At 72.9% G+C, this 55,902-nt stretch carries 51 protein-coding genes (1 of these 51 cut by a window edge); 18 read left to right on the forward strand and 33 right to left on the reverse strand.

Annotated features, from left to right (window positions below; all coding sequences use genetic code 11):
* Positions 1-1,482 carry the 5' portion of an MMPL family transporter gene (locus Q0967_RS13265; RefSeq protein ID WP_298749976.1) on the reverse strand. 765 nt of this gene lie to the left of the window's left edge, so the window shows 1,482 of its 2,247 coding nt (coding positions 1-1,482); it begins with the start codon at positions 1,480-1,482; its stop codon lies beyond the left edge, outside the window.
* 95 nt (positions 1,483-1,577) lie between these two features.
* On the opposite strand from Q0967_RS13265, the gene Q0967_RS13270 reads away from it, so the two are divergent.
* The 3 genes from Q0967_RS13270 to moaA are packed head-to-tail and all read left to right on the forward strand — an operon-like array spanning position 1,578 to position 3,711.
* On the forward strand, positions 1,578-2,117 hold the full coding sequence (locus Q0967_RS13270) for a MarR family winged helix-turn-helix transcriptional regulator (protein WP_298749978.1): 540 nt from the start codon (positions 1,578-1,580) through the stop codon (positions 2,115-2,117).
* Between the two features lie 20 nt (positions 2,118-2,137).
* Complete coding sequence (locus Q0967_RS13275) at positions 2,138-2,683, forward strand: molybdenum cofactor biosynthesis protein B (RefSeq protein ID WP_298749980.1); 546 nt, start codon at positions 2,138-2,140, stop codon at positions 2,681-2,683.
* On the forward strand, positions 2,683-3,711 hold the full coding sequence (moaA, locus tag Q0967_RS13280; protein ID WP_298749982.1) for a GTP 3',8-cyclase MoaA: 1,029 nt from the start codon (positions 2,683-2,685) through the stop codon (positions 3,709-3,711). The genes Q0967_RS13275 and moaA overlap by 1 nt, the downstream gene beginning before the upstream one ends.
* Positions 3,712-3,743: 32 nt before the next feature.
* Here moaA and Q0967_RS13285 read toward each other — a convergent pair whose 3' ends face one another.
* From Q0967_RS13285 to Q0967_RS13310, 6 genes are all read right to left on the reverse strand, one after another.
* Entirely contained in the window at positions 3,744-5,549 is a 1,806-nt protein-coding gene (locus Q0967_RS13285; protein WP_298749984.1) for a cytosine permease, read from the reverse strand.
* Between the two features lie 5 nt (positions 5,550-5,554).
* Complete coding sequence (locus Q0967_RS13290; protein WP_298749985.1) at positions 5,555-6,925, reverse strand: ABC transporter substrate-binding protein; 1,371 nt, start codon at positions 6,923-6,925, stop codon at positions 5,555-5,557.
* A gap of 307 nt (positions 6,926-7,232) precedes the next feature.
* Positions 7,233-7,472 (reverse strand): MoaD/ThiS family protein, encoded by a 240-nt coding sequence (locus Q0967_RS13295; RefSeq protein ID WP_298749987.1) that lies wholly within the window; start codon positions 7,470-7,472, stop codon positions 7,233-7,235.
* A 105-nt stretch (positions 7,473-7,577) separates the two neighbouring features.
* A complete protein-coding gene (locus Q0967_RS13300; RefSeq protein ID WP_298749991.1) occupies positions 7,578-8,240 on the reverse strand; it encodes a molybdenum cofactor guanylyltransferase in 663 nt (220 codons plus the stop codon).
* A 21-nt stretch (positions 8,241-8,261) separates the two neighbouring features.
* A complete protein-coding gene (locus Q0967_RS13305; RefSeq protein WP_298749993.1) occupies positions 8,262-9,485 on the reverse strand; it encodes a ThiF family adenylyltransferase in 1,224 nt (407 codons plus the stop codon).
* A 31-nt stretch (positions 9,486-9,516) separates the two neighbouring features.
* A complete protein-coding gene (locus Q0967_RS13310; RefSeq protein ID WP_298749995.1) occupies positions 9,517-10,383 on the reverse strand; it encodes a glycosyltransferase family 2 protein in 867 nt (288 codons plus the stop codon).
* A 119-nt stretch (positions 10,384-10,502) separates the two neighbouring features.
* Here Q0967_RS13310 and Q0967_RS13315 point away from each other — a divergent pair, with 119 nt between their 5' ends.
* Positions 10,503-11,192, forward strand: coding sequence for a response regulator transcription factor (locus tag Q0967_RS13315; RefSeq protein WP_298749997.1), 690 nt, complete (start codon positions 10,503-10,505; stop codon positions 11,190-11,192).
* Here the strand turns inward: Q0967_RS13315 and Q0967_RS13320 are convergent.
* A complete protein-coding gene (locus tag Q0967_RS13320) occupies positions 11,177-12,916 on the reverse strand; it encodes an alpha-amylase family glycosyl hydrolase (protein WP_298749999.1) in 1,740 nt (579 codons plus the stop codon). The genes Q0967_RS13315 and Q0967_RS13320 overlap by 16 nt on opposite strands.
* A gap of 99 nt (positions 12,917-13,015) precedes the next feature.
* The gene (locus Q0967_RS13325; protein ID WP_298750002.1) at positions 13,016-13,807 is read right to left on the reverse strand and encodes a VOC family protein; all 792 of its coding nucleotides are present in this window, start codon (positions 13,805-13,807) and stop codon (positions 13,016-13,018) included.
* Between the two features lie 99 nt (positions 13,808-13,906).
* On the opposite strand from Q0967_RS13325, the gene Q0967_RS13330 reads away from it, so the two are divergent.
* Positions 13,907-15,178 carry a multidrug effflux MFS transporter gene (locus tag Q0967_RS13330; protein WP_298750004.1) on the forward strand — a complete coding sequence of 424 codons (1,272 nt, stop codon included), beginning with the start codon at positions 13,907-13,909 and terminating at the stop codon, positions 15,176-15,178.
* Between the two features lie 6 nt (positions 15,179-15,184).
* Here Q0967_RS13330 and Q0967_RS13335 read toward each other — a convergent pair whose 3' ends face one another.
* Genes Q0967_RS13335 through Q0967_RS13350 form a run of 4 tightly spaced genes read right to left on the reverse strand, consistent with a single transcriptional unit; the run spans position 15,185 to position 20,740 of the window.
* Positions 15,185-15,610 carry a formate dehydrogenase subunit delta gene (locus Q0967_RS13335; protein WP_298750005.1) on the reverse strand — a complete coding sequence of 142 codons (426 nt, stop codon included), beginning with the start codon at positions 15,608-15,610 and terminating at the stop codon, positions 15,185-15,187.
* A complete protein-coding gene (gene fdhF, locus Q0967_RS13340) occupies positions 15,607-18,720 on the reverse strand; it encodes a formate dehydrogenase subunit alpha (protein ID WP_298750007.1) in 3,114 nt (1,037 codons plus the stop codon). The genes Q0967_RS13335 and fdhF overlap by 4 nt, the downstream gene beginning before the upstream one ends.
* Positions 18,717-20,261, reverse strand: coding sequence for an NADH-quinone oxidoreductase subunit NuoF (locus tag Q0967_RS13345; RefSeq protein ID WP_298750009.1), 1,545 nt, complete (start codon positions 20,259-20,261; stop codon positions 18,717-18,719). Before Q0967_RS13345 ends, fdhF begins: the two co-directional genes overlap by 4 nt.
* A complete protein-coding gene (locus tag Q0967_RS13350; RefSeq protein ID WP_298750011.1) occupies positions 20,258-20,740 on the reverse strand; it encodes an NAD(P)H-dependent oxidoreductase subunit E in 483 nt (160 codons plus the stop codon). The genes Q0967_RS13345 and Q0967_RS13350 overlap by 4 nt, the downstream gene beginning before the upstream one ends.
* Positions 20,741-20,996: 256 nt before the next feature.
* Here Q0967_RS13350 and Q0967_RS13355 point away from each other — a divergent pair, with 256 nt between their 5' ends.
* Positions 20,997-22,361: an HNH endonuclease signature motif containing protein gene (locus tag Q0967_RS13355; RefSeq protein WP_298750013.1), complete on the forward strand. Its 1,365-nt coding sequence runs from the start codon at positions 20,997-20,999 to the stop codon at positions 22,359-22,361.
* Positions 22,362-22,453: 92 nt separating this feature from the next.
* Here the strand turns inward: Q0967_RS13355 and Q0967_RS13360 are convergent, their stop codons facing one another.
* The 3 genes from Q0967_RS13360 to Q0967_RS13370 form a co-directional block, all read right to left on the reverse strand.
* Positions 22,454-23,005 (reverse strand): DinB family protein, encoded by a 552-nt coding sequence (locus tag Q0967_RS13360; protein ID WP_298750015.1) that lies wholly within the window; start codon positions 23,003-23,005, stop codon positions 22,454-22,456.
* 123 nt (positions 23,006-23,128) lie between these two features.
* Positions 23,129-23,329: a hypothetical protein gene (locus Q0967_RS13365; protein ID WP_298750018.1), complete on the reverse strand. Its 201-nt coding sequence runs from the start codon at positions 23,327-23,329 to the stop codon at positions 23,129-23,131.
* A complete protein-coding gene (locus tag Q0967_RS13370; protein WP_298750020.1) occupies positions 23,326-24,156 on the reverse strand; it encodes an MOSC domain-containing protein in 831 nt (276 codons plus the stop codon). The genes Q0967_RS13365 and Q0967_RS13370 overlap by 4 nt, the downstream gene beginning before the upstream one ends.
* A 78-nt stretch (positions 24,157-24,234) precedes the next feature.
* Here Q0967_RS13370 and Q0967_RS13375 point away from each other — a divergent pair, with 78 nt between their 5' ends.
* Both Q0967_RS13375 and Q0967_RS13380 read left to right on the forward strand, forming a co-directional pair.
* Positions 24,235-25,503, forward strand: coding sequence for an Nramp family divalent metal transporter (locus Q0967_RS13375; RefSeq protein WP_298750021.1), 1,269 nt, complete (start codon positions 24,235-24,237; stop codon positions 25,501-25,503).
* Positions 25,504-25,622: 119 nt separating this feature from the next.
* On the forward strand, positions 25,623-26,054 hold the full coding sequence (locus Q0967_RS13380) for a pyridoxamine 5'-phosphate oxidase family protein (RefSeq protein ID WP_298750023.1): 432 nt from the start codon (positions 25,623-25,625) through the stop codon (positions 26,052-26,054).
* Here Q0967_RS13380 and Q0967_RS13385 read toward each other — a convergent pair.
* Positions 25,996-26,910 (reverse strand): sulfite exporter TauE/SafE family protein, encoded by a 915-nt coding sequence (locus Q0967_RS13385; protein WP_298750025.1) that lies wholly within the window; start codon positions 26,908-26,910, stop codon positions 25,996-25,998. The genes Q0967_RS13380 and Q0967_RS13385 overlap by 59 nt on opposite strands.
* Positions 26,911-27,080: 170 nt before the next feature.
* On the opposite strand from Q0967_RS13385, the gene Q0967_RS13390 reads away from it, so the two are divergent.
* Positions 27,081-27,557, forward strand: coding sequence for an Rrf2 family transcriptional regulator (locus Q0967_RS13390; RefSeq protein ID WP_298750027.1), 477 nt, complete (start codon positions 27,081-27,083; stop codon positions 27,555-27,557).
* A gap of 6 nt (positions 27,558-27,563) precedes the next feature.
* On the opposite strand, the gene acs is transcribed toward Q0967_RS13390, so the two are convergent.
* Complete coding sequence (gene acs, locus Q0967_RS13395) at positions 27,564-29,537, reverse strand: acetate--CoA ligase (RefSeq protein WP_298750029.1); 1,974 nt, start codon at positions 29,535-29,537, stop codon at positions 27,564-27,566.
* A gap of 273 nt (positions 29,538-29,810) precedes the next feature.
* On the opposite strand from acs, the gene Q0967_RS13400 reads away from it, so the two are divergent.
* Entirely contained in the window at positions 29,811-30,605 is a 795-nt protein-coding gene (locus Q0967_RS13400; protein ID WP_298750031.1) for a SurA N-terminal domain-containing protein, read from the forward strand.
* A 36-nt stretch (positions 30,606-30,641) separates the two neighbouring features.
* On the opposite strand, the gene Q0967_RS13405 is transcribed toward Q0967_RS13400, so the two are convergent.
* From Q0967_RS13405 to Q0967_RS13420, 4 genes are read right to left on the reverse strand one after another with little or no spacing between them, the layout of a single operon-like run.
* Positions 30,642-32,153: a cation acetate symporter gene (locus tag Q0967_RS13405; protein WP_298750035.1), complete on the reverse strand. Its 1,512-nt coding sequence runs from the start codon at positions 32,151-32,153 to the stop codon at positions 30,642-30,644.
* A gap of 2 nt (positions 32,154-32,155) precedes the next feature.
* Positions 32,156-32,542: a hypothetical protein gene (locus Q0967_RS13410; RefSeq protein WP_298750037.1), complete on the reverse strand. Its 387-nt coding sequence runs from the start codon at positions 32,540-32,542 to the stop codon at positions 32,156-32,158.
* Positions 32,539-33,306 carry a LytTR family DNA-binding domain-containing protein gene (locus Q0967_RS13415; protein WP_298750039.1) on the reverse strand — a complete coding sequence of 256 codons (768 nt, stop codon included), beginning with the start codon at positions 33,304-33,306 and terminating at the stop codon, positions 32,539-32,541. Before Q0967_RS13415 ends, Q0967_RS13410 begins: the two co-directional genes overlap by 4 nt.
* 21 nt (positions 33,307-33,327) lie before the next feature.
* Positions 33,328-34,545, reverse strand: a complete 1,218-nt coding sequence (locus tag Q0967_RS13420; RefSeq protein WP_298750041.1) for a histidine kinase — start codon at positions 34,543-34,545, stop codon at positions 33,328-33,330.
* A gap of 58 nt (positions 34,546-34,603) precedes the next feature.
* Between Q0967_RS13420 and Q0967_RS13425 the strand changes: the two genes are divergently transcribed.
* The gene (locus Q0967_RS13425; protein WP_298750043.1) at positions 34,604-35,608 is read left to right on the forward strand and encodes a phosphotransferase enzyme family protein; all 1,005 of its coding nucleotides are present in this window, start codon (positions 34,604-34,606) and stop codon (positions 35,606-35,608) included.
* A 39-nt stretch (positions 35,609-35,647) separates the two neighbouring features.
* Here the strand turns inward: Q0967_RS13425 and Q0967_RS13430 are convergent, their stop codons facing one another.
* Together Q0967_RS13430 and Q0967_RS13435 are read right to left on the reverse strand one after the other, a co-directional pair.
* Positions 35,648-37,300 (reverse strand): MDR family MFS transporter, encoded by a 1,653-nt coding sequence (locus tag Q0967_RS13430; RefSeq protein ID WP_298750045.1) that lies wholly within the window; start codon positions 37,298-37,300, stop codon positions 35,648-35,650.
* Between the two features lie 62 nt (positions 37,301-37,362).
* The gene (locus Q0967_RS13435; RefSeq protein WP_298750047.1) at positions 37,363-37,800 is read right to left on the reverse strand and encodes a MarR family winged helix-turn-helix transcriptional regulator; all 438 of its coding nucleotides are present in this window, start codon (positions 37,798-37,800) and stop codon (positions 37,363-37,365) included.
* A gap of 100 nt (positions 37,801-37,900) precedes the next feature.
* On the opposite strand from Q0967_RS13435, the gene Q0967_RS13440 reads away from it, so the two are divergent.
* Both Q0967_RS13440 and Q0967_RS13445 read left to right on the forward strand, forming a co-directional pair.
* Positions 37,901-38,917, forward strand: coding sequence for a sigma-70 family RNA polymerase sigma factor (locus tag Q0967_RS13440; RefSeq protein WP_298750049.1), 1,017 nt, complete (start codon positions 37,901-37,903; stop codon positions 38,915-38,917).
* 153 nt (positions 38,918-39,070) lie between these two features.
* A complete protein-coding gene (locus Q0967_RS13445) occupies positions 39,071-40,183 on the forward strand; it encodes a ScyD/ScyE family protein (RefSeq protein WP_298750051.1) in 1,113 nt (370 codons plus the stop codon).
* 9 nt (positions 40,184-40,192) lie between these two features.
* Here the strand turns inward: Q0967_RS13445 and Q0967_RS13450 are convergent, their stop codons facing one another.
* Positions 40,193-40,792 carry a DUF5701 family protein gene (locus Q0967_RS13450; RefSeq protein WP_298750053.1) on the reverse strand — a complete coding sequence of 200 codons (600 nt, stop codon included), beginning with the start codon at positions 40,790-40,792 and terminating at the stop codon, positions 40,193-40,195.
* Between the two features lie 116 nt (positions 40,793-40,908).
* Between Q0967_RS13450 and Q0967_RS13455 the strand changes: the two genes are divergently transcribed.
* Both Q0967_RS13455 and Q0967_RS13460 read left to right on the forward strand, forming a co-directional pair.
* Positions 40,909-41,913 (forward strand): aldo/keto reductase family protein, encoded by a 1,005-nt coding sequence (locus Q0967_RS13455; protein WP_298750055.1) that lies wholly within the window; start codon positions 40,909-40,911, stop codon positions 41,911-41,913.
* Positions 41,914-42,010: 97 nt separating this feature from the next.
* Complete coding sequence (locus Q0967_RS13460) at positions 42,011-42,634, forward strand: hypothetical protein (protein ID WP_298750057.1); 624 nt, start codon at positions 42,011-42,013, stop codon at positions 42,632-42,634.
* A gap of 21 nt (positions 42,635-42,655) precedes the next feature.
* On the opposite strand, the gene Q0967_RS13465 is transcribed toward Q0967_RS13460, so the two are convergent.
* Positions 42,656-43,855 (reverse strand): glycoside hydrolase family 32 protein, encoded by a 1,200-nt coding sequence (locus tag Q0967_RS13465; protein ID WP_298750059.1) that lies wholly within the window; start codon positions 43,853-43,855, stop codon positions 42,656-42,658.
* 106 nt (positions 43,856-43,961) lie between these two features.
* Here Q0967_RS13465 and Q0967_RS13470 point away from each other — a divergent pair, with 106 nt between their 5' ends.
* A complete protein-coding gene (locus tag Q0967_RS13470; RefSeq protein ID WP_298750061.1) occupies positions 43,962-45,113 on the forward strand; it encodes a MalY/PatB family protein in 1,152 nt (383 codons plus the stop codon).
* Positions 45,114-45,210: 97 nt separating this feature from the next.
* Here Q0967_RS13470 and Q0967_RS13475 read toward each other — a convergent pair whose 3' ends face one another.
* Together Q0967_RS13475 and Q0967_RS13480 are read right to left on the reverse strand one after the other, a co-directional pair.
* Positions 45,211-46,476, reverse strand: coding sequence for an MFS transporter (locus tag Q0967_RS13475; RefSeq protein ID WP_299450532.1), 1,266 nt, complete (start codon positions 46,474-46,476; stop codon positions 45,211-45,213).
* A gap of 56 nt (positions 46,477-46,532) precedes the next feature.
* Positions 46,533-48,152, reverse strand: a complete 1,620-nt coding sequence (locus tag Q0967_RS13480) for an SLC13 family permease (protein WP_298750065.1) — start codon at positions 48,150-48,152, stop codon at positions 46,533-46,535.
* A 111-nt stretch (positions 48,153-48,263) separates the two neighbouring features.
* On the opposite strand from Q0967_RS13480, the gene Q0967_RS13485 reads away from it, so the two are divergent.
* A complete protein-coding gene (locus Q0967_RS13485) occupies positions 48,264-49,298 on the forward strand; it encodes a saccharopine dehydrogenase (RefSeq protein WP_298750067.1) in 1,035 nt (344 codons plus the stop codon).
* A 153-nt stretch (positions 49,299-49,451) separates the two neighbouring features.
* Here Q0967_RS13485 and Q0967_RS13490 read toward each other — a convergent pair whose 3' ends face one another.
* The 4 genes from Q0967_RS13490 to Q0967_RS13505 all read right to left on the reverse strand — a co-directional run bounded on the left by Q0967_RS13490 (position 49,452) and on the right by Q0967_RS13505 (position 53,985).
* A complete protein-coding gene (locus tag Q0967_RS13490; protein WP_298750070.1) occupies positions 49,452-50,027 on the reverse strand; it encodes a LiaF domain-containing protein in 576 nt (191 codons plus the stop codon).
* Between the two features lie 47 nt (positions 50,028-50,074).
* Positions 50,075-51,310: an acyl-CoA dehydrogenase family protein gene (locus Q0967_RS13495; RefSeq protein ID WP_298750072.1), complete on the reverse strand. Its 1,236-nt coding sequence runs from the start codon at positions 51,308-51,310 to the stop codon at positions 50,075-50,077.
* A 32-nt stretch (positions 51,311-51,342) separates the two neighbouring features.
* Positions 51,343-52,140 (reverse strand): PIG-L deacetylase family protein, encoded by a 798-nt coding sequence (locus tag Q0967_RS13500; protein ID WP_298750074.1) that lies wholly within the window; start codon positions 52,138-52,140, stop codon positions 51,343-51,345.
* Between the two features lie 63 nt (positions 52,141-52,203).
* Positions 52,204-53,985, reverse strand: coding sequence for an AMP-binding protein (locus Q0967_RS13505; RefSeq protein WP_298750076.1), 1,782 nt, complete (start codon positions 53,983-53,985; stop codon positions 52,204-52,206).
* 174 nt (positions 53,986-54,159) lie between these two features.
* Between Q0967_RS13505 and Q0967_RS13510 the strand changes: the two genes are divergently transcribed.
* Positions 54,160-54,387 (forward strand): DUF3072 domain-containing protein, encoded by a 228-nt coding sequence (locus tag Q0967_RS13510; RefSeq protein WP_298750309.1) that lies wholly within the window; start codon positions 54,160-54,162, stop codon positions 54,385-54,387.
* 55 nt (positions 54,388-54,442) lie between these two features.
* Here the strand turns inward: Q0967_RS13510 and Q0967_RS13515 are convergent, their stop codons facing one another.
* Positions 54,443-55,357 (reverse strand): LysR family transcriptional regulator, encoded by a 915-nt coding sequence (locus Q0967_RS13515; RefSeq protein ID WP_298750078.1) that lies wholly within the window; start codon positions 55,355-55,357, stop codon positions 54,443-54,445.
* Positions 55,358-55,902: the final 545 nt, after the last annotated feature.

Below are 55,902 nucleotides of genomic sequence, written 5' to 3' on the forward strand. Positions count from 1 at the left end.
GATGCCGTCGACCGGCTCGACCGGCGTCACCTGCGTCACCCCGTCGACGTCCTCCACCGCCGCGGCGAGCTCGTCGACCTGCGCCTCGTCACCGCGGGTGACGACGACGAGCGGGTCGGAGGTCCCGGCCGGGAAGGACTCGCCCAGCCGCTCGGCCGCGGTGATCGCCTCGGGCGTCTCGAGGAACTGGTCCTCCGGCGCCAGCCCGCTGCTGATCTGGGTGATCCCGAACGCCATGGCGGCGAGCAGGGTGAGGGTCCCGGCGATGTATGCCGCGGGGGCCTTCGCGACCGTGTCGCCGATGCGCCGCCACAGCGAGCGGGACTCCGCGAGCACGGCCTGCCCCTCGCGCGGCACCTGGGGCCAGAAGACCCAGCGCCCGAAGACGACGAGCGCACCCGGGAGGACGAGCAGCACGAAGGCCATCGCCACGAGGACGCCGACCGCGCACGCCAGCCCCAGACCGCGGGTCGAGGGGAAGACCGAGAGCAGCAGGCACAGCACGCCGACGACGACCGTGCTGGCGCTGGCGATGATCGCCTCGGCGGCCCGGCGCAGCGCCAGCGCCATGGCCTCGTGCCGGGAGGAGTGCCGGCGCAGCTCGTCGCGGTAGCGGCTGATGAGCAGCAGGGCGTAGTTGGTGCCGGCGCCGAAGACGAGGACCGACAGGATGCCGATGGTCGACTCGTCCCACGGGATGCCGAAGAGCTTGAGCACGTGCGTCGCCGCGCTGGCCGCGGTCTGGTCGGCGACGCCGACGACGAGCAGCGGGATGACCCACAGGACGGGGCTGCGGTAGGTCACGATGAGCAGCAGCGCCACGACGGCCGCGGTCGTCCCGAGCAGGGTGATGTTGGCGCCGTCGAAGACGGAGGCCAGGTCGGCCTCGATCGCGGCCGGGCCGGTGACCTGCGCCGTCACGCCGTCGGGTACGCCGTCGCTCAGGTCGGTGCGCAGCTGCGTCACCACCTGCTGGGTGTCGGTGGCGGTCGGCGCGTCCAGGTCGATGACACTGATCGCCGCGGTGCCGTCCTCGGCGGGGATGACCGGGTACTCACCGCTCAGCCCCGGCGGCGGCCCGCCACCCTCCTGGCCGGCGCCCTCGGGAGCCCCCGACCCCTCGGCCCCCTCCGGTGCGCCGCCCTCGGGCGCCCCCTCGCCCGCGCCGGACCCCTGGGTCGCGGGCGGCTCGGCACCCTCGGGAGCGACGTCCTCCATGAGCTGGGAGAGCTCGGGCAGCGACGCCTCGATGTCGGAGTCGGCGGTGAAGAGCACGATCGCGGTCTTGCTGCCCTCGTCCGGCAGCTCGTCCAGCAGCGCCTGCCCCTGGGTGCTGTCGAAGCCGGCCGGCAGGGTGTCCAGGGCGGACGCGCTGCGCTCGGCCTGGCCGATCCCGGCGATGACGCCGACGCCGAGCAGCAGCCCGACCAGCGCGATGATCCAGGACCGAGGAGCGGTGAGCGTGGTCACGAGGCGAGACATCTGGGGTCCTCCGGCGTAGGCTGAGACGGAATCGTCAGGCAAGTACCTAACCAAGTGAGCAATCTAGTGACCGAAAGTAGCACGGGGCGGCCCCGGTGACGAGCCGGGAGACGACGTCGGCGTCCGGTCCGGGAGGCACCTCCGGTCCGGGTCCCGGCGCGCAGGGCGCGGCACGCCCCGAGGTGGGGCCGCAGACCCGGTGGGTCGACGCGTGGCAGCCCGGCCCGGTGCTGGACACCCTGCGCCGGCTGCTCGACAGCGGTCGCCGCGCCACCCCGGCACTCGCCCGCCGGGCCGGGCTGACGCATACCGAGCTCGCGGTGCTCGAGCACCTCATGGAGGACCCGGCAGGACCCAGCGAGCTCGCCCAGCGCCTCGGCGTCACGACGGCCGCCGCCAGCGGGATCGTGGACCGGCTCGTCTCCCGCGGGCACGCCCAGCGCCAGCCGCACCCGACCGACCGCCGCCGCACGGCGGTGGTGGCCACCCCCAGCGGGCGGGAGGAGCTCATGGGGCACCTCATGCCGATGTTCGCCGAGCTGGCCCAGGTCGAGGCCTCCCTGACCGACGCCGAGCGCGAGGTCGTGCTGCGCTTCCTCACCGACGCGGACCGGGCCGTCGGGCGCCTGCTGTGACGCGCACCTAGACTGACGTGATGAGCCAGCAGGCTGGCGAGCACACGCAGGAGACGACGCCCGGGCGCACGGGAGCCGTGGCGATCACCGTCTCCGACCGCAGTTCCGACGGACGCCGCGAGGACGAGAGCGGGCGGCTGCTGGTCGCCGCGCTCCGCGACCTCGGGTATGCCGTCTCCTCCTCGGTCGTCGTGCCGGACGGGGTCGAGTCGGTCGCCGACGCGTTGCGCGCGGCCGTCGCCGACGGCGCCCGCCTCGTCGTGACGACGGGTGGCACCGGCATGGGGCCCCGTGACCTCACCCCGGAGGGCACCCGTCAGGTCATCACCCGGGAGAACCCCGGCATGGCCGAGCTCATGCGCCGGGAGGGGTCCCGGCAGACCCCCTACGCGGCGGTGTCGCGCGGGGTGGTCGGCGTCGTCGACTGGCCGGCCGAGCGCGGCGTCGGTGGCACCCTCGTCATCAACCTGCCCGGCCGGCCGGCCGCGGTGACCGAGGGCATGGACATCATCGGGCCGCTGCTGCGCCACGTGCTGTCGCAGGTCAGCGGGGGTGACCACACGTGATGACCCGCGACCCGCTGGTCGACAGCTACGGCCGGGTCCACCGCGACCTGCGGATCTCGGTGACCGACCGGTGCTCGCTGCGCTGCACCTACTGCATGCCCGAGGACGGGGTGCCCTGGCTGCCGCGGGCGACGATGCTCACCACCGAGGAGGTCGTGCGCCTCGCCGACGTGGCGGTGTCCATGGGCATCGACGAGATCCGGCTCACCGGCGGCGAGCCGCTGCTGCGCCGCGACCTCGTCGACGTCGTCGCCGGCCTCTCCGCGCTCGACCCGGCGCCCGAGATCTCCATGACGACCAACGCCATCGGCCTGGCCAAGAACGCCGCCGCCCTGCGCGAGGCGGGCCTGACGAGGGTCAACGTCAGCCTCGACACGCTGCGGCGCGACGTCTTCATCTCCCTCGCCAAGCGGGACCGGCTCGCCGACACCCTCGCCGGGGTCCACGCCGCCGCCGCGGCAGGGCTGGTCCCGGTCAAGATCAACACCGTCCTCATGCGCGGGGTCAACGACGCCGACGAGGACGTCGTGGCGCTGCTGACCTTCGCCCTCGAGCACGGCTACGAGCTGCGCTTCATCGAGCAGATGCCGCTGGACGCCCAGCACGGCTGGGACCGCACCCAGATGATCAGCGGCGCGGAGATCCTGGACAAGCTGCGCACCGGCTACGACCTCACCGCCCAGCCGGACGAGTCGCGCGGCAGCGCACCGGCCGAGCTCTTCGACGTCCGGCCCCTGGGTGCCGCACCCGGCAGCGAACCGCTCGGCACCGTCGGCGCCATCGCGTCGGTGACGATGCCGTTCTGCGGCAGCTGCGACCGGGTCCGGCTCACCGCAGACGGCATGATCCGCAACTGCCTCTTCGCCGCCGGGGAGACCGACCTGCGGACCCCCCTGCGCGAGGGCGCCTCGGACGACGAGCTGGCCGCGCTGCTGCGCGCCTCGATCACCGCCAAGCTGCCCGGGCACGGCATCAACCAGGCCGACTTCCTGCAGCCGCCCCGGCCCATGAGCGCCATCGGCGGCTAAGCCACCACCAGCGGCTCGCCCCCGATCGAGGGTCAGACCGCCGCGCCGACCGGCTCCTTCTCTCCGCCCTCGCCGTCGTCGCCGGTGCTCCCGGCGTCGGCGCGGGCCTGCTCGTGCGCACGCTGGTCGAGCGCCTTGCCCCGCCGCAGCTCCCAGTAGGCGGCGACGAAGTAGACCACCGTGCCGGTGATGGCGATGGTGTAGAAGGTGTTGCGCTGCGTCAGGTAGGTGTAGATGTCGGGGCTGTCGAGGAACACCACCAGGGCGTAGACGAGGATGACGGCGAGCGCGAGCATCCAGATGCCCCGCAGCATCCGGGTCAGCGTCGACGTGTCCTTGACGTGCCCCGGCAGGGACTCGGCCTGCCGGCGCTTGAACTCCTGGGCGCGTTCGAGGAACAGCTCGTTGTCCTTCACCTCCTCCGTGTAGTCGTCGGCCGCTCCGGCCCGTCGGGCCAGCGCGATGTAGAGCAGGCTGGCGACGATCCAGGCCGGCACGAAGGCGAAGTAGGGGGAGATGATCTGGGTGATGTTCAGCACCGCCCCCACGCCGAAGGCGGCCGCCCAGGCGATGATCGCCGGCACGTTGGTGACCCCCTTGAAGCGCGCCCAGTACTCCGTGAGGCCGAAGCGGGGGAAGAGCTTGTGCTCGGCGTACACGATGCCGCCGACGGGTGCGAGGAGGACCCCGGCCCAGGTGACCAGCGGGGCGTAGTTGCGGTAGACGAACGGGAAGCACGCGACGACCACGACGATGACGCCGACGATGAGGGTCGCCCGACCGCGCGACATCGACGGGAAGACTCCCTGGGTGGCCAGCCCCGCCCGGTAGAGGTTGGCGTTGGCGGTCGTCCATCCCGCGACGACCACGGTGACGTACCCCGCATACCCGAGGGCCACCCAGGACACGTCGCCCGGGGACAGGACGGTGATGCTCGTCAGCGTGAGCGCGGCGGTGGCCGCGCCCATGAGGCCGGCGGAGAACCAGGCGACGTAGTGCCCGAAGAGCATGCCGGTCGAGGTCATGAGCCCGTGCCACCCCTTGCGGGCGTAGCGCAGCAGCGCCATGTCGATCATCCCCGCGTGGGCGAAGCTGTTGGCCGCCCAGGCCAGGCCGGCGACCTCGAGCATCCCGATGCCGGGCTCCCCCTCGGGGGTGACGCCGGTGAAGACCGTCGCGCCGGCGATGTCGACGAACTCGCTGAAGCTGCTGATCGTCGTCACGCCGGTGACCGACTCGGCGACGGCCGGCAGCAGCACGAGGCCACCGACGGTGAACATCGTCGCGAGCCAGGGCCCGCAGATCGTCGCGAACTCGGCGAGCGCGTTGAACCCGAACACTGCGACGAGCACGGCGACGACGCTGAAGGCCACGACGAGGATGACGAAACCGAGATGGGTGGGGTATGCCTCCGCCTGGGTCGGGATGCCGATCACCCGTTGGACGGCGGTCGCCGACACGGTGAGCATGGCCGCGGAGATGACGGCGAAGACGATGGCGTTGGCGAGGTTGTAGATCCGGGAGATGGAGCCTCCGCCGAACCGCAGCAGGTAGGTGTAGACGCTCAGCCCGACCTCCCGCGCGACCGGGGTCGTGATGAGCCAGAAGGTGAGGACGGCCAGGGCGTTGCCGATGAGCAGCCCGATGAGCACGTCCCAGATCCCGGCACCGAGGATGACGAAGGTGGCCCCGAAGACGAACTCGGTCCCGGCGACGTTCTCGGCGGCGTAGAGGCCGGCGAAGTGCTTGGCCCCGTGCTTCTCGTGCTCGCCGACGGGCAGCAGCTCGGGGTCGGTGTTGGCGATCTGGCGGTCGATCTGCTCGGTGGTCCGTGCCATCGCTCTCAGTCCTCGGTGCTCTCGGAGTCGGCCTCGGCGTCCTCCTGGTCGGCGAGCAGCCTGGTCTGCTCGATGGTCTGGTCCGCGACCCACTGGCTGCGCTCCAGCGCCTCGTCCAGGTCGAGGTCGCCGGCGATCGCCTGGGTCATCTGCTGCCCCACGGCGTTGCCGAGGCTCTGGAAGGCCGGCACGTCGACGTACTGCATGCCGACGTAGGGGACCGGCTCCGTGCTCGGCTCGGTGATGTCCGAGGTGCGGATCGACTCCAGGGTCAGCTCGGCGAACGGCTCGGCCGCCTCCCGGTAGTCAGGGTTGTCGTAGAGGTCGACCCGGCTCCCCGGCGGGACCGCCGCCCAGCCCCGGTCCTCGGCGACGAGCGCGGCATACTCGCTGGACGTCGCCCAGGTGACGAACTCCCGCGCGAGCTCGCTGTTGTCCGAGGACGCGGGGATGGCGAGCGCCCACGACCACAGCCAGTTGCTCGGGCGGCCCTCCGGGGTGCCCGGCGCCATGACGAAGCCGACGTCCTCGGCCACCGTCGAGGCCTCGGGGTCGGTGACGAAGCTGGCGGCCGAGGTGGCGTCGACCCAGACCCCGCACTCCCCCTCCCGGAAGAGGGCGAGATTCTCGCTGTAGCCGGCCTCGGCGACACCCTCGGGCGCCAGGGCGGCGAGGGCGAGGTAGGTCTCGGCGGCCGCGTGCCACTGCTCGCTGTCGAGCTCGGCACGCCAGTCCTCGTCGAACCAGCGCGCGCCGTAGGAGTGGGCCATCGCGGTGAGGACGGCGCCGTTCTCGCCCCAGCCGGCCTTGCCACGGATGCAGGCCCCGGCGGTGTCGGTCTGCTCGTCGACGGCGGTGGCGGCAGCGAGCACGTCCTCCCACGTCGGCTGGTCGGGCATCTCGACGCCGACCTCCTCGAGCAGGTCGGTGCGGTACATCGTCACGCTGGACTCGCCGTAGAAGGGCGCCGCCTGCATCGTCCCGTCCGTGCTGAGCGCGTCGCGCACCTCGGGCACGAAGGCCTCGGGGTCGAAGCCCTCGGGCATGTCCGTCAGGGGCGTCAACAGCTCCTGGCCGGCCCAGACCTGGGCCTCGTAGGTGCCGACGGACGCCACGTCGAAACGGCCGGCGCCCGTGCCGACGTCGGTCGAGACCGTCTCCCGCAGCTCGTTCTCCCCCTGGCGGACCCACTCGATCTCGACGCCGGGGTGCTCGTCGAGGAAGGCGGTGCTCAGCTCCTGCAGCACGTCCAGGTCGCCGTTGTCGACGACGGCGACGGTCAGCGTGTCGGGGCCGGTCTCCTCCTCGCCGCTGCACCCGGCCAGGGCCAGCAGCGACATCGCACCGACGAGCGCCACCGCCCTGCCTGCGCGCACCGGAGACGGTCGTCGGGAGGCGGGTGCGGACGGCTCTGGTCGCATGCGGTGACTCCTTCGTCAGGGGTGCCGGACCCGCTCGGGCCCGGCGACCGACACCTGGACCAAGGCTCGCACACCCCGCCCGGCCGTCGGCTCCACGGCTGCTCATCTGAGCATCTTGAGATGCACTTATGAGATCCCTCCTAGCAAACGGTACGTGCCAGTGCCTGTCAAGGCGGGGGGCGGAGGGCAACGGCCGGCCCGTGCCAGGGGTGCGTGCGGCCAGGTGGCGTGCGGGTCCGGCGTGGCGCTGCAGGCGAGCGGCTCAGCCGCCGGCGAAGGGGGGCAGCACGTCGACGACGGCGTCGTGGTGCAGCGGCAGGGCCGGGTCGGCGACGTACTGGCCGTCGTGCAGGACGGTGCTCAGGGCCAGGACCCGGGTGAGCTCGGCCCCGTGCCGCTCGCGCAGGGCGGCGAGCAACGAGCCGAGGTCATCCGCCTCGACGTGCTCGCTCTCGGTGCCGGCGGCCTCGGCGGCCGCGGCGAAGAACCTCACCGTCGCCATGGCGCCAGTCTTGCAGACGCGCCGGTATGCCGCGTCCCCGCCGGTGCCCTGCCGAGGCCCGTGACCTCCAGGCGCGAGCGGCTCGCCCCCGCACTCCGGGGACGGCTACTCCCAGCGCCGGAGGTCCTCCCAGGTGTCGATGTCGCCGAGACGACCGGGGTCGACCTCGACCTCGCCCCAGCGCAGGTCGGCGACGAGGGAGCGCACGGACGCGTGGTGGGCCTGCCCGATCCTGCGCAGGGCCGCTTCCAGGACCGGGCGCCGGTAGACCGCCAGCAACCACTGGCGGCGCCCGGTGCCGTCGGAGGGGCAGAGGGCGTCGACGCCGGTCCCCGCCCCGGGCAGCTGGGCCCTCAGCCGGGCGAGGACCCCGGCGGCCTGCGGCTGGTCGACGGCGCAGACCGCGACCCAGGCCGTCGGACGACCGGCGGGACGGGCCTCGAGCGCCTCCAACCCCGCGGCGATCCCGGCCACCGGGCCACCGCCCGGAGGGTCCTCGAGGGTGCGCTCGACACCCGTCGGGACGGGGGTGTCACCGACCACCACCACGCGACCGCCGAGGTCGGCGTCGAGCACGCGGTCCAGGAGGCTCCGGCCCTCCACGACGAGCGCGGCCTTGTCGGCCCCGCCGAGGCGCTCCCCCCGGCCCCCGGCCAGGACGACGAGGTCGACGTCGGGCAGCTCGCCCCCGAGACCTCCGCGACGCTGGCCGGCCCCGCCCTCGGGCTCACGGCCGCCGTGCTCACCGCGCGGCTCCACCGGGGTCATGAGGAGGTCACCAGGAGGGCATCAGTAGGTCGGCAGGGTCGGGTCGACCTGCTCGATCCACGCGAGGATCCCGCCGGTCATGACGCTGACGTCCCCGTGCCCGAGCCGCACCAGGTGGGCCGCCGCACGCTGGGCCCGCGGGCCCGCCTTGCAGTAGACGACCACCGGGCCGGGCGGCAGGTGGTGGTCGAGGTCCTCCCAGCTCAGGACCTCACCGACCGGCACGAGCAGCGCCCCGGGGACGGTCCCGAGCTCGTGCTCGGCCGGCTCCCGCACGTCCAGCACCACGGGGGCCGCACCCGCCGTGCCGTCGCCCGTCGGGCAGGAGCCGATGACGTCGGGCCGGGTGGGAGCCTCACCACCACCGGCGGGAGCCGACGGGAGGCCTGCGCCGAGCATCCCGGCCACCTCCGCCGGGCCGACCTCGGGCAGCGGCACGACCGGCCGCAGCTGCTCGCGCTGCTCCGGCTGCACCACGGCCCCGACCGGACGCAGGGGTACCTCCCTGGTGCGCTGCGTCAGCGCGTCGATGAGCAGGATGCGACCGACCAGCGGCTCCCCGAAACCGCAGACCAGCTTGACCACCTCCGCCGCCATGATCGAGCCCACCTGGCCGACCAGCGCCCCGAGCACCCCCGCCTCCGAGCAGCTGGGGACGTCCTCCGCGCGGGGTGGCACCGGGAAGAGGTCCCGCAGGGACACGGCGTCCTCGACGCCCGGCACGAAGGTCGACAGCTGGGCGTCGAAGCGCAGCACCGCGGCCCACACCAGGGGGACCCCCAGGGCGACGCAGGCGTCGGACACGGCATACCGGGTCGGGAAGTTGTCGGCACCGTCGAGCACGACGTCGTGCCCGCGCAGCAGCTCCTGCGCGTTGCCCGCGTCGATCCGGGTACGCCGCACGCTCACCGACACGTCCGGGTTCAGCCCGCGGACGAAGGCCTCGGCGGAGGCCCCCTTGGGGGTGCCCACGGCGTCGGCGCGGTGGATGACCTGCCGCTGGAGGTTGGTGACGTCCACGTCGTCGTCGTCGATCACCGTGAGGTGCCCGACGCCGGCGGCGGCCAGGTAGGCGAGCACCGGGCTGCCGAGCCCTCCGGCCCCCACCACGGCCACGCTGGCGTTCAGCAGGCGGCGCTGCGCGCTCATGCCCATGCCGGGCACCAGGAGGTGACGTGAGTAGCGGGACACCTGCTCGGGCGTCAGCGGCGGGCCGGGCTCGACCAACGGCGGCAGCGGGGTCATGGACCCAGTGTGCACGCCCGCCGCGCGCGGCTCACCGCCGTGCCGGGACGGGGATGCGGCCGGAGGCGTCGCGCTGCACGACACCCTCGCCCACGAGCCGGCTGAGCCACGGATGGTCCGGCTCGGCGCCCCACCGCTCGCGCCAGACCGCGGCGTGGGCCCGGGCGTAGCGTGCCTCCTGGTCCGGCGTCAGGCGCTCGCTGGGCTGGCGGTAGGCCTCGGCGCCGCCGACCCAGACCAACGTCCCGCCCGCCCGGTCCACGACGTGGGCGAAGTCGTGCGCCTCCAGGCCCGGGCCGACGTAGTCGGTGCAGAAGCCGCCGGTCTGGTGGAAGTGGTCGGCGCTCAGCGCGAAGCTGGCCGGGGTGAAGAGGTGCAGGCGCTCGTTCACCTGCGTCTCGCCGGGCGCGAGCGCGGGCGCGCCGGGTGCCCGCAGGCTCAGCTCGTGCATCTGGCGCAGGGGGTAGCCCAGCGCGGGATTCTCCAGCGGCGGGAGCCTCAGGACCGGCGAACTCCACACCACCGGACCGGCGGGGGTGCCCGTCTCGCGCTGGTCGGTGACGGCGGCGACATACCTCTCCAGCGTGCGCGGTCCGGGGATGACCGCGGCGTCGAGGAAGACAAGGACGTCGGCGCCCTGCTCCACGGCGAGCTCGGCAGCGCGGTTGCGGGCGGCGGCGTAGGGCAGAGCGCGCCGGTCGGTGGTCACCGGCTTGACGATCGTCTGCCAGCGGTCGGTCCCGAGGGGAAGCCGACCACGGGTGAGGTCGCGGTCTCCCATGGAGATGACGACGTGCAACGCGGGCGGCATCGTCCCTACCGACAGGCCGTCTACCTGGGCCAGCAGGTGGTCGTGATGCCCGCGCGTCATGGTCAGCACAGCAACAGTCACGGGCACGCGCCGAATCATAGGCAGCCCATCTGGACGGTCACTACATCCCAAAGGGTGGTTCTCGGGCCGCCGACCGAGGCGGTTCGGCGTGCCAGGCCCCCCTGCCCCCGCGTAAGGTGCGGGGCATGGCTGGGACAGAGCCGCTCCGCGTGGCCCTGATGAACGACTTCGAGGTGGTCGTCCGGGGCCTCCAGGCCATGCTCGAACCCTTCCAGCACCGGGTCTCGGTGGTCGAGCTGGGGGCTCAGTCGGAGGTCGAGCAGTCGGTCGACGTGACCCTCTACGACACCTTCTCCGAGCCGCAGGTCGACGGGGACGACTTCGACGAGGTGCTCGAGAGCGACGACCCGGGGGCTGTCGTCGTCTACACCTGGAACGTCGACCCGGCCCTCGTCGAGATCGCGCTCGCCAAGGGGTGCCGCGGCTACATCGGCAAGACGGTCAGCGGCGCCGAGCTGGTGGAGTGCCTGGAGCGGGTGGCCTCGGGGGAGGTCGTGGTCGAGCCGGCGACCAGCCGACTCCCGAACCCCGAGCCGCACTCCCCCGGCGACTGGCCGGGGCGGGTCGAGGGCCTGTCGGCGCGGGAGGCCGAGATCGTCACGCTCATCACGCAGGGGCTCACCAACAACGACATCGCGATGCGGACCTACTTGTCCATCAACTCGGTCAAGACCTACATCCGGACGGCCTACCGCAAGATGGGGGTGACCCGCCGGTCGCAGGCGGTCCGCTGGGGCCTCGAGCACGGGCTGACTCCCGACACGATGCGCCGGGACGTCGACGACGACGACACGTCGTCTCAGACCGGGGCGTAGACGACGACCGACCAGGGCCCGACGTCGAGGATCCCCTGACCGTCCTCGATGTCCATGGCCGGCGACTGGTGGTCCCCGAACAGCTGGCTGTAGGTCTGCGCGTCGCTGTTGAAGAGCACCTCCCACCGACCCCCCGGGAGCTCGACCGGATGCCGCACCGCCTGGGACGACAGGTTGGCCGCGACCAGGACGTGCTGGCCGTCGTCCGTGGAGCGCACGAACGCCAGCAGCTTGGTGTCGTCGTCGGCGACCACCACGGTGGTGCGGGCACCGGACAGGCCGGCGGTCGTGCCGTCCCGGTTGCGCCGCATCGCGATGAGGTCGCGGAACATCTGGGTGATGTCGCGGAACCCCCACGCGCGCTCCCAGTCCAGCGGGACGTCGTCGCGGAACCACTCGTCCTCCAGGAACTCCTGCCCCTGGAAGAGCATCGGCAGTCCGGGTGAGGTGAGGACGAGCGCCGCGCCGAGGGTGGCGCGCTTCTGGGCGTCCCACCCGCCGGGGTTGTCCCCCTGCACCTCGGAGGTGATGCGCGCCTTGCCGTTGGACACCTCGTCGTGGGACTCGGTGTAGATGACCCGGTCGAAGGCGTGGTGATAGGTATGCGTCACCGCCCGGGCCACCGCCTCGACCGACCGCTGCCCGTCGTCGCCGGCGATGAGCGCCTCGCGGACCGGGTGGACGAACTGGTTGTCCCACTGGGCGTGCATGGCCGCCCCGCCGGGCTCGGTCGAGGTGACGGCGGCGACGCCGTGCAGGTCCTCGGCGATGACGAGGTGGCGGGGGAACTCGGTGCGCACCATCTCCCCGATCCTGCGCATCATCTCCCAGCCCTCGGGGATCTCGTCACCGTGGGTGCCGTCGACGCGGCGCATGTAGGGCGTCATGTCCAGCCGCAGCCCGTCGGCGTGGAAGTCGCGCAGCCACATCCGGGCGTTGTCGAGGATGAAGTCGCGCACCTCGTGCCGCCCGTAGTCCGGGCGGGTGTCACCCCAGGGGGTCGCGCTGCGGTGGTCGTTGTAGAAGTAGATGCCGCCCTTGCCGTTCTCGGACCACCCGTCGAACTTCCAGGTCGGCAGGTCGCTGGGACCGAAGTGGTTGTAGACGACGTCGATGTAGACGGCGATGCCCCGGCGGTGCGCCTCCCGGACGAACGTCTTGAGGGCCTCGGGGCCCCCGTAGCTGGACTCGACGGCGAAGACGTGCGCCGGGTTGTATCCCCACGAGTAGTCTCCGGCGAACTCCATGAGCGGCATGAGCTCGATGGCGTTGACGCCCAGGCCCACGAGGTAGTCGAGCTTGCCCATGAGGTCACCGAGGTCAGCCGGGCGACCGTGGTCGGTGGCGACGAACGAGCCGATGTGCGTCTCGTAGACGACGGTCTCGTGCTGGCGGGGCGGGGTGAAGTCGTCGCCCTCCCAGTCGAAGGCACCGTGGTCGTAGAGCAGGCCGTTGCCGACCGAGCTGGTGACGGCGAGCGCCCGCGGGTCGATCCGATGGAAGGTCTGCTCACCGTTGGTCACCAGCAGCTGGTACTCCTGCCACATCCGCGCGCCCGGCACCTCGGCATACCAGTGGCCGTTGCCCTCGGACGCCATGCCGTGGGCCTCGGGGTCCCACCCGTTGAAGTCACCGACGACGCTGACGGCGGTGGCGTGCGGCGCCCACACGCGGAAGGCGTAGCCGCCCTCGATGGGGATGGCACCCATACCGGTGACGCTCACGAAGGCTCCTTGCTGCAGCTGGACACGACGAAGGGCGCAGGTGCTGTCCACCCCGCGCCCCGAGCTCGATCCTAGCCGCCGGGCAGGGAGCGTCGAGAGCTACGACGCCGGCTGCATGACCATGAAGACCCCTCCCTGGGGGTCGGACACCGTGGCCATCCGCCCGACCCCGGCCATGTCGTCGGGTCCGTGCACCAGCGCGCCACCCAGCTCCTTGACCCGGGCGATCGTGGCGTCGGCGTCGTCGGTGCTGAAGTAGACGGTCCAGTAGCTCGGGATCTCGTCGGGCACGTTCGGGGGCATCGCCATGAGGCCACCGAGACCGCCCTCGTCACCGCCGGAGATGACCCGGTAGGTGCCGTAGGGCATCGGCATGTCCTCGTAGGCCCACCCGAAGACCGCGGAGTAGAACGCCGACGCCGCCTCGAGGTCGCGGGTCATGAGCTCGTTCCAGGACCAGGTGCCGGGCTCGTTGCAGACCTCGGCGCCCCGGTGGGAGCCGGGCTGCCAGGCACTGACGACGGCGCCGGCCGGGTCGGCGTAGACGGCCATCCGGCCGACGTCCATGACGTCCATCGGCGGCAGCATCACCAGCCCGCCGGCCTGCTCGACCTTGCTCGTGGTGGCATCGACGTCGTCGGTCGCGACGTAGGTGCTCCAGGCTGGTGGCATCCCGGCCGCCGACATCTCCTCCGGCTGGCGGCCCAGGCCGGCCGCGACCTTGCCGTCGTGCAGGAAGTTGGTGTAGATCCAGGTGCCGTCGTCGTCATGGCTGTCCTGCGCGCTCCAGCCGAACAGCGAGGTGTAGAACTCCTTCGCCGCCTCGACGTCCGGGGCCATCAGGTCGATCCAGCAGGGGGTGCCTGCGGCATAGCTCTCACGGGTGGACATGGGTGCTCCTTCGCTCGTCTGCCACGTCCGGGGTGGACACTCTCGAATGTAGGACCGGCCACCGACACACGTCCACCGTCCCGCGGCTACCGTGAGGCGGTGACGTCCACCGACCGCGGCCCGCAGACCGGCGCCGCGGCATACCCCCGGCGCGCGACCCTGCTGGTCACGACGACGCTCGCCTCCCTGGCGATGATCGGCCCGTTCACCATCGACACGATCTTCCCCGGCTTCGAGGCGATCGGTCGTGACTTCGACGCCGACACCGCGGCGCTGCAGCAGATCACCAGCGTCTACCTGCTCAGCTTCGCGCTCATGAGCATCTTCCACGGGCCGGTCTCCGACGCGCTGGGGCGCAAGCCGGTGATGATCGGCGGGCTGGTGGGGTATGTCGTCGCCTCGGTCGCCTGCGCGCTCGCCCCGACGCTCACGGTGCTGCTGGTGGCGCGCGTCGTCCAGGGGCTGTTCGCCGGGGCCGCGACGATCGTCAGCCGTGCGGTCATCCGCGACCTCTTCTCCGGCGCCGAGGCGCAGAAGCTCATGGCGAGGGTCATGATGATCTTCGCCGTCGCCCCAGCCGTCGCGCCCGTCATCGGCGGCGAGATCCTGCGCTTCGGTCCGTGGCACTGGATCTTCTGGTTCGTCGCCGCCTACGGCATGGGGGCGGCCGTGCTCACCGCCGTCGTGCTGCCCGAGACCCACCCGAAGGAGCGGCGAAGCCCGCTGCGGGTGGGAGCGGTGCTGCGGTCGCTGGGCCACGTCGCGCGGTCCGGCCGGTTCCAGCGGCTGGCGTTCTCCTCGGCCTTCGTCTTCGCCTCCTACTTCCTCTACGTCGTGGCCGCGCCGATCGTGGTCGTCGACCTGCTGGGCCGCGGCGAGCAGGACTTCTGGATGCTCTTCGTCCCGATGATCGGCGGCATGGTCACCGGGTCGATGCTGACCAACCGGTTGGCCGGCCGGGTGGAGGGGCCCCGCATGGTGGACGTCACCATGGTCGGCCTCGTGGTGGCGGTAACTGTCAACGTGCTGCTGTGCGCGGTGGCGCCGACACTGCCGTGGGCGGTGCTCGGGCCGGCCGCCATGGGGGTGGCGATCGGGGTGGCCTTCCCGGTGCAGCAGCTGGCCATGCTCGACCTCTTCCCCGAGGCGAGGGGCGCGGCGGCGTCCATGGCCTCGTTCGCGGCGCTCGTCTTCAACGCCCTGCTGGCCGGGGTCATCAGCCCGCTGGTCACCGGCACGCTGCTCACGACAGCGCTGACCAGCGCGCTCTTCGCGGTGGTGGGGGCGGCCCTGTGGGTGTGGCACCGTCGCGCCACCTCGGCCGGGGAGGCCGCACCGCAGGCCCGTGGAGCCGGGGCCGACGCGGCCTGAGGAGGGTCAGCCGCCGGAGGGCTCGGCGACCTCGGCGCGGTCGATCTCGCCCTGGCGGTAGAGCTCGACCCCTGCCCGCAGCAGGTCGTCCATCGGCTCGCCGGCCTCGACCCGCCCGACGATGGAAGACCGCATGCGCGGGTCCCAGAACTTGCGGATGTGCGTGGCGATCTCCTCGGCGGCCCGCTGCGGCGGGTGGTGCGCCATGGCCCGGGCGATGTCCTCACCCATCCGGATCTCGGCGGGCAGCCGCTGGCGGGCCTGCGCGTCCGCGGCCTCTCCCGTCGGCGGACCCTGGGTCGGGGCCGGGTCGGCGTCGGTCGGGGCGTCGAGGTCCGGCTCGTCGGGCGCCGGTCGGCCGTCGGGCAGGCCGCCCGAGGGTTCCTGCGGACGCGCCCGCTGCCCCGACGGGTCCGTCCCGCCCCGGGTCATCGGCGGGTCCCGACGACCTCGACCGCGGGGTCGAGAGTGTCGTGCCCGTCGCTGACCTGCTCGGCGCCCTCCCGGTCGCGCCCGGCGTTGGCGACACCGACCTGGACGGCGGTGACCTTGTACTCCGGGCAGTTGGTGGCCCAGTCGGAGTTCTCGGTGGTCACGACGTTGGCCCCGGTGACCGGGTGGTGGAAGGTCGTGTAGACGACCCCGGGCTGCATCCGGGTCGACACGAGGGCGGTGAGGGTGGTGGTCCCCACCCGGCTGGAGAGCTCGACCCGGTCGCCGCTGCGGATCCCCCGCACCTCGGCGTCCGCGGGGTGCAGCTCGAGGACGTCCTCGGGGTGCCAGGTCGAGTTGGCGGTCCGACGGGTCTGGGCGCCGACGTTGTACTGGGTGAGGATCCGCCCCGTCGTCAGGACGAGCGGGAACCGTCGGTTGGTCGTCTCGGTCGTCGGCACGAAGACGGTGGGGATGAGCTTGCCCTTGCCCCGGACGAACTCGTCCACGTGCATCGTGGGGGTGCCATGCGGCGCCCGGTCGTTGACCGGCCACTGCATCGAGCCCTCGGCGTCGAGCCGCGCGAAGCTGACCCCCGCGAAGGTGGGCGTCGTGGCGGCGATCTCGTCCATGATCTCCGAGGCGGAGGCATACCCCATCGGGTAGCCCATCGCCGTGGCGATGTCGCAGACCACCTGCCACTCGTCCTTGCCGACCCGGCTCGGCATGACCGGCCGCACCCGGCCGAGGCGGCGCTCGGCGTTGGTGAAGGTGCCGTCCTTCTCCAGGAAGCTGCTGCCGGGCAGGAAGACGTGGGCGTAGCGCGCGGTCTCGTTGAGGAAGAGGTCCTGGACCACCACCATCTCCATGCTGGTCAGCGCCGCGCGCACGTGCCGCAGGTTGGGGTCGGACTGGGCGATGTCCTCGCCGTGGACGAACAGCCCCTTGAAGCTGCCGCCGATGGCGGCGTCGAACATGTTGGGGATCCGCAGCCCCGGCTCGGGGTCGAGGGTGACGCCCCACAGGTCCTCGTAGATCGCCCGGACGTCCGGCAGCGAGATGTGCCGGTAGCCCGGCAGCTCGTGCGGGAAGGAGCCCATGTCGCAGCTGCCCTGCACGTTGTTCTGGCCGCGCAGCGGGTTGACACCGACGCCGGGCCGACCGATGTTGCCGGTGACCATGGCGAGGTTGGCCATGCCCATGACCATCGTCGAGCCCTGGCTGTGCTCGGTCACCCCGAGGCCGTAGTAGATCGAGCCGTTGGGCGCGGCGGCGTAGAGCCGCGCCGCCTCGCGCACCTCTTCCGGGTCCAGACCGGTCGCCTCCGCGGTGGCCTCCGGCGAGTTCTCCGGCGACCGGATGAAGTCGAGGTATGCCTCGACGTCCTCGCAGCGCTCCTCCAGGAACCCCTTGTCGTGCAGCCCCTCGGTGACGATCGTGTGGGCCATCGCGTTGACGAAGGCGACGTTGGAGCCGGGCAGCAGCGGGAGGTGGTGCGCCGCCTCGACGTGCGGGGAGCGGACGAGGGCGATCTCCCGTGGGTCGGCGACGATGATCTGCGCCCCCTCGCGCAGCCGCTGCTTCATCCGCGAGGCGAAGACCGGGTGCGCGTCGGTGGGGTTGGCACCGATGAGCAGGACCACGTCGGTGTCCTCGACCGAGGCGAAGTCCTGGGTGCCCGCGGAGGTGCCGAAGGTCTGGTTGAGGCCGTAGCCGGTGGGGCTGTGGCAGACCCGTGCGCAGGTGTCGACGTTGTTGTTGCCGAAGGCCGCGCGCACCATCTTCTGGACGACGTAGACCTCCTCGTTGGTGCACCGGCTGGAGGAGATGCCCCCGATCGAGCCGACCCCGTGCCGCTCCTGGATCTCCCGGAAGCCCTGCGCCACCCGCGAGATCGCCTCCTCCCAGGAGACCGCGCGCCACTCGTCCTCGATGGAGTCGCGGACCATGGGCGAGAGCTGGCGGTCCTCGTGGTCGGTGTAGCCGTAGGCGAACCGCCCCTTGACGCAGGAGTGGCCCTCGTTGGCCTTGCCCGCCTTGAGCGGCATCATGCGGACGACCTGGGTCCGGGTCTGCCCCGTCTGCTCGTCCCGGGTGTCGGTGACCTCGGCACGGAAGGAGCACCCGACCCCGCAGTAGGCGCACGTGGTCTCGACGGTGCGCTTCGGCATACCGAGGCTGACCACGGACTTCTCGGTGAGCGCGTCGGTCGGGCAGGCCTGCACGCAGGCGCCGCAGGAGACGCACTCGGAGCCGAGGAAGTCGGTGGGCCCCGGCACGATGCGGGAGGCCAGGCCACGGCCCTCGACCGTGAGCGCGAAGGTGCCCTGGATGTCGGAGCACGCGCGCACGCAGCGTGAGCACGCGATGCAGGCGTCCGGGGTGTAGTCGAAGTAGGGGTTGGAGGTGTCGACCGGGCCGCGACCCAGGACCGGGCCGTGACCGGCGCTGACCCGCTCGCCGGTGCCCCCGGCGGGGTCCTCCTCCTGGACCCCCCCGGACGGGGCCTCCGCCCGCGTGCGCAGTGCGGGGGACCCGTCCCTCCGGGGGGTGGGAAGACCGTAGCGCACCTCCGCGACCCCTGCCTGGTGAGCGAGCGCGGCGATCTGACAGCTGCCGCGGGAGCACCCGGCGCAGTCGGTCGGGTGGTCGGAGAGGTAGAGCTCCATCACCCCCCGCCGGACCCGCCGGACCTCCTCCGTCTGGGTGCGGACCACGGCTCCGTCGGTGCAGGGGGTGGTGCAGGAGGCGGGCGTGCCCTTGCCGCCCTCCACCTCGACGAGGCACAGACGGCAGGAGCCGAAGGCCTTGAGCGAGTCGGTGGCGCACAGGCTCGGGACCTGGATGCCGGCCTCGCGGGCGGCCCGCATCACCGAGGTGCCCTCGGGCACGGTGACCTCGCGGTCGTCGATGGTGAGGGTGACGGTCGTCCCGCTGCGCACCTGCGGGGTGCCGAAGTCGGGCTCGGGCAGGTATGCCGCGCCCGTCGCCCCGTCGGTGGCGCCGGCCGCACCGGGGGTGACCCCCGGCATACCGGCGCCGTCGCCGTCGCGGCTGGCCCGGCCGAGCTGGCTGGCGACCTGCTCGGCGGTGGGGATGATGGCGGTCATCGTGGGCTCCCTCCGAAGTCCTCCGGGAAGTGGGTGAGGGCGCTGCGGACCGGGACGGGCGTGAGGCCGCCCATGGCGCACAGCGAGCCGGTGGTCATCGTGGCGCAGAGGTCCTCGAGGAGCACGAAGAGCTGGTCGCGTCCCTCGGCGCCGGCGGGGGTGCTGGTGATCCGGTCGATCGTCTCGACGCCGCGGGTGGAACCGATGCGGCACGGCGTGCACTTGCCGCACGACTCGACCGAGCAGAACTCCATGGCGAAGCGGGCCATCCGGGCCATGTCGACGGTGTCGTCGAAGACGACGAGGCCACCGTGGCCGAGCATGCCACCGGCCTCGGCGAGCTCCTCGTAGCCCATGGGGACGTCCAACCGGTCGGCCGGGAGGTAGGCGCCCAGCGGACCGCCCACCTGGACCGCACGGACCGGACGGCCGGTGCGGGTGCCGCCCCCGATGTCCTCAACGAGCTCGCGCAGGGTGATGCCGAGCGGTGCCTCGTAGACACCGCCACGGGCGATGTTGCCGGCGAGCTGGAAGACCTGCGTGCCGCGCGAGCGGCCGACACCGCGGGCGGCGTAGGCCTCGCCGCCGTCGGCGAGGATCATCGGGATCGCGGCGAAGGAGAGCAGGTTGTTGACGACCGTCGGGCTGTCCCACAGGCCGTGCAGGGCCGGGATCGGCGGCTTGGCGCGGACCTCGCCGCGGCGGCCCTCGAGGGACTCCAGCATGGAGGTCTCCTCGCCGCAGATGTAGGCGCCGGCACCGACCCGCACCTGCAGCCGGAAGGACCGGCCGCTGCCGGCGACGTCGTCACCGAGGTAGCCGTGCTCGGCGGCCACCGCGATGGCGTCGCGCAACCGGGCGATCGCGTCGGGATACTCGCTCCGGCAGTAGATGTAGCCCTCGGTGGCGCCCACGGTGACCGCGGCGATGGTCATGCCCTCGACGAGGGTGAACGGGTCGCCCTCGGCCAGGATGCGGTCGGCGAAGGTGCCCGAGTCCCCCTCGTCGAGGTTGCAGGCGACGAACGCCTGATCGGCACCGCCGTCACGCGCCTGCAGGACGGTGCGCCACTTGATGCCTGTGGGGAATCCTGCCCCGCCTCGGCCGCGCAGCCCGGAGGCCACCACCTCCTCCACGACGTCGGCCGGGTCCAACTCGACCGCCCGGCGCAGCCCGGCCCACCCGCCCTGGGCCTCGTAGGCGTGGATGTCGGTCGGCTCGGCCACCCCGATGCGCGCGAGGCTCACCCGGTCCTGGGCCGTGAGCCACGGGTCCTCGTCGACCACACCGATGCAGGTCTCGTGGTCGGCACCGGAGAGCATGCCGGCCTCGAGGAGGGCAGGTATGTCGTCGGCCGCGACGGTGGCGTAGCCGACCCGGCCGCGGTCGGTCTCGACCTCGACGAGCGGCTCGCGCCAGAGCATGCCCCGGGTGCCGTTGCGACGGACGCTCACCCCTTCGACCTCGGCGAGGGCGGCGGCCACCTCGTCGGCACCGACGGCGCGGGCCGAGGAGTCGGAGGGGACCCAGACGGTGGTCATCGGGACCAGCCTGACTCCGCGGTGGCGAGGTCGTCGACGGTCACGCGGCCCCGGAGCCGGCCGTCGATGCTGGCGCTAGGCCCCAGGGCGCAGTTGCCGAAGCAGAAGACCTCCCGGACCTCGACGTCCTCGCGGTGGGCGAAGCGCTCCTCGGCCGCGGCCCAGAGCTCAGCGGCCCCCACGGCCTGGCACGCCTCGGCGCGGCAGACGTGGACCTCATGGTCGGCCGCCGGACGGCGCCGGAAGTCGTGGTAGAAGCTGACGGTGCCGTGCACCTCGGCCACCGACAGGTTGAGGAGGTCGGCGATCTCCATGACGTCCTCGTCGGCGATGTAGCCGTGCTCGGCCTGGACGGCGTGGAGGATCTCCAGGAGCGGCCCGCGCTCCCCGGCATGGCGCTGCGAGATCTCCCGGGTCATCTCGGCCCGGGCCGACCTGGGGGTCAGCTCTTCGGTCTGCTGCCGACCTGCACGCGCCACGTCGCGCCTCCCGTCATTGGGTGATACGGCTCACTGTACGACGACGGACCGACAGTGGGCACGACCTCGATGTCGTCGCGTGCACGCCGTGCGCCGGGTCCCGGTCTGCGTCGGGGCGACCATCCGGGCCGCGGAGGGTTCTCGGGCGGGGTCGCCGCAGGTCAGCGGGTATGTCGGTGGTGGCTGGTTGAGTGGGTTCATGGAGAGGCGAGGGGGAGGGCAGCCGGGCCGGCAGGACGCGTGTTCGGCCTCCGTGGTGAGCACCGCCGGCGGGGGCGGGGCTGGTGAGGTCGACGAGGGCCCGTTGGACGAGATCGACCGGTTGGACGCGGTGGCGTACGAGGCGTTCATGGCCGAGGTCTACGACCTGCTGGAGGGGCGGGGTCGGGACCTGCCGGCGCGGGAGCTGCACGATGGTCTGGTCCAGGCGCGGTCCGCGCTGGGGCGGGCGGCCCTTCGCGCCGAGGAGGCCGTGACCGTCCTGGACGACGCCCTGGTGGACGCGATCGAGTCGGTCGGGAGGCTCGCCACGCAGCTGGGGGCGGTGGGGTTCACGTTGGCGCGGGAGGCCGCGGCCCGGGGCCTGCACCAGGACCTCGCGCTGTCGCTGACGGACTGGTTGCGGGCGCGGTGCCCGTGGCTGAGCACGCAGGACGCCGCGCAGATCACCGATGTCGTGCGGGCGTGCGAGTCGCCCGCCACGGCGCAGATCGGGGACGCCGTCCGCGACGGGAGCGTGCCGGTGCACCGGGCGGCGCTGGTCGCCCGGACGATGAGACGGCTGGAGGGCTCGCTCGACATCGACCAGCGGGAGGCCTACGCGCGGATCGCGACCCGGGCCGCCGCGCGCCGCGACCTGCCGGACAAGGACCTGGCCCGGGTCTGCCACCAGCTCGTCGAGGACCTCCTCCACGAGGCGAGGCCGGGTGAGCTCGAGCGGACCGCCCACGAGCTGCGCTCGGTCACCACCCGCAGGGTCGGCCCCGGGCTGACCCGGGTCACGATCGATGCCCCCGACGGCGTCGCCGCCACGATCAACGGCGTGCTCACCTCGGCCCTGGCCGCCCCCGCCCCGGTCAAGGACGCGCAGGGCCAGGTCCTTGAGCCGGACACGAGGACACCCGCCCAGCGACGCTTCGACGCGCTGGCCACCACCATCCACAGGGGGATCGGCAACCCGGGGGCACCGCCCTCGACGGCACGGGCCACGGTCCTGCTGGTGATCCCCTTCGACCCCGAGCGTGGGGTGCCCTCCGGTCCGGCCACGACGGCCACAGGTGACTACGTGCCGCCCCGGCAGGCCGGCGAGCTCGCCTGCAGTGCCGACGTGACACCGGTGTGGCTGTCCGCCGACGGCGCTCCGCTCGCGATGGGTCGCGACGCCCGCTACGCCACCCCGGCGCAGTGGAAAGCCCTGGCCGTCCGGGACCAGGGCTGCTCGTTCCCCGGCTGCAGCGCCCTTCCGCAGTGGTGCGACAGCCACCACGTCGATCACTGGGCCCGAGGTGGTCAGACCGACGTGGACCGGATGACCCTGCTGTGCGGGCGACACCACACCCACGTCCACCAGCACGACCTCACCGCCACCGTCACCGGCGGCTCCGTCACCTGGCACCTCTGACGATCCCGCCCCGCAGCCGACCCCCGCGGCCGGCAGCGACAGCATGTCCGGCGACACGCCCAGTGCTCATCAGCCACGCGGTGCCCGACCCCTCACCCCATGGTGCGCTGCCCGTCGATCGCTTCCCGGATGATGTCGGCGTGCCCGGCGTGCTGGGCGATCTCCGCGAGCATGTGCAGCGCCACCCGGCGCACCGACCACGACGCCCCCTCCTCGAACCATGGGGCCTGCGGCAGCGGGTGAGTCGCGTCGAGGTCCGCCTCCTCCAGGATCCGCGAGGTCTCCCGGCCCACGGCCAGGACGCGCTCCCTGAGCACCGGCATCGTCTCGGCCTCGCCGACCTCGAAGCGGGTGTCCTCCCACTCACCCCAGTCCTCCCCCTGGGCGGCCGCGGCGTCGACCGCCTCCCAGTCGACGTCCTGCTCGTAGACGCTGCCGAAGGCCTCGGCACCGCGCAGGGCGAACTGCATCCACTCCTCCTCGGTGTCCGCGACGTGCTTGAGGATGGAGGCGATCGTCAGCGCGCTGACCGTGCTCGCCGTCCGCGCCTGGGCCTCGCTCAGCCCGTCTGCCGTCTGCAGGAGGAAGCCTCGGTGCCGGTCCAGAGAGTCGATGAGGTCGTGGCGTTCGGCGTTCGGTGCCATGGAACGCAATCTAGGACTTCTCGGGGCAGATGACCACGGGTGGAGCGGTGACCGCGCCGCTGTGACGGCGGCGCTCGACGCCGCTCTCCTGCATGCCGCTCCTCCGAGCAGGCTATGGCCAGGTCAGCCGCGGAGCGGCCTCGGTGGCCCGTCTGGTTCGAGCATCTCAGGAGGCCTCGTGAGCAGCAGCGCGGCGGACGCTCCCCCGACCAGTCCGGAGGCGGTGGCGCGGGACGCGACGTGGTCGTCCACGACCACCCACAGGACACCGAGCACCACCAGTGCCGCGTAGAGCCACGTCGCCCAGATGACCTCCGACCTCATCGCCCCTCCGTCGACTCCGGCACGAGCTCGTCCCCGAGGGCGACCCTCCCCCGCCCGCCGGTCAGCCCCACGGGCACCAGCCGGATGCCGAACCACGTGGTGCCGTCCCACCTGCGGTGCCGGGCCAGGGTGCGGATCGGCTCCTTGCCCGTCTCCAGCGTCTGGGTGTCGATCTGCGTCATGACGCACCGGTCGCACAGCTCGGTCCGGCGGTAGCGGACCTCGCCGACCGTGACGAACTCCCAGGTGTCCTCGGCGAACGGCTCGAGATCGCCGCCGACGACGACATTGGGGCGGAAGCGGCCCATCGGGACCGGTTCGCCCCCGCCCTCGATGATCCAGTCGTCCAACCGGCGCAGCGACGCCTCGGTCGTGAGCAGCAGCGGCCCGGTGTCGGCGAGCGACACCGACTCGCCCTCCTGGCCGCCGTGCGCACCGGAGATCCGGCGGACGGTCGGGTCCTCCTGCCACACCAGGCGCAGCCCTCGGCCCGCCTTGGCGGTGACCCACTCGCTCACGTCCTGGTCGGCCGGCGGCGCGAACCCCTGCCGCGAGTGGCCGACCGGGACCGGGGGCACCCCGAGCGGGGTCTCCACGAGGATGGAGTCGCCGTCCCGCGCCGTGATCCGGATGGTCTCCTCGTCCACGGTCGTCGCGGTCAGCCCCAGCAGCTCGTGGCACTCACGGGCGGTCACCGGGAAGCCGTCCGGCCCCACGACACCCCAGCGCCGGTCCCCCTCCAGCCCCCACGGCTCGACCACGGACTCGCCCACCGACTCCCCGCCGAAGGACTTCACGGGATACCTCCACAGCTCGCTCACGCGCATACCTCAGCGTGTCACGACACCCCCGACCCCGCGCGGGAACGCCACGGCCCCGCCCCCCGCCTCGTGTAGACAGGACCCATGACATCGCCGTCGCAGACCACCAAGAGCTCGCGGGCGGGCTGGAGCCTCGTCGGTCCGGGCCTCATCGTCGCCGCCACGGGCGTGGGCGCCGCCGACCTCGTCGCCACCGTCATCGCGGGGCAGCGCTTCGGCTACGCCCTGCTCTGGGCGGTCGTCGTCGGCTGTCTGCTCAAGGTGGTCCTCGTCGAGGGCGCCGGCCGCTACTCCCTCGCGACCGGCAACACGATCTACGAGGGGTGGGCCACCCTCGGCAGGTGGACGAGCTGGTACTTCGCCCCCTACATCGTCATCTGGGGCTTCGTCTACGGCGCCGCCGCGATGGCCGGCACCGGCCTGCCGCTGCACAGCCTCTTCCCGTGGCTCTCGGTCACCGGCTGGGGTGTCCTCTCCGGCCTCATCGGCGCGGCACTCGTGTGGTTCGGCCGGTATGCCTTCTTCGAGAAGCTCTGCGCGGCACTGGTGGGCATCATGTTCGTGACGATGTTCCTGGCCGCGCTGCTCACCCTCCCCAACATCCCCGAGCTCATCGCCGGCCTGGTCCCGCGGATCCCCGAGGGGGGCCTCGTCAACGTCCTGTCCGTCGCGGGTGGTGTGGGCGGCACCATCACGCTCGCGGCCTACGGCTACTGGATCCGGGAGAAGGGCTGGACCACCCCCGGCCACATGCGGGTCATGCGCCTGGACAACACCGTCGCCTACACCGTCACCGGCATCTTCGTCATCTCCACGCTCATCGTCGGAGCCGAGCTGCTCTACTCCGCCGGCATCGCGGTCGAGACCGGGGACGAGGGTCTGCTCGACCTCTCCGAGGTCCTGCGCGACCGGTATGGCACGTGGGCCGGCACGGTCTTCCTCGTCGGCTTCTGGGCAGCCGCCATGAGCTCCCTGGTGGGCGTGTGGAACGGCGTGTCGATGATGTTCGCCGACTTCGTCGGCCACGCCCGCAAGCTCCCCAAGGACCACCCGAGCACCCGGCTGGGCGGCACCTGGTACCGCGCCTACATCCTCTGGCTGACCTTCCCGCCCATGATCATGCTCTTCCTGGGGCAGCCGGTGTGGCTCATCCTGGCCTACGGCGTGCTCGGGGCGTTCTTCATGCCCTTCCTCGCCGTCACCCTGCTGTGGATCCTCAACACCTCGCGGACCCCGCAGGAGTGGCGCAACGGGCCGGTCGTCAACGTCCTCATGGGCATCTGCGCGCTGCTCTTCGCCTGGCTGGCCCTCACCCAGGTGCAGGGCGCGCTCGAGCGCGCGTTCGGCGGCTGAGGCGTCCACGGCGGGGCGTGCCGCGAACCGGCCGGAGGTCACGCCCCGGGCCGCACACCCGACGTTGTACGACCCGATGTAGTAGCATAGAGGCACGCCCTCGACGACAGGAGCAGCCCATGAGCGACTCGCCCACGACCACCCTCTCGGAGCGGCAGTGCTGGGACCTCCTCGCCTCACAGGAGTTCGGCCGACTGGCGTACCACCTCAGCGACGAGGTGCACATCGCCCCGGTGAACTACGCCGTCGACCGCGACCGTCTCGTCTTCCGTACCGCCGAGGGCTCCAAGCTCCTCGGCGTGGTGATGGACTCCGACGTCGCCTTCGAGATCGACCAGGTCGACGACGACGCGGAGACCGCCTGGAGCGTCGTCGCCCGCGGCACCGCCGGCGTCCTCGAGGGCCAGGAGGCCCGCGAGGTCGACAACCTGCGGCTGCGGCCCTGGGTCGGCACCGAGAAGTTCAACGTCGTCGCCATCACCATCACCGAGGTCAGCGGGCGGAAGTTCGCTCTGAGCCGTCCGTGGCGACACCTGCGGCGGCACGGCTGAGCCGGAGCGCCGCCACGACGGAGCTCAGGGCGCCCAGCCAGACCGCGACGATCACGGCATACACCAGCGAGCGGGTGACGTCGCCGGCGTCGACGAGCTCGGCGCGCAGGAGGGTCCGGGCGTTGGTGAGCACGATGAGCCCGCCGACCCCGACGCCGAGCAGCCGCGGGGGGATGACCCGCACCAGCCAGGCGGCGATGGGCGCCGCGACCACCCCGCCGGCGAGCAGCGCCAGGACCCACGTGAGGTTGATCCCCTGGTGACCCAGGCCGACCAGGAAGCCCAGGCTGGCGGCCACCGCGACGAGGAACTCCGAGGCGCTGATCGAGCCGACGACCCGGCGCGGCTCCATCCGGCCGCTGGCGAGCAGGGCAGGGGTGCCCACCGGCCCCCAGCCCCCGCCGCCGGTGGCGTCCAGGAAGCCGGCGAACAGGCCCAGCGGGGCGAGGAAACGGCGCCGCAGCGGCTGACCGATGCGGTCCGTGCGCATGCCGGTGCGCGTGAACCGGGCGAGCAGGTAGACCCCGAGGACCAGCAGGATCGTGGCGGTGATCGGCCGGGCGACCTCGGCGTCGATCGAGCTCAGCACGGTGGCCCCGAGGAAGGCGCCGACCGCCCCCGGCACCCCCACCCGCCAGACGACCGTCCAGTCGACGTTGCCGAACTTCCAGTGCGAGGCGCCGGAGGCCAGCGTCGTCCCGATCTCGGCCAGGTGGACCGTCGCGGAGGCCGCCGCCGGGTTGGTGCCGAGCATGAGCAGCAGCGTGGTCGTCGTCACGCCGTAGGCCATGCCGAGGCCGCCGTCGACGAGCTGGGCCGCGAGGCCCACGAGGGCGAGCAGGATGAGTTGACGCATGAGCCCCTCCTGAGGGGGTGAGAGCCACGGGACCGGTCGAGACCGACCGGAGTATTCCTCCTAATCCTGTCGGGTCACTAGGATTAATGTCAAGCGCCGAAGGCCTCACGCCTCGGAGGCGTCAGGTGCGGGTATGCCCGGCGGCCCGGGCGGTGCGAGAGACTGGGCCGGTGGACATCTCGGCACGCTCGGACTACGCGGTGCGGGCCATGCTCGCCCTCGCCGCCGGCCAGGACGGCCCCGGGGCGCAGGAGGACACGCCCGTCTCGGTGGACCGGCTCGCGCAGGCGCAGGACCTGCCGGTCAAGTTCCTCGAGGCGATCGTCGCCGACCTGCGCCGCGCCGGCCTCGTCGCCTCCCGCCGCGGCGCCCGGGGCGGCTACCTGCTCGCCCGCCCCGCCGACCAGATCGCCGTCGGCGACATCATCCGTGCCGTCGACGGGCCGCTGGCCGAGGTGCGGGGCCTGCGGCCGCACGACACGGCATACCCCGGGGAGGCCGAGCACCTGCCCGCGCTGTGGGTGGCCACCCGGGCCGCGCTGCGCGCGGTGCTGGACGGGACGAGCCTGGACCAGCTGCGCCACGGCGCCTGGCCCGCCGAGGTCACCGAGCTGCTCCGCCAGCCCGACGCCTGGGAGAGCCGCTGAGGCGGGTCAGCCCTCCTTCATCCCCTGGGTGATGAGGTCCATGACCGAGGAGTCGGCGAGCGTCGTGACATCGCCGACCTCGCGGTTCTCGGCGACGTCCTTGAGCAGCCGGCGCATGATCTTGCCCGAGCGCGTCTTGGGCAGCTCGGCCACGATCATGATCTGCCGCGGTTTGGCGATGGCGCCGATCTCCTTGGCGACGTGCTGGCGCAGCTCGGCGACCAGATCCTGGCCCTCGCCCTCCTCGTCGGCCTGCTCCACGGCCTCCTCGCGCAGGATGACGAAGGCGCAGATCGCCTGGCCGGTCGTCTCGTCCGCCGCTCCCACGACCGCCGCCTCGGCGACCTTGGGGTGGCTGACCAGCGCCGACTCGATCTCGGCGGTCGACATGCGGTGGCCGGAGACGTTCATGACGTCGTCGACGCGGCCGAGCACCCAGATGTTGCCGTCCTCGTCCAGCTTGGCGCCGTCACCGGCGAAGTACATGTCCTCGAACCGGCTCCAGTAGGTCTCCCGGTAGCGCTCCGGGTCGCCCCAGATGCCGCGCAGCATGGAGGGCCAGGGCTCGGTGACGACGAGGTAGCCGCCGGACCCCTTCTCGACCGGCTGCCCCATGTCGTCGACGACGACGGCGTTGATGCCGGGGATGGGGTGCTGGGCCGAGCCGGGTCGCGTCTCGGTGACCCCCGGGATCGGGCTGATCATGATGGCTCCGGTCTCGGTCTGCCACCAGGTGTCGACGATGGGGCACCGGCCGCCTCCGATGACCTCGCGGTACCACATCCACGCCTCGGGGTTGATGGGCTCACCCACCGACCCGAGCAGCTTGAGGCTGGAGAGGTCGAACTTCTCCGGGATCTCCTTGCCCCACTTCATGAACGTCCGGATCGCCGTGGGTGCGGTGTAGAGGATCGTCACCTTCTTGTCCTGGACGATCTCCCAGAACCGGCCCTGGTGCGGGGTGTCCGGCGTGCCCTCGTACATCACCTGGGTCGCGCCCAGGGTCATCGGCCCGTAGACGATGTAGGAGTGGCCGGTGACCCAGCCGACGTCGGCCGTGCACCAGTAGACGTCGCTCTCGGGGTGGATGTCGTGCACGACGTGCGAGGTGTAGGCCGTCTGCAGCAGGTAACCGCCGGTCGCGTGGAAGATGCCCTTGGGCTTCCCGGTGGTGCCGGAGGTGTAGAGGATGAACAGCGGGTGCTCGGCGTCGAAGAACTGCGCCTCGTGGGTGGCCTCGGCCGCCTCCAGCGCCTCGTGCCACCACGTGTCACGCCCCTCGGTCCACTCGACGTCCTGCTCCGTCCGCCGCACGACGAGCACGCTCTCGACCGGGTTCTCGCCACCTTCCAGCGCGCCGTCGACGACCGACTTCAGCCCGGAGGGCTTGCCGCGTCGGTAGCCCCCGTCGGCGGTGATGACGACCTTGCTGCCGGCGTCGGCGATGCGGCTACGCAGCGCGTCGGAGGAGAAGCCCCCGAAGACGACCGAGTGCGGGGCGCCGATGCGGGCGCAGGCGAGCATCGCCACCGCGGCCTCGGGGACCATCGGCAGGTAGATCATGACGGCGTCGCCCTCGCGGACGCCGAGGTCGGTGAGCGCGTTGGCGGCCCGCTGCACCTGCTCGTGCAGCTCGGCATACGTGATGTCGCGGGTGTCGTCCTCGGGCTCCCCCACCCAGTGGATCGCGACGCGATCGCCGTGACCGGCCTCGACGTGCCGGTCGACCGCGTTGACGCAGGCGTTGAGCCGCCCGCCGAGGAACCACTTGGCGAACGGCGCCTCGCTCCAGTCGAGGACCTGGTCGAAGTCGGTCTCCCAGTCGAGGTACTCCCGCGCCTTCTGCGCCCAGAAGCCCTCCCGGTCGGCCTCCGCCTGCTCGAACAGCTCGGCCGTGCCGTTGGCCTGGGCGACGAACTCCTCGCTCGGCGCGAAGGTGCGCTCCTCGTGCAGCAGGTTGGACAGTCCCTCGTCGGACATGGGTTCTCCTTGCGCTCGGGGTCGTCCTGCCGAGTATGCCGTGCCCTCCCCCGCGCGCGCAGGTCCGGGGCGACCAGGGGTCGGGGGCCTGCGCCGAGCGGTCGCGGGTGCGCGGCGAGCGGGACCGCCGGGCGGGTGGCAGGCTGGGAGCCTGACCGGAGTCTGGGAGCTTCCGGGGCGGACCGCCCACGGGAGCGTGCTACGTTCGCCGGCTTGTCCACCCGAACCCGATGAGGGAGATGCACCATGTCCGCCACGACGAGGCTCGCAGCCGTGAGCCTGAGCGTGACCCTGAGCCTCGTGGGGCTCTCCGCCTGCGGTGGCTCCGACGACTCCGGCGACACCGACGCGGCGAGCAGCAGCTCACCCGCCGGGTCCGACGACGCGGCCAGCAGCAGCGCCCCCGCACCGGACGCCATGCCGGAGCCCGACCTCGAGCAGATCCCGGACCCGGTGGCCACGGTCAACGGGCAGGACGTGACGAAGGAGGAGTTCGTCACCTACTACGAGAGCCAGTTCGCGGCCGCGGCCGGCCAGGCGCAGATGAGCGGTGAGGAGCTGGACGAGGAGCAGCTCCAGGAAGACACCCTCGAGGTCGTCGTCGACAGCGTGCTGCTGCGCCAGGCCGCCGAGGAGGAGGGTCTGGAGCCCTCCGACGAGGAGGTCGACACCCTCCTCGAGGAGCTCGCGACGGGCAACGGCCTGGAGTCGGTCGACCAGTTCCTCGAGGTCCTCGAGCAGCAGGGCATGGACGAGGAGACCGCGCGCAGGGAGGCGGCCAACCAGATCGCGATCCAGGCCTACGTCGAGCAGGAGGCGCCCGTCGAGGAGCCCTCGGAGGAGGAGCTGCGCGCCTACTACGACGAGCTCGTGGCCCAGCAGGAGGGCGCCGGAGGCGGCGAGGACGAGGCGTCGGGCACGGCCGCCCCGGGGCAGCCGGAGATCCCCGAGTTCGACCAGGTCCGGGACCAGATCTCCCAGCAGCTGCAGTCCGAGGAGCAGGCCGCGGCCACGGACGAGCTGGTGGCCGGGCTGCGCGAGGACGCGGAGATCACCAGCAACCTCTGAGCACCAGCGCCCCTCTGAGCCAGGAGGCCCCCCGGCTCACGCGGTGAGGTCCTCCGGGGTGTGCAGCCGCACCAGCGTGCGCGCCGCACCCCGGGGGATCCCCTGCGGGGTCAGCAGCGAGACCACCACCATGACGAGGCCGACCAGGGGCACGATCCACGCCGCCGGCTGGGCGAGCAGCGCGTCCGCCCACCCGCCCTGGTCCCCCGCGAGCACGGTCACGGCCACCGCGCCGATGGCCAGGACCGCCCCGGTCAGCAGACCGGCCGTGGCACCCTGCACCGACAGCCGCGGCCACCACACCCCCAGCGCCAGCAGCGGGAAGAACGTCGAGGCGGCGATGACGAAGGCCAGGGTGACGAACGCCGCCAGCGGGACCTCGGGGAAGACGCCCACCCCGGCGAAGGGCACCAGCACGGCCACCACGGCGGCGATCCGGAAGCCCGCGACCTCGGAGTGGTCGCCGGGCACGGCCCGGGCGAGCAGGGGCCGCACGACGTCCTGGTTGAGCACCCCGGTCACCGCGAGCGCCAGCCCCGACGACGTCGAGAGGAAGGCCGCGAACGCGCCGCCGGTCAGCGCGGCGAGCAGCACCTCACCGCCCACCCCGGGCAGCACCTCCGCCGGCAGCCGCAGGACCACCGTGTCCGCCCGCACCCCCGGCCCCAGGGTGGGCAGGTAGGCCCGGCCGAGCACGGCATACACCACCGTGACGACGTAGAACAGGCCGAGGAGCACGAGCACCCGCACCGTCGTCGCCCGGGCGCCGGTGCCGTCCGGGTTGGTGTAGTAGCGCACCACGACGTGCGGCAGCCCCATCGTCCCGAGCGCCAGCGCCAGCATGAGCGAGAGGGTGCGGTAGAGCCCGTGACCTCCGGCCTGCGGGCCGCTGCCCGGCAGCACCCACGACTCGGTGACCTCCAGCCCCGGCCCCTGCGTCCCCCACCACACGGCGAGCAGCACCCCGGCCGGGATGGCCAGCGCGGAGAGCTTGATCCAGTACTGCACGGCCTGGACGAGCGTGATCGAGCGCATCCCCCCGGCCGCCACCGACAGCACGACCACCCCGACGACGAGCACCGGCCCCAGCCACAGCGGGGCGCCGGACACGAGCCGCAGGGTGAAGCCGGCACCCTGCAGCTGCGGCAGCAGGTAGAGCCAGCCGATGAACACGACGAGGACCGAGCACAGGTGGCGCACCGAGCGCGACTCCAGGCGGGCCTCGGCGAAGTCGGGCAGCGTGTAGGCCCCGGACCGGCGCAGCGGGGCGGCGACGAGCACGAGCAGCACGAGGTAGCCGACGGTGTAGCCGACCGGGTACCACAGCGCGTCCACCCCCTGGTCGTAGATCAACCCGGCCACACCGAGGAAGCTGGCGGCCGAGAGGTACTCCCCGCCGATCGCGGCGGCGTTGCGCTGCGGCGAGACGGCGCGCCCGGCGACGTAGAAGTCGCTCGTCCGACGGGACAGGCGCAGCCCGAAGGCGCTGAGCGCGACGGTGACGAGGCAGACGAGCAGCACGGCCGCCCCGGCCAGGCTGGGGGCCACGCTCAACGCTCCCTGGCGACGGCGGAGAGCCGCCGCTCGATCCGCGTCGCCGCCCGGGTGTACCACGCGGCCACCCCGACGAGGACGGGGTAGACGAGGACGGCGAGCACGGGCCACACGACCGGCACCCCGGCGACCTGCAACGACCGGGCGGCGGGGAGCACGGCATACAGGACGGGTATGCCGCCCAGCACCACCGCGAGCCCGGCCAGCACCCCGAGGGTGAGCCGGAGCTGGGCCCGCAGCAACCCGCGCAGGTAGAGCTCGCCGGCCCCGGTCTGCTCGACCAGCGCGGCGGCCATCGGCCGACGACGTGCCGTGGCGGCCTCGCGGCGCGAGGAGGTGACCCGGACCCGCGCCTCGAACCGGGGCGGCGTCCCCTCGCTCACGCGCCCTCGCCGAGGACCCGCTCGCGCACGGTGCGGGCGTGCCTGCGCGCCACCGGCAGCTCGGGACCGTCGGGCAGCAGCCGCAGGCTGAGGCGTCCCTGCGCCTGGCGCACCTGACCGACGTGGGCGAGGTTGACCAGGGTGGAGCGGTGGATCCGGATGAAGCCGGCCGCGGCCCAGCGCTCCTCCAGGGTGGTGAGCGGCAGCCGCAGCAGGTGCGACGCGGAGCCGGTGAAGAGGCGCACGTAGTCGCCCTGCGCCTGGACGTAGCGGACCGACGAGCGCTGGACGAAGCGGGTGACGCCGCCGAGCTCGACCGCGATGCGTTCCTCGGCGGGGTCCGGCGGGGTGCCCTGGACCCGGCCGACGGCCTCCACCGACTCGACCGGGGCGGGGCCGCGCTGCGCGAGGGCCGCGACCACCCGGTCGACGGCCTGGGAGAGCCGCGCCGGCGGCACCGGCTTCATGACGTAGTCGACCGCGCGGACCGCGAAGGCGTCGACCGCGTGCTGCTCGTGCGCGGTGACGAAGACCACGAGCGGTGGCCGGGCGAACCGGTTGACCACCCGGGCGAGCTCCATCCCGTCCAGGCCCGGCATGGAGATGTCGGAGAAGACCACGTCGATGTCGCCGTCCTCGAGGGCGCGCAGCGCATCGGTGCCCGAGGCCACCGGGTGCACGCTGCCCAACCGGCCGTCCCGCTCCAGCAGGTAGGTCAGCTCGGACAGGGCCGGCGGTTCGTCGTCGACGACGAGGGCACGCATGGGGTCATGGTAGGGCCGGGCTCAGCGGTCGGGATGGACGCCGGGCGCGTACTTCGGCACCCGGAAGGTCACCTTGGTGCCCAGGCCCGGCGCGGTCTCGACGACCAGGCCGTGCTCGTCGCCGTAGACCTGCCGCAGCCGCGCGTCGACGTTGCCGAGCCCCACGCTGTCGCTGTCGCGGGCGACCGTCTCCCCGCTGCGGTCGCCGTCGAGCGCGCGCCGCACCAGCTCGGGGTCGGAGCCGACGCCGTCGTCCTCGATGGCGATCTCCGCGAGGTCGCCCAGGTCGGTGCCGGTGATGGTGATGGTCCCGACGCCCTCCTTGTCGGCCAGGCCGTGGCGCACGGCGTTCTCCACCAGGGGCTGCACGGCCAGGTAGGGCACCGCGACCGGCAGGACCTCGGGGGCGATGAGCAGGTTGACCCGCAGCCGTTCCCCGAAGCGCGCCTGCTCGAGCACGAGGTAGCGCTCGATGTTGCGCAGCTCGTCGGCGAGCGTCGTGTAGGCGCCGCCGCGACGCAGGGCGTAGCGGGTGAAGTCGGCGAACTCCAGCAGCAGCTCGCGGGCCCGGTCGGGGTCGGTGCGTACGAAGGAGGCGATGGCGCCGAGGGAGTTGTAGATGAAGTGCGGGCTGATCTGGGCCCGCAGGCTGCGCAGCTCGGCCTCCATCGCGCGGGTGCGCTCGCGGTCCAGCTCGCCCAGCTCCAGCTGCCCGCTCACCCAGGTCGCGACCTGCTCGGTCGCCCGGGCGAGCCCGGCCGAGGGACGGGGGGAGTATGCCGCGAGCGCACCGATGACGCGGTCGTCCACCACGAGCGGGGCGACGACGCCGGCCCGCACCGGGCACTCGGGCACGTCGCAGGGCAGGTCGGCCCGGGTGAGGACGACGACGTCACCGCCCTGCAGCACCCGGTGGGCGTGCCCGGACGCCTGCTCGCGGTGGTGCTCGCCCAACCCGCTCCAGGCCAGGGCCTGCTGGCTGTCGCAGATCGCGAGGGCGGTGCCGCCGAGCATCATCCGCAGGTGCCGCGCAGCCGGCTCGGCGTGCTCCGGGGTCAGCCCGGCCCGCAGGTTGCGGCCGGCCTGGGCGCCGGAGCGCAGTGTCTCGTAGGTGATGCGGTCGGTCTCGGAGAGGAAGCCGCGGGCGGCCCGGCGTCGACGCCACCACGACACCAGCCAGACCAGCAGGCACGCCGCCAGGACCAGGAGCGCGGTCGGCAGGTGCAGGACTCCGAGCATGGCCGGAGGCTACTCCGTGCGGTGTGACGTGCCGCTCGGGCGCGTGCGAGGCTGAGCCATGCCCACGGCATACCAGGACCTGGACGAGCTCTCCCAGGTCGAGCTCCTGCGCGGGGTGGCGGAGCGCGCCGCACCCCTCTTCGGGCTGGCGCCCACCGAGGTCCGCCTCGTGCTGCACGGCTTCAACACCACGTTCCGCCTCGACACCCCGGGCAGGGCGGTGGCCATGCGGGTCAACACCAACTCCCTGAGCTCGGCGGGCAACGTGCAGGCGCAGCAGGCCTGGCAGCACGCGATCCGGCGCGACACCGACGTGCTCGTGCCGGACCCGGTGCCGGTCGAGGACGGGGGCTACCTCGCCCTGGTGGGGTCGACCGAGCTGGGCCGGGAGGTCATGGTGACGGCCAGCACCTGGCTCGAGGGGGAGGACCTGGGCACCGTCAGCACCCCCGAGCAGTGCCGGGCCCTGGGTGGGCTGATGGCGACGCTGCACGGGCACGCGGAGTCCTGGGAGCCCGAGGGGCACCACCGGTTCCCGCGGCTGACGGGGACCCTCTTCGGCGACCCCGACCTGCTCACGGAGGGCGTCGCCCACGACCAGGGGCTCGCCGCCCTGGTGGCGGAGGCGGTGCAGCGGTGCGAGGCCGCCTTCGAGCGGCTGTCTCAGGAGCCGGTCATCCCGCTGCACGCCGACCTGCACGGCGGCAACCTCAAGTGGCACGAGCACCGGCTCGCGGTCTTCGACTTCGACGACAGCGGGCTCGGCGTGCCGGCGCTGGACCTCGCGATCTGCGCGTTCTACCTGCGCGGCGGCGAGGACGAGCACGGCCCCGAGGACGACGTCCGGGCGGGGTATGCCGCCCGGCGCCCGCTCCCGGACCTGCCGGCCGAGGACTTCGAGGCGCTGGTGGCCGCCCGTCAGCTGCTGCTCGCCAACAGCATCCTCGCGAGCACGACAGCCGGCCAGCGGTCCGACGCGGCGGCCTTCCTGCGGATCACCGGCGAGCGGCTGCGGCACTGGCTGGACACCGGGCGCTTCACCCGGGTGGTCCCGCACGGGTGAAGCGCCCGGTGTCCTCGTCGTCGTCCTCGCCCGGACGCCTCAGCCCTGGTCGGCCGGCGCGTCCTCGAGGGTGTCCTTCAGCGGCACGTGCTTGATCATGGCCGTGGCGAGGAAGACCAGCGCCAGGATCGGCAGGCCGATGAGGAAGGCCCCGTGCAGCTGGTCGGCCAGACCGGCGCGCAGCGCCTCCTGGACCACGGGCGGTACGCCGCCGAGCGCACCCGGGTCGAGGACGGCGCCCACGTCCAGGCTTCCGGCCTGCGCGGCGGCCTGCTCGCGCATCTGCGCCGGCAGGTGCGAGGCCACCGCGGCACCGAGCCCGCCGGTCATGATCGAGCCGTAGACCGCGATCCCGACGGTCGAGCCGATGTTGCGGCTGAACTGGGTCGTCGCGGTGGCGACCCCGAGGTCGCGCCGGGCGACGACGTTCTGGACGACGAGGGTGTACTGCTGCATCGCCATCCCGAGACCGACGCCCACGACCGCCATCGACCCGAAGAGCTCCCACGGGCTGGAGGTCTCGGACAGCATCGTCAGCAGCCACACCCCTGAGGCCATGATGGCCACGCCGGTGAGCATGAACGGCTTGTAGTGGCCGGTCTTCGTCACCAGCAGCCCGGTGAGGATGCCCATGACGATGAGGCCGAGCATCATCGGCATGAGGATGAGCCCGGACTGGGTGGCGTCCACGCCGAGCACGCCCTGCGCGAAGACCGGGATGTAGATGATCGACCCGAACATCACCATCGCCAGACCGAGACCGGCGACGTTGGCCCAGCTGAAGACGCTGTTCCGGAAGAGGCGCAGCGGCAGCAGCGGCTCGCTGGCCCGCAGCTCGACGACGACGAAGGCGGCCGCGGTGACCAGCCCGAGGGCGTAGAGACCGAGCACCTCGGCGGAGGCCCAGGGGTAGGTCGTGCCGCCCCAGCTCGTGGCCAGCAGGATGGAGACCATGGCCACGGACAGCGTGACGATCCCGGCGACGTCGATCTTCGCCTCGCGGCGCTGGTGCGGCAGGTGCATGTGCCGCAGGACGAACCACAGGGTGAGCAGCCCGATCGGCAGGGTGGTGAAGAACAGCCAGCGCCAGCCGAGGTGGTCGGTGATGAGGCCGCCGGCGAGCGGCCCGGCCACCGAGGTGACGCCGAAGACGGCGCCCATGAGGCCCTGGTACTTCCCGCGCTGCCGGGCCGGGATGATGTCGCCGATGATGGTCTGCGACAGGGGCATGAGCGTGCCCATGCCGGCGCCCTGGATGGCGCGGCCGGCGACGAGCATCCAGAAGCTCCCGGCCAGGCCGGAGACGATCGAGCCGACCATGAAGATGACGAGACCGGCGAGATAGAAGGTCTTGCGCCCGTAGAGGTCGGACAGCTTGCCGACGACGGGGACGACCACGGCCGAGACGAGCATGGCGGCGGTGGCGACCCACGAGTAGTGGCTCATCCCGCCGAGGTCGGCGACGATCTGGGGCAGGGCCGGTCCGACGATGGTCTGGCTGATCGAGGCGACGAACATGCCCATCATCAGGCCGGCGAAGACGATCTTGTGCTCCCGGCTGAGGCGGAAGGCGGGGGCCGACGACGCCGTCGGGTCGACGGCGGTGGCGGCGGTCGAGGGGGTGTCGGTGGTCGAGGGGGTGGCGTCCTGGGTGTCGACGGGGCTGGGGCCCGTGCTGGTGCTGGCGGTCATCAGATCCTTGCTGGGTGGTGCGGTCGGGAGGCTGGTGGGGTGGGCGTGGCCGCCCGGGTCCCTCAGGGCGACTGACCGGAGGTATGCGTGCCGCGGGCCGACTCCAGCGAGTCGGCGAGGCGTCCGAGAAGGTCGGCGAGCTGCGCCTTCTCGCCCTCCGGCCAGTCGGCCAGGGTGTCGGTGACGAGCTCGACGCGGCGGGCGCGCTCCTGGGTCAGGGCCGCCAGCCCGGCCTCCGTGAGGCCGAGTACCTGGGCCCGACGGTCGGCGGGGTCGGGATGCCGCTCGACCAGGCCGCGCTCGGCCAGGGAGGCGAGGCGACGGCTCATGGTCGAGGGGTCCAGGCCCTCGGCCTGGGCCAGGTCCCGGGACCGGGTGCACTGCTGCCCGGCCAGCCGGACCAGGACCGCGACGTCGGTGGGCGCGAGATCCCCCTCCCGCTCGCGCAGGAAGCGGCCCATCGCCGCGAAGGTCCGTGCCAACTCCTCAGATAGTTGCATGATGCACACATCATACACCCGTGCGCCGTGATCCCGCACGTCCGTCGGTGCGGGGTACTAGCGTGAGAGGGGTCAGGTCGCACGGGTCGAGGGAGTCCGGATGTCCACCACGCTGAGCCCGCAGCAGGAGCGCGAGTTCGAGGAGCTGACCGCACCGTTGCGCGGCGAGCTCATCGCGCACTGCTACCGCATGCTCGGGTCCGCCGGGGAGGCCGAGGACCTCGTGCAGGAGACCTACCTGAGGGCCTGGCGGGCCTTCGACCGGTTCGAGGGGCGGTCCTCGGTGCGGACGTGGATGTACACCATCGCCACCAACTCCTGCCTCACGGCGCTCAAGGGCCAGGCCCGCCGGCCGCTGCCCAGCGGGCTCGGGCAACCACCCGGCGACCCGGGGGTCCCGGTCGTCGAGGACCGCTCCCGCGACTGGCTCGAGCCGCTGCCGGACCGCGTCGTGTGGGGGCGTGACGTCATCCCCGTCGACCCGGCGCAGGCCGCCGTCGAGACCGAGGACACCCAGCTGGCGTTCGTCGCCGCGCTCCAGGACCTCCCCCCGCTCCAGCGGGCGGTGCTCGTGCTGCGCGACGTCCTGCAGCTCTCGGCGGCCGAGACCGCGCAGGCCCTCGAGACCACGGTGGCCGCGGTCAACTCCGCGCTCCAGCGCTCGCGGGCCACCATCGGCGACGGGCTCGAGCGGGCCGGCCGCCGGGTCAGCGAGCTCAGCCACGCCGAGCGGGAGGTGTTCGCCGCCTTCTGCGACGCCTTCGAGCGCTACGACGTCCCAGCCGTCGTCGGGGTCATGACCGAGCAGGCCGTCTGGCAGATGCCGCCCTACGACCGCTACTACCTGGGCCCGGACGACATCGCGGCGCTCATCGGTGGGCAGTGCCCGGCGACCGGGCCGCGCGACCTGCGGATGGTGCCGACCGTCGCCAACGGTCAGCCCGCGGCGGGGATGTACCTCCGCGGGGAGGACGGGACGTACGAGGCCTTCCAGCTCTGCGTCGTCGACCTGCGGGACGGCCAGGTCAGCGGCGTCGTCGGCTTCTTCTCCGCCGACGCCTTCCGCCGGGCCGGGCTGCCGCTCGTGCTCCGCGAGGACGCCGCGACGACGCTCTAGCACCACCCGCACCCTCTGCCACGGAGCCTCTTGACACCGCGTCAAGGCAGCAGGAGCATGCGAGCAGCGGCGGCCGGGTGTGACGCAGGGGCCGTCGCATCTGGACGAGCCCAACCGAGCCCGCCCTCCACATCGTGAACCGGAGGTCTGGACATGCGTCGATCCACCCTTGCCGTGGCAGCCAGCGTGCTGGCGCTCACGGCGTCTCTTCTCACCGCACCGGCACAGGCCCACACCAACGAGCCTCGTGTCGTCGTCGACGGACTGGTCGGGCCGCTGAGCCTGGCCGTCGGGTCCGGACACGTCTATCTGACCCAGAACTTCAGCGGTCAGCTCTCCAAGGTCAAGCGGGGCACGGTCAGGACCGTGTACCAGGTGCCGGAGACCGGCAGCCTGGGCGGCGTGGCCACCAGCCGGGGCAAGACGTACCACCTGGAGAGCGACCTCTCCGGGGAGACGCCGACCAGCCACGTGGTCCGGACCTCGTGGGACGGCACCCGGAAGGTGGTCAGCGACGACCTGTGGCAGCACGAGATCCAGAACAACCCGGACGCCGGGGTGAGCTACGGCTTCGTCGGGCTGAACTCCTCGTGCGCCGAGGAGCTCGGCGCCTGGGAGGAGGCCTCGGACTCCCCGCCCCTGTCGGAGTACACCGGCATCGTGGAGTCCAACGCCTACCAGCTCAAGGTCAGCGGGCACCGTGCCTACGTGGCGGACGCGGCGGCCAACGCGGTCCTCGAGGTCGACCTGCGCACCGGTGACATCTCGACCGCGGCGGTGCTGCCCGTGTTCGACATCACCTTCACCGAGGAGCTCAAGGCCGGCCTGGAGGGGTCGCTGCCCCCCGGCGCGGACCCGCTCCCCGACTGCCTGGTCGGCGAGGACTACGTCCCCGAGTCGGTGCCCACCGACGTGGCGGTGGACCACAAGGGCCGGCTCTACGTCACCACCCTGGGCGGCGCGGCCGGCGAGATCCTCCCGCTGAGCCGGGTGTACCGCATCGACCGGCACGGGCACGCCACCACGGTCGCCCGTGGCCTGTACGGCGCGACCGGGCTGGACCGGGCCCGCGACGGCCACCTCGTCGTGGCGGAGCTGTTCGGTGGTGAGGTCTCCGTGGTCCGCCCGGGCAGCTGGAGGGCCCGCACCCTGTTCACCGTCGACTCGCCCTCGGACGTGGCGCTCTCCGGCAAGCGGGTCTACGCGACCACGGGAGCGTTCGGCAACGGGGCCCTGGTGAAGTACGACCTCGGTCGACGCCGCTGACCCGGTGACTCAGGCGGTGCTGCGGCCGGCGACCGAGGCGATCCCCAGCCAGGTGTGCCGGTTGCCGGCCCAGCACCAGCCCAGCTTCGGTGCGTCCTTGCGGTCCCGGCCGTCGCGGCCGGTGCCGTTGCTGATCCACAGGGCCGGGACGCGGGCGTCCAGGCCGGGGCCGCCGGCGCGCGGGCGGCGCGACCCGGTGGTCATGAAGCAGTGGTTCCGCTCGAGGACCTCGGGCTGCTGGAGCACCCAGGCCACGCCCTCGGCGGCGGTCATGAGGTCGCGCCCCCGGGCCCGGATCTGCGGGTCGACCTCGTCGGGGCTGCGGTCGGCGTGCTCGTCGCCGCGCTCGGGGGCGTGAACGGCATACAGGTCCGTGTCCGGGACCTCGACCCCCGGCGCCGGGCCGAACTCCGCCAGGTCGGTCAGGTCCTCGACGACGAACCCGGGCCGGTCGCCGCGCCGCAGCAGCGGCACGAGGTCGGCCACCGGTACCAGCCGGGGATGCACGACGAGCAGGTCGCCGACGAGTCCCGGCGGGAGGTGAGGGACCGGCACCCCCAGCTCCGCGAGGCGTCGGTGCTGGGCGGTCAGGTCGGGGAGCGGGCGCACGGTCCTCCTGGATCTCGGGAGGGTCTACAACGCCGGCGCAACCGGTCTCATTCCCGTCGTCGAAGGGGTGGGGGCCGGGCAGGACGAGCCCGGGAGGGCGGCATACCGTGGAGGGTATGGAGTTCAGATACCTCGGAAACAGCGGCCTCAAGATCAGCGAGATCACCTACGGCAACTGGCTCACCCACGGGAGCCAGGTCGAGAACGAGGTCGCGCACCAGTGCGTGCGCGCCGCGCTCGACGCCGGCATCAGCACCTTCGACACCGCGGACGTCTACGCCAACACCAAGGCGGAGACCGTGCTCGGCGAGGCCCTCCAGGGCGAGCGCCGGGAGAGCCTGGAGATCTTCACCAAGGTCTACTGGCCGACCGGCCCGGGCGGCAAGAACGACACCGGCCTGTCCCGCAAGCACATCATGGAGTCCATCGACGGCAGCCTCTTGCGGCTGCGGACCGACTACGTCGACCTCTACCAGGCGCACCGCTACGACACGGAGACGCCGCTGGAGGAGACCATGCAGGCCTTCGCCGACGTCGTGCGGCAGGGCAAGGCGCTCTACATCGGCGTGAGCGAGTGGACCGCCGACCAGATCCGCGCCGGGCACGCGCTGGCCAAGGACCTGGGCATCCAGCTCATCTCCTCCCAGCCGCAGTACTCCATGCTGTGGCGGGTCATCGAGCCCGAGGTCGTGCCGACCTGCGAGGAGCTCGGGATCTCCCAGATCGTCTGGAGCCCGATGGCGCAGGGCGTGCTCTCCGGCAAGTACCTCCCCGGCCAGCAGCCCACCGAGGGCCGCGCCGCGGACGAGTCGATGGGCAAGGGCATGCAGGGCTTCATGCGCGACGAGACGCTGCGCGCGGTGCAGGAGCTCAAGCCGCTGGCCGAGGAGGCCGGCCTCACCATGCCGCAGCTGGCCGTCGCGTGGGTGCTGCAGAACCCCAACGTCGCGGCCGCCCTCGTGGGCGCGTCCAAGCCCTCGCAGGTCGAGGACAACGTCAAGGCCGCCGGTGTCACCCTCGACGCCGACCTCATGGCCAAGATCGACGACGCCGTCGGTGGGGTCGCCGAGAAGGACCCGGGCAAGACCGCGGAGAACGCGCCGCAGACCCGCGTCGCCTGAGCAGCGCCGCACCGCGTGACACCAGCGCCGCGTCCGGCCCCGCCGGACGCGGCGCTCGGTCGTTGTGCCTCCTCGCCGGCGGTGGCAGTCTTGGACCATGAGACTGTCCGAGGTCTTCGCCCGACACAGTGACGCCGACGACGACGCACCGATGCTGGTCACCCCGGCCATCCGCCCCTCGGCCCGGGAGCAGCTCGCGACGCTGGAGCGCCTGGGGCTCTCCCCCCAGGACGGCGTCACCGAGGCGGACCTGCTCGCAGACCGCGAGGTCGCCCAGGCGGTGCGGCAGCACCCCTATGTCGCGGTCATGCACTGCCTGGCGCGCGACGCCGACGGCGGGCTGACCCACCACCCGCACGTCACCACGGTCGACCTGGAGCATGTCGTCGGCCCCGACTCCTACCCCGACCTCGTGCGCAAGCTGGCCGCCGCCGCCGGTTCGACCAGCGAGCTCGGGGAGGTGCGCGGCGGCGTCGACCGAGAGCGCAACCGGTGGGTCGTCCGCTTCCGGCTCGGGCGCATCACCCGCGAGATCCACCCCCGCCTCGACCACGACAACGCCGACCTGGACGTCCTGCCCTGGATCTTCGACGCGGTCTGCCTGCCCGGCCAGGCCAGCGCCTTCGTCCGGCACGGCCAGAAGATCACCGTGGCCTACGTGCCGCGCTGGCACGTCGACGAGCTCCAGCGGGTGCTGGACCGCTGGGCGTTCGCCGCCTGAGCCGCCGCTGCCCCGGGCCCCTCAGGCCGGGTCGGCCGGGTCCGCCCAGTGCCACGGCACCGGGTCCCGGAAGCTCGCCGGCGGCCCCTGCGCGGGGTAGATCTCCAGGACCGACCCGTCGACGAGGACCCGGCTGCCCGCGGGCAGGGACCGCCCGCCCAGCCGGGGGTGCTCCAGGTCGGCACCCCCGGTGCCGACCTCGAGACTGAGCTGGCCCTCGAGGCGAGCGCCGGGCACGGGCGTGGCCCCCTGCCACGGCAGCCCCTGGGCGGCCAGCGGGTCCAGCACCAGGCGGGGGGACCCACCCTCCAGCACCAGCCGGCGCGGCACGGTCATGCACCCGGCGTGGTCGCCGGCGCTCTCCTCCGGCCCGTCCTCGCGGACCCACCCCATGAGCCAGAAGCCCTCGCGGCCGTCCGGGGCGAGCTGCGGGGCGTAGAAGTCGGCCCCGTCGTCCAGCAGGTCCACCCGGTCCACGACGAGGGCCGGACGGCCGGCCTCGTCGGACCCGAGGTCACCGGTGCAGGCCACCACCTGGCCGAGCACACCCCGGTCGTGCAGGGACACCACGAGCGAGGCCCGCCCCTCCCACACCGCCAGCTGCGGGCACTCCCAGACGTCCGCCGGCAGGGCCCCCGCGAGCGCCTCGTCGGCCCCGGTGAGCCAGACCCCGAGGTACTCCCACCGCTCGATGTCGTCGCAGCCGTAGAGCAGGATCGCCGGCGTCCCCGAGCGCAGCCCGGCGCCGAGCACGGCATACCGGTGTCCGCCGTGCCAGAAGACGAACGGGTCGCGCATCACGGCGACGTCGTCGACCTCGGGGGTGGTGGCGACGACCACGGGGTCCGACCACGTGTCGAGGCCGTCGTCCTGCGCCCACCTCAGGCACACCGTGCTGCGCCCGTCCGCGTGGGTCACCCCGGAGTAGACGGCGGCGGGGCGCTCCAGCCCGGTGACGAGGACCCCGGACCAGCAGCCGACGCTGTCCGGCCCTCCAGGCTGCGGCGTGAAGGCCACCGGGTGCTCGCGCCAGCGCAGCAGGTCGGTGCTGCTCGCGTGCCCCCAGGCGATCTGCCGGTGCCACGGGCCCTGCGGGTTGTGCTGGAAGAAGACGTGCCAGCGCCCCTGGTGGAAGACCATCCCGTTGGGGTCGTTGAGCCAGCCCCGGGCCGGGCGCAGGTGGTAGGCCGTGGGCGCTCCCCCGGTCGTGGACAGGCTCATCGGTGCTCCTCGCTCAGGCACGGTCCGCGGGCCACCGGCCGCGATGTCCCGCCCACTGTGCGAGAGGCCGCGGAGGGTGTCAACCCGCACCTGAGAGGCTGGTCCCATGGCCTCGCCCTTCGACCTCACGCTCGAGCAGATGCGCACCCACCGCAGCGCCAAGTGGAGCCGCGTCCCCCACGACGTGCTGCCCGCGTGGACCGCCGAGATGGACGTCCGGACCGCTCCCGCGATCAGCGCCGCGCTGCACACCGCGGTCGACCGCAGCGACCTGGGGTATGCCGGGGAGCCCACCCCGGTGGTCGACGCCTTCGCCGGTTTCGCCCGAGACGTCTGGGGCTGGGAGACCCAGGGCACCCCGGGGCGGGTGCGACTGTTCGCCGACGTCGGCCAGGCCGCCAAGGAGACCCTGCGCGCGCTCACCTCGCCCGGGGACGCGGTGGTCCTCAACCCGCCGGTCTACCTCTCGTTCTACCCGTGGCTGCGCGACCTGGGCCTCGAGGCGCTCGAGGTGCCGATGCTCGACGTGGCCGACGGCGGCCGGCTGGACCTGGAGGGGATGGGCCGCGCCCTCGCCGGCGGCGCCCGGGTCGTGCTGCTGTGCAGCCCGCACAACCCGCTGGGCTACGTCTACCCGCGTGAGGAGCTGGCCGCGCTCGCGGACCTCGCCGCGCAGCACGACGCGGTCGTCATCGCCGACGAGATCCACGCCCCGCTCGTGCACCCCGGCAGCCCGCGGCCCTTCGTGCCGTTCCTCACCGTGAGCGAGGCGGCCCGGCAGGTCGGGATCGCGCTGCACTCGCCGTCGAAGGCGTGGAACACCGCCGGCCTCAAGCTGGCGCTCGGCGTCACCGCCGTCGAGGGGAGGTGGCCGGCGCGTCAGCCGGAGACCGACTGGGCGCCGAGCATCCTGGGGCAGGTCGCCGCGGTCGCCGCCTACACGGACGGACGCGACTGGCTGGCCGCGGCCGTCGCCGAGATCGAGGCGCGCACCCGGTCGCTGCCCGCCCTCCTGGCCGAGCACCTGCCGGGCGTGCGGTTCACGCCCGGCCACGCGTCCTACCTCGCCTGGCTGGACTGCCGCGACCTCGGCCTCGGCGACGACCCGGCCCAGACCTTCCTGGAGCGCGGCCGGGTGCTGCTCTCACCAGGCCCGGCCTTCGGCGCCGGCGGCACCGGCTTCGCCCGCCTCAACATCGGCACCAGCGAGGAGCTCGTGCAGGAGGCCGTCCGTCGCATGGCCTCCGCCCTCACCTGAACCACCCCGCACCGGACGCGCGCACAGACCGCACCGGACGCGCGGCCGGACCGCACCGGGCGCTCAGGACGCCCACCACCCGCAGGTATGCCGTTCCTCACGCCTCCCGCGGAGGCGTCACCTTGCTGCGCGCGTAGCGGAAGGGTTCGCGCGGGGGTCGGGTGAGCAGGTCGGCGGTGAAGCGGCTGCGGGCCAGCAGGACGAGCAACCCGGCGATCGCGAAGCAGGCGGCGGCCACCCCCCAGGTGAGCGGGAAGCCCACCGCCTGCGAGAGACCGCCGAGCAGCGCCGGCCCCAGCGCGCCGCCCGCGAAGGCCCCCGCCTGGACCGCGCCCGAGGCCTGGGCGGGGTTGTCCCGGCCGAGGCGCGCCACGGCATACAGGAGGAGGCCGGGCCAGGACCAGCCGATGCTGAAGGCCAGCAGCCCGAAGACCCACACGGCCCAGGGCTGGGCCACCACCAGGCCGGCGCAGGCCAGGGCGCCGACCCCCATCTGGGTGGCGACGACCGGCAGGTTGGCCCCGTGGCGGTGGTCCGCCCGCCAGCCGGAGAAGACCCGGACCGCGATCGAGCCGCCCGAGCCGAGGGCCATGAGCACCCCGGTCTGAGACGGGGTGAGGCCGACCTCGAAGCCCCACGAGGCGGCGAAGGCGCCGACGAAGTTGGCGGCCGCGCTGGCGAAGGTGATCGCCAGCGCCGCGAGCACGAGCGGGAGGGTCGGCGGCGACTCCATCAGCTCCGGGAGCGAGACCGGCGCGCCGGCCCCACGTCGGCCTCTCCGGTGTTCCCGGACGAGCACGGCCACGGCCCCGCCCACGACCACCGCCCCCAGAGCGGCGGTGATGACGAAGGTGGACCGCCACCCCCAGATCGCGCCGGTCGTCGGGACCGCCAGCCCGCCGAGCATGATGGCGAGGGGCACCGCCGACTGCTTCACCCCGAAGCCCAGGCCCCGACGCCCGGGCGGCAGCGTGCGCGCCATGAGCAGGTTGGCGGTCGCCTGCGAGGCGGCGTTGCCGAGGCCGAGCAGGACCATGACGAGCATGAGCGTCCACCAGCCGCGGGCCAGCGTCGTCATGGCGACCCCGCCGCAGGACACGAGCAGGCCAGCGGCGAGCAGCAGGCGGCCACGCCCCAGCCGATCGACCACCCCGGAGGTCGACAGCGTGGCGACCGCCGCCGTCGCGAAGAAGACGCTGACGGCCACCCCGAAGGCCCCCAGCCCCAGCCCGAGGTCCTCGCGGATGCGGACGGCCTGGGCGCCCAGGAGGAACGGCGGGATGGCGCCCAGTGTGGTGATCGCGGAGGCGAGCACCATCACCAGGGCGGAACGACCGCGACGAGGGGCTGCTGGCCTGACCACGCGGGCGCGTCGCCCCCTCTCTGCCGTCGTGCGGTATGCCGCCCGCCGGCTCCCTCCTAGAGCACCAGACCCAGGGCGAAGGGTCCGATCAGCACCGTGAAGAGGGTGATGAGGACCACGCCGACGACGTTGAGGACGATTCCACCACGGGCCATCTCCTGGATCTTCACCGCCCCCGTGCCGAAGACGATGGCGTTGGGCGGGGTGCCGACCGGCAGCATGAAGGCGCAGGTCGCGGCCAGCGCCGCCGGGATGAGCAGCGTCATCGGGTCGACGCCGATGCCCACGGCGACACCGCCGAGCACCGGGATGAAGGTCGCGGCGGTGGCGGTGTTGCTGGTCACCTCGGTGAGGAACAGCACGATGGTCACGACGGCCGCGAGCAGCAGCACGATCGGGAGCGCCCCCAGGCCGGTCACCTGGGTGCCGAACCACTCGTCGAGCCCGGTGCCGGCCACCGCGGCGGCGAGGCTCAGGCCACCGCCGAAGAGGAGCAGCACCCCCCAGGGCAGACCTTCCTCCGCGTCGTCCCACTCCAGCGTCATCCGGCCCTCGCGGTCACCGGGCACGAGGAAGAGGACCAGGCCGGCACCGATGGCGATGGCGGTGTCGTCGAGCTCGCCCAGCCACGCCGCGTTCTCCGCGAGGACAGGGATGTTGGCCAGCAGGCCGGGGACGATCCACAGGAAGGCGGCACCGCAGAAGACGGTGAGCACGACCTTCTCGCCCTGGCTCATCGGCCCCAGCTGGTCGATCTCGTGGTCGATGAGGTCGCGCCCGCCGGGGATCTCCTGCAGCTTGAAGCGGAACATGAGCCGGGTGATGAGCAACCACGCGAGTCCGATGAAGACGACGACGATGGGCACACCCAGCAGCATCCAGGCCAGGAAGCCGACCTCCTGGTCGAGCTCGTCGGCGAGGTAGCCGGCGACGATGGCGTTGGGCGGGCTGCCGAGCAGGGTGCCCAGCCCGCCGATGGAGGCGGCCCACGCGATCGAGAGGACGAGGGCGACGCCGAAGAGGCGGACGTCCGGGTCGTTGACGACGTCGCTCACCGCGCGTCCCTGACCCACCTCCTCGGCCAGGTCCCCGTCGGCCACGGGGGCCGAGGCCGAGGCCGCCTGCCTGCTGTTCTCCACGACGAGGGCGAGCACCGAGATGCCGATCGGCAGCATCATCAGGGTGGTCGCGGTGTTGGAGACCCACATCGACAGGAAGGCGGTGGAGATCATCATCCCGAGGATGATGCGCCGCGGGTGGGTGCCGACCCGGCGCAGCGTGAGCAGGGCGATGCGCCGGTGGAGGTTCCACTTCTGCATGGCGATGGCGATGAGGAAGCCGCCGAGGAAGAGGAAGACGATGGAGTTGGCGTAGGGGGCCGTCGCGTCCGCCACCCCGAGACCGGTGAGCGGCGGGATGAGCACGATCGGCAGCAACGAGGTCGCTGCCAGCGGGATCGCCTCGGTCATCCACCAGACGGCCATGAGCACCGCCACCGCCGCGACGAAGCGCGCGTCGCCGGACATGTCCGCCCCGCCGAGCAGCAGGTAGACCAGCGCGGCGAGACCCACGCCCCCGAGCCGGAAGGCCCAGGTCCGTCCGGCCGGCCGGGGTGGTTCGCGGTCGCTCGGCTCGTAGTCGTACTCGCCCTGCTCCCGCACGACCTGACCGCTCATCCGTCCAGCCCCTCTCACGCCGATGTGACCGGCTCAACCTAGCGCACGACCGCTCCTGATCGACGCACGTTGACGCAAGGAGAAGGTGGGAGTCGGCATACCCTTGGAGGCATGAGTCGTCCCCATCTGTGGATCCGCGCCGAGGCCCGTCCGGGCGAGCAGCGCGTGCCGATCGTCCCCGCTGATGCCGCCCGGCTGGTGGCCGACGGGTATGTCGTGACGGTCGAGGAGTCGCCCAGCCGGGTCGTCGACCTCGAGGACTACGTCGAGGCCGGGTGCTCGGTGGCGCCGTACGGGTCGTGGATCGACGCGCCCGAGGGCGCGGTCGTCGTCGGGATCAAGGAGCTGCCGGAGGACCCGGCCGACCTCGCGCACACCCACGTCTTCTTCGCGCACGCCTACAAGGGGCAGGAGGGTGCCGACGTCACGCTGGACCGGTTCCGGCGCGGTGGCGGCGAGCTGCTGGACGTGGAGTACCTCACGCTCGACGGCCGGCGCGTCGTCGCCTTCGGGTTCTGGGCGGGGTATGTCGGCGCCGCCCTCTCCGTGCTGCGGCACCGCGGTCTGCTGGACGGCGGGGTCGCCCCCATGGCCAGGGAGGACCTGGACGCGCAGCTGCGCAGCAGCGCCGAGGGGCGCGACCCGGAGCGGGCGCTGGTCATCGGCTCTCGGGGACGGTCCGGGCGCGGGGCGGTCGAGGCGCTCGAGCTCGCCGGGTGCGCGGTGACGCGCTGGGACCGTGCGGACACCGTCGAGCTGGACAAGGCGGCCCTGCTCGAGCACGACATCCTCGTCAACTGCGTGGTGAGCAACACCCCCCGGGAACCGTTCGTCACCCCGGCCGACGTCCCGGTGCCGCGGCGCCTGCGCACCATCGGCGACGTGACCTGCGACGTCACCTCGGACAACAACCTGCTGCCCGTGAACACGGCCATCACCTCGTGGGCCGAGCCCGTGCGCGACGTGGGCACGGCCGGGCACCCGCTCGACGTCATCGCCATCGACAACCTGCCCTCGCTGCTGCCGCTGGAGTCCTCCGTCAGCTTCTCCGCCGAGCTCACCCCGCTGCTGGAGGACCTCGCCGAGCGGCGCGGCCCGTGGGCCGCGAGCCTGGAGTGGTTCCGCCGGCACGTGCCGACGGACTGAGGCGCGACCCCCAGCGGGCGGGACCCCACCGGGCGTCGCACATGGTTGCCTGACACCCCACCGGGCGTCGCGCATGGTTGCCTGACACCCCACCGGGCGTCGCACATGGTTGCCTGACACCCCACCGGGCGTCGCGCCTGGTTGTCGCCCGGGTCAGCGCTTCTGCGTCCAGCGCCATCCGCGCGGCGGCTTGGACCCGTCGTCTGGCGGCATCGTCCGGACCCGCACGTCCCCGAGCAGGCTGGTCGCGTTGACCCGCACGCACGCCCCGGTCTCGGGCACCCCCTGGGCCGCAGGGTCGACGTCGTGGCGCAGTCCCCCGAGCAGGGTGAAGCCCTGCAGCTCCACCCGGGTCCCCGCCGGCACGACGATCTTGACATCGCCCATCCCGGTGTAGGTCGTGATGTCCAGGGTCTCCCCGGGCCCGAGCACCTCGCGGAGGTCCAGCTTGACGTCGCCGAGGAACATCATGAGCGTGGTCCGCTCGGCGACCTGCCAGGACCCGGTGCGGGTGATGTCGCCCATGAGCGTGCCCAGCGTCTGGCTCGGCTGGCGGTGCGGTGCGGGGGCGCCTGCCGACGCGGACGGGGCGGGCCGGTCCCACACCTCCTCGCGCGGCACGGGCCGCTCCCCCGGCTGGGGGATCGCCGGTCGCCACTCGGGCGGGACCTCGGACGGACCGTCGGACGGACCCTGGGGCGACGGACCGGGAGTGGTGGGGTTCGCCATACCTCCCACCCTAGCCGCGGTCACGGAGCGGCAGCGGTGACAGCGGGTCAGCGGAAGGCGCTGGTGCCCGTGACCGCCCGGCCGACGAGGAGGGACTGGACGGTGCGGCTGCCCTCGTAGGTGTACGTCGCCTCGAGGTCGGCGAAGTGTCGCGCGACGTGGTGGTCGAGCAGGATGCCGTTGCCGCCGAGCATGTCGCGGGCGGTCGCCACGACCTCACGGGCCGCCGTCGTCGTGTGCAGCTTGGCCATCGCGGCGTGCTCGATGGTGCAGCGCCCCTGGTCCTGCAGCTGGCTCATCCTCGTGCACATGAGCTGCATCGAGGTGATGAGGGTGACCATCCGCGCGAGGTCGTCCTGGATGAGCTGGTTCTTGGCCAGCGGGCGGCCGAACTGCTCTCGGCGCAGGGCATAGGTGAGCGCGCCCTCGTAGGCCGCGACCGCGTGGCCGATCGCCTCCCACGCCACCGCCTGGCGGGACCGGGCCAGCACCCGGTTGGTGTCGGCGAAGGTGCGGGCCTCCGCGAGGCGGTTCTCGGCCGGGACCCGCACCCCGTCGAGGCGGATGTGGGCCTGCCACACCCCGCGGTTGCTGATCTTGCCGTCGATGACCTGCGCGTCCCAGCCGTCCAGCTGCTGCGGCGACTCGACGACGAAACCGCCCACGTCGCCGTCGTCGTCCCGCGCCCAGACCACCACCAGGTCGGCCACGGAGCCGTTGCCGATCCACCGCTTGGCCCCGTCGAGCACCCAGTGGTCGCCGTCCCGGTGCGCCCGCGTCTCCATGCTGACCACGTCCGAGCCGTGGGTCGGCTCGGTGAGGGCGACGGCACCGACCGTCTCCACGCGCGCCATCCCCGGCAGCCAGCGCTGCCGCTGCTCCTCGCTGCCCAGCAGGTGCACCGAGGTCATCGCCAGCCCGGAGTGGACCGCGTTGACGGTCGCGATGGAGCCGTCCCCCCGGGCCAGCTCGGCGCACATCACCCCGTCGGCGAGCGCCGACACCCCCGCGCAGCCGTAGCCCTCGATCGAGGCCCCGGCGACCCGCGTGGCGGCATACCCCGGCAGCATCTCGGCGGGGTACCTCGCGGCCTCCCACCACTCCTGCGCGGCCGGCACGACCGCCTCGTCGCACCAGCGGCGCACCCCGTCGCGCATCGCGCGCTCCTGCTCGGTGAGCAGCTCGTCCAGGTGGAGGAAGTCGGTCCCGCGGGCGAGCCCCAGGTCGGCACCCTCCGGCACCCCACGGTCTGACTCGGGCATCGGCTCCGGCGCGTCGCTCATCCTCCGAGGGTATGCCGCACGACCGCCGCCCCTCAGGCCAGGGGATGCGCGTGGGTCAGGCCGGGCGCGCGGCCCGGCTCGATGAACCACTCGTCGCCGAACATCGCCGCGAACTGCTCGGAGGGCATGCCGAGCATCCACCCGACGTCCTCCTGGCTGGCGTGCGCGGAGAGGGCCGCCCGCTTGGTGGCCATGACCTCGCGCACGTCGACGTGCCAGTGGATCTCCGCCTCCGGGGTGCCCATGGGGTTGCCGTCGTCGGCCGGGCCGTCGGGGTCGAAGTCCTCGTCCTCGCCGATGGTGCCGGCCTGCCTGGCCGCCTCGACCATGCGACGGACGTGGTCGCGGTTCATGGTGTTCTCCAGCAGCCGCGGGCGGCGGGCGGCCAGCTCCGCGGCCCGGTGCGCGACCGCGTGCACCTTGACGTGGTCGGGGTGGCCGTAGCCCCCGTGCCAGTCGTAGCCGACGAGGACGTCGGCGTCCTCCTCGTCGAGGACCGCCGCGAGCCGACGTGCCGCCTCGTCGGTGTCCGCGGCGTGGAAGGACTGCTCGTGGGCGTTCTGCTCCCACCCGGTCATGCCCGAGTCGGCGTACCCCAGCCAGGCGATGCGGTCCGTCCCCAGCACCTGGCCGGCGGCCTGCGCCTCGGCGCGCCGCCGGTCCACCACGGTCTCGCCCTCGCGCAGGTCCGGCGGCAGCGTCCCGTGGTCGCCGTGGGTGGCGAAGACGATGACCACGCGGTGGCCGGCGTCGACGGCCAGCCGCGTCGTGCCGGCGGTGCCGCTGGCCTCGTCGTCGGGATGGGCGTGCAGGAGGACGATCGTGCTCACGTGCTCACGATAGGTCGACCCACCGACAGGCCCACCATCCGCGGCCGTGCCCGCCCGGGGGCCTCAGCCCCGCAGGTCGGGGAAGTCGCTGTCGCGCCACTCGGTCGGGGCACCGGCGGCTCCGCCCGTCGTGGCGGCCGCGGTGCCGGCAGCCTCGTCCCCGCCCGCGCCGGAGGCCAGCTGCTCCTCCCGGGCCCGCAGCTCGACCCGCCGGATCTTGCCGCTGATCGTCTTGGGCAGCTCGAAGAACTCCAGCCGGCGGACCCGCTGCCAGGGCTGCAGGTGCTCGCGGGCGTGGGCCAGGATCGAGCGCGCGGTCTCGGCGGTCGGCTCGTGCCCGGCGACCAGGGTGACGTAGGCCTTGGGCACCGACAGGCGCACCTCGTCGGGTGCGGGCACCACGGCCGCCTCGGCGACCGCCGGGTGCTCGATGAGCACCGACTCCAGCTCGAACGGGCTGATCTTGTAGTCGCTGGCCTTGAAGACGTCGTCGGTGCGCCCGACGTAGGTGATCATTCCGGTCGCGTCCCGCTCGGCGACGTCGCCGGTGTGGTAGTAACCGCCGGTCATCGCCTCGGCGTTGCGCTCGTCGTCCCCCTGGTAGCCGGTCATCAGCGCCACCGGCGACGCGGACAGGTCGAGGCAGATCTCGCCCTCCCCCGGGCCGCCGACCACCCGCCCGGTCTGCGGGTCGACGAGCACGGAGGGGATGCCGGGCAGCGGCATACCCATCGACCCGGGCTTGACCCGGTCCCCCGGGCAGTTCCCGATCTGCGCGGTGGTCTCGGTCTGGCCGTAGCCGTCGCGCAGGGTCAGGCCCCACTGCCGCTGCACCTGGGTGATGACCTCGGGGTTGAGCGGCTCGCCCGCACCGATGACCTCCCGCAGGACACCGGGGCCGCCGGACAGGTCGGCGTTGATGAGCATGCGCCAGACCGTCGGCGGGGCGCACAGGCTGGTGACCCGGTGGCGTCGCACCACGTCGAGCAGGGCGTCGGGGTCGAACCGCCGGTAGGCGTGGACGAGGATGGTCGCCTCGGCGATCCACGGGGCGAAGAAGCAGCTCCAGGCGTGCTTGGCCCAGCCGGGGCTGGAGATGTTGAGGTGCACGTCGCCGGGGCGCAGGCCCAGCCAGTAGGTCGTCGAGAGGTGGCCGACCGGGTAGCTCACCTGGGTGTGCTCGACGAGCTTGGGCCGGTTGGTGGTGCCGGAGGTGAAGTAGAGCAGGAGGCGGTCGTCGGGGCCGGTGCCCGGGTGCTCGGCGTGGCTGACGTGCTCGGCGTATGCCGTCCGCAGGTCGGTCCAGCCGGCCGCCTCTCCCACGGACAGGCGGGCGTAGTCGCCCGGCACGTCGTCGAACCGGTCCGTGTCGGCGGCGTCGACGACCACGGCCCGGGCGCCACCACGCTCCAGCCGGTCGCGCAGGTCGGACGGACCCGCCGCGGTCGTCGTGGGCATGAGGACGGCCCCGAGCTTCATCACCCCGAGCATGGTGTCCCACAGCTCGACCTGGTTGCCGAGCATGACCATGACGCTGTCGCCCCGGCCGATGCCCTGGTGGGCCAGCAACGCGGCGACCTGGTCGGAGCGGGTGGCGACCTCGTCGAAGGTCAGCGTCTCGTCCGAGCCGTCCTCCCGGACGACGACCAGCGCGGGCGCGTCGTTGCCGCGCGCGATCGCGTCGAACCAGTCCACCGCCCAGTTGAAGCGCTCCCCCACGTCCGGGTAGCGGAACTCCTCCCGGGCCCGCCCCGGGTCGCCGTAGAGCTCGAGGAGCTGGTCGCGGGCGGCGCGGTAGGCCGGGTGCGGCGAGGGTGCGGTGCGGTCGTTCGACGTCGGCGTCATACCTCCATCCCTACACCGGGGCAGGTATGCCTGTCAGCAGGAGCCTTGGGCGCGCCACTGTCGGACCCCCGCCCTAGAGTCGGTCCCATGACGAACCCCATGGACGACCAGACCCCGACCGGCGCCGCCGACGACCCCGACGCGGGCGCCGCCGGCGCCACCGACGACCCCGACATGCTGGGCGCCCCCAGCCCGCAGTCCCCGGACGACCAGCTCGAGCGCGACCCGGAGAACTGGACCACCGGCGACGACCCGGCCACCGAGGCGCAGAAGTCCTACCTCGACCGGCTCGCCAGCGCCGCCGGCGAGCAGATCCCGGCCGAGGGGCTCACCAAGGCGAAGGCCTCCGAGCACATCGACCGCCTCCAGTCCGCGACCGGCATGGAGCCGCGCGAGTCCTGAGCCCGACCGGCACGGGGATCCAGCGGGTGGCCCCGCGCCGGGGCAGGAGCTGCCCTCAGGCGGGGTGGGTGTTCTGCCCCCACACCCGACGGACCTCCGCGGCCACCGAGGCCACCGCCGGCCGCCGCTCGCTGGAGTCGCGGTGCACGAGCATCACGCGCCGGGTGGGGGGGTCCTTCACCGGCAGGGCGACGACCGCCTCGGGCAGCTCGGGGCGGCCCAGCCGCGGCATGAGTCCGATGCCGAAGCCGGCCTCCACGAGGGCGATCTTGCTGGGGTGGGTGTCGGCGGTCGCGGCGATCCGGTAGTCCAGGTGGCGCTCGCGCAGGGCCGTCAGCAGCCAGTCGCTGAAGACCCCCGGTGAGTCGTCCACCCAGTCCCGTCCCCCGCAGTCCCGCAGGTCGACGATGCCGGTGCGCCCGATGCGCAGGTCGTGGTCGTGCCGGGCGATGAGGTCGACGACGTCGTTGCCCAGGACGGTGGAGACCAGTCCCTCCGGCAGGGCCTTGTGGTAGTCGGTCCAGTCGTGGACCACGGCGAGGTCGACCTCGCCGCGGCGCAGCGCCCGCAGCGACCCCTCCGGGGTGAGCTCCCGCACGGTCAGGCGCAGCAGCGGGTAGAGCTCGCGCAGGGTGGGCACGGTCGGGGCGAGCAGACCGACGATGCCCGTGGGGAAAGAGGAGAGCACGAGCGGACCCGAGACGTCACTGGTCAGGTGCTCCAGCTCGGCCCGTGCGGCCTCGTCCAGCTGCTCCACCTGGGCGGCCAGTCGCACCAGCACCTCCGCGGCGTCGGTGGGGACGACGTTGCGGCCACGGCGCACGAGGACGGGCTGTCCGACCTCCCTCTGGAGACGGGTCAGCTGCTGGCTGACGGCCGAGGCCGTGAGGCCGAGGCGGTCGGCCGCGGCCAGCACCGTGCCCTCCTCGACGACCGCCTTGAGGCTGACCAGGTGCTCGGGAGAGAACATGCAGCGCATCTTACACATACCGATAAGAAATGTCCGTTTGTGCTAAAGGGAAAATACTGTCAGAGTAAGACGTATCAGACCCCGGCACGAAGAAAGGTGGCCACCATGACCGCTCTGTCCAAGGCTTTCCGCAGCAGCACCCACGTGATCCTCGAGATCGGTCGCTCCTGGCGCCCGATCGAGCACATCCGCGGCTGACCCGACGCTGCCTGGAAGCCGCCCCTGGGACCTCGTCCCGGGGGCGGCTTCCCCCATGTCAGGAGAGGATCCGCGACGACGGCCGCGACCGCGCGGCGAGGGCACCCGACCCGACGGCAGGCCACCGCACGGACGCCGGCCCGATGGTTAAGCGGAACTTCCTGGTATCCGTAAGCAATGTCCGTTTGTGCTAAAGCAAGAATCTTGTCAGACTAGAACCTGTCAGACCCCGACGCGAAGAAAGGTGGCCACCATGACCGCTCTGTCCAAGGCTTTCCGCAGCAGCACCCACGTGATCCTCGAGATCGGTCGCTCCTGGCGCCCGATCGAGCACATCCGCGGCTGAC

The organism is uncultured Serinicoccus sp. (genome assembly GCF_947500995.1).
Classification (GTDB): Bacteria; Actinomycetota; Actinomycetes; order Actinomycetales; family Dermatophilaceae; genus Ornithinicoccus.

Excerpts from the sequence above, each read along its gene's own strand:
- Q0967_RS13505 (WP_298750076.1), bottom strand. The coding sequence starts at position 53,985 with ATGACGCCGACGTCGAACGACCGCACCGCACCCTCGCCGCACCCGGCC.
- Q0967_RS13325 (WP_298750002.1), bottom strand. The coding sequence starts at position 13,807 with ATGTCCACCCGTGAGAGCTATGCCGCAGGCACCCCCTGCTGGATCGAC.
- Q0967_RS13470 (WP_298750061.1), top strand. The coding sequence starts at position 43,962 with ATGGCCTCGCCCTTCGACCTCACGCTCGAGCAGATGCGCACCCACCGC.
- Q0967_RS13425 (WP_298750043.1), top strand. The coding sequence starts at position 34,604 with ATGCCCACGGCATACCAGGACCTGGACGAGCTCTCCCAGGTCGAGCTC.
- Q0967_RS13335 (WP_298750005.1), bottom strand. The coding sequence starts at position 15,610 with ATGACCCGGGGCGGGACGGACCCGTCGGGGCAGCGGGCGCGTCCGCAG.
- Q0967_RS13300 (WP_298749991.1), bottom strand. The coding sequence starts at position 8,240 with ATGACCCCGGTGGAGCCGCGCGGTGAGCACGGCGGCCGTGAGCCCGAG.
- Q0967_RS13445 (WP_298750051.1), top strand. The coding sequence starts at position 39,071 with ATGCGTCGATCCACCCTTGCCGTGGCAGCCAGCGTGCTGGCGCTCACG.
- Q0967_RS13275 (WP_298749980.1), top strand. The coding sequence starts at position 2,138 with ATGAGCCAGCAGGCTGGCGAGCACACGCAGGAGACGACGCCCGGGCGC.
- Q0967_RS13375 (WP_298750021.1), top strand. The coding sequence starts at position 24,235 with ATGACATCGCCGTCGCAGACCACCAAGAGCTCGCGGGCGGGCTGGAGC.
- Q0967_RS13385 (WP_298750025.1), bottom strand. The coding sequence starts at position 26,910 with ATGCGTCAACTCATCCTGCTCGCCCTCGTGGGCCTCGCGGCCCAGCTC.
- Q0967_RS13345 (WP_298750009.1), bottom strand. The coding sequence starts at position 20,261 with ATGACCACCGTCTGGGTCCCCTCCGACTCCTCGGCCCGCGCCGTCGGT.
- Q0967_RS13365 (WP_298750018.1), bottom strand. The coding sequence starts at position 23,329 with ATGAGGTCGGAGGTCATCTGGGCGACGTGGCTCTACGCGGCACTGGTG.
- Q0967_RS13485 (WP_298750067.1), top strand. The coding sequence starts at position 48,264 with ATGAGTCGTCCCCATCTGTGGATCCGCGCCGAGGCCCGTCCGGGCGAG.
- Q0967_RS13490 (WP_298750070.1), bottom strand. The coding sequence starts at position 50,027 with ATGGCGAACCCCACCACTCCCGGTCCGTCGCCCCAGGGTCCGTCCGAC.
- Q0967_RS13465 (WP_298750059.1), bottom strand. The coding sequence starts at position 43,855 with ATGAGCCTGTCCACGACCGGGGGAGCGCCCACGGCCTACCACCTGCGC.
- Q0967_RS13495 (WP_298750072.1), bottom strand. The coding sequence starts at position 51,310 with ATGAGCGACGCGCCGGAGCCGATGCCCGAGTCAGACCGTGGGGTGCCG.
- Q0967_RS13360 (WP_298750015.1), bottom strand. The coding sequence starts at position 23,005 with ATGGCACCGAACGCCGAACGCCACGACCTCATCGACTCTCTGGACCGG.
- Q0967_RS13435 (WP_298750047.1), bottom strand. The coding sequence starts at position 37,800 with ATGCAACTATCTGAGGAGTTGGCACGGACCTTCGCGGCGATGGGCCGC.
- Q0967_RS13420 (WP_298750041.1), bottom strand. The coding sequence starts at position 34,545 with ATGCTCGGAGTCCTGCACCTGCCGACCGCGCTCCTGGTCCTGGCGGCG.
- Q0967_RS13315 (WP_298749997.1), top strand. The coding sequence starts at position 10,503 with ATGGCTGGGACAGAGCCGCTCCGCGTGGCCCTGATGAACGACTTCGAG.
- Q0967_RS13460 (WP_298750057.1), top strand. The coding sequence starts at position 42,011 with ATGAGACTGTCCGAGGTCTTCGCCCGACACAGTGACGCCGACGACGAC.
- Q0967_RS13515 (WP_298750078.1), bottom strand. The coding sequence starts at position 55,357 with ATGTTCTCTCCCGAGCACCTGGTCAGCCTCAAGGCGGTCGTCGAGGAG.
- Q0967_RS13510 (WP_298750309.1), top strand. The coding sequence starts at position 54,160 with ATGCTGGGCGCCCCCAGCCCGCAGTCCCCGGACGACCAGCTCGAGCGC.
- Q0967_RS13430 (WP_298750045.1), bottom strand. The coding sequence starts at position 37,300 with ATGACCGCCAGCACCAGCACGGGCCCCAGCCCCGTCGACACCCAGGAC.
- Q0967_RS13305 (WP_298749993.1), bottom strand. The coding sequence starts at position 9,485 with ATGACCCCGCTGCCGCCGTTGGTCGAGCCCGGCCCGCCGCTGACGCCC.
- Q0967_RS13285 (WP_298749984.1), bottom strand. The coding sequence starts at position 5,549 with ATGGCACGGACCACCGAGCAGATCGACCGCCAGATCGCCAACACCGAC.
- Q0967_RS13370 (WP_298750020.1), bottom strand. The coding sequence starts at position 24,156 with ATGCGCGTGAGCGAGCTGTGGAGGTATCCCGTGAAGTCCTTCGGCGGG.
- Q0967_RS13480 (WP_298750065.1), bottom strand. The coding sequence starts at position 48,152 with ATGAGCGGTCAGGTCGTGCGGGAGCAGGGCGAGTACGACTACGAGCCG.
- Q0967_RS13415 (WP_298750039.1), bottom strand. The coding sequence starts at position 33,306 with ATGCGTGCCCTCGTCGTCGACGACGAACCGCCGGCCCTGTCCGAGCTG.
- Q0967_RS13295 (WP_298749987.1), bottom strand. The coding sequence starts at position 7,472 with ATGGCGACGGTGAGGTTCTTCGCCGCGGCCGCCGAGGCCGCCGGCACC.
- Q0967_RS13455 (WP_298750055.1), top strand. The coding sequence starts at position 40,909 with ATGGAGTTCAGATACCTCGGAAACAGCGGCCTCAAGATCAGCGAGATC.
- fdhF (WP_298750007.1), bottom strand. The coding sequence starts at position 18,720 with ATGACCGCCATCATCCCCACCGCCGAGCAGGTCGCCAGCCAGCTCGGC.
- moaA (WP_298749982.1), top strand. The coding sequence starts at position 2,683 with ATGACCCGCGACCCGCTGGTCGACAGCTACGGCCGGGTCCACCGCGAC.
- Q0967_RS13440 (WP_298750049.1), top strand. The coding sequence starts at position 37,901 with ATGTCCACCACGCTGAGCCCGCAGCAGGAGCGCGAGTTCGAGGAGCTG.
- Q0967_RS13380 (WP_298750023.1), top strand. The coding sequence starts at position 25,623 with ATGAGCGACTCGCCCACGACCACCCTCTCGGAGCGGCAGTGCTGGGAC.
- acs (WP_298750029.1), bottom strand. The coding sequence starts at position 29,537 with ATGTCCGACGAGGGACTGTCCAACCTGCTGCACGAGGAGCGCACCTTC.